At 64.0% G+C, this 57,671-nt stretch carries 46 protein-coding genes and 1 tRNA gene (2 of these 47 cut by a window edge); 23 read left to right on the top strand and 24 right to left on the bottom strand.

The window, feature by feature from the left end:
* From FHW92_RS15910 to FHW92_RS15870, 9 genes are all read right to left on the bottom strand, one after another.
* A protein-coding gene (locus FHW92_RS15910; RefSeq protein ID WP_168604263.1) for an MFS transporter crosses the window boundary here: on the bottom strand, positions 1 to 395 show its 5' portion. 874 nt of this gene lie to the left of the window's left edge; the window shows 395 of its 1,269 coding nt (coding positions 1-395); the start codon lies at positions 393 to 395; its stop codon lies beyond the left edge, outside the window.
* The gene (locus FHW92_RS15905; RefSeq protein WP_246870198.1) at positions 392 to 844 is read right to left on the bottom strand and encodes a MarR family winged helix-turn-helix transcriptional regulator; all 453 of its coding nucleotides are present in this window, start codon (positions 842 to 844) and stop codon (positions 392 to 394) included. The genes FHW92_RS15910 and FHW92_RS15905 overlap by 4 nt, the downstream gene beginning before the upstream one ends.
* A 72-nt stretch (positions 845 to 916) precedes the next feature.
* Positions 917 to 1,336: a cytochrome c gene (locus FHW92_RS15900; protein WP_168604262.1), complete on the bottom strand. Its 420-nt coding sequence runs from the start codon at positions 1,334 to 1,336 to the stop codon at positions 917 to 919.
* Positions 1,336 to 2,607, bottom strand: a complete 1,272-nt coding sequence (locus FHW92_RS15895) for an FAD-dependent oxidoreductase (RefSeq protein ID WP_210428541.1) — start codon at positions 2,605 to 2,607, stop codon at positions 1,336 to 1,338. The genes FHW92_RS15900 and FHW92_RS15895 overlap by 1 nt, the downstream gene beginning before the upstream one ends.
* Positions 2,608 to 2,681: 74 nt before the next feature.
* Positions 2,682 to 3,431 (bottom strand): ATP-binding cassette domain-containing protein, encoded by a 750-nt coding sequence (locus FHW92_RS15890; RefSeq protein WP_168604260.1) that lies wholly within the window; start codon positions 3,429 to 3,431, stop codon positions 2,682 to 2,684.
* Between the two features lie 11 nt (positions 3,432 to 3,442).
* Positions 3,443 to 4,231: an ABC transporter permease gene (locus FHW92_RS15885; RefSeq protein ID WP_168604259.1), complete on the bottom strand. Its 789-nt coding sequence runs from the start codon at positions 4,229 to 4,231 to the stop codon at positions 3,443 to 3,445.
* Positions 4,232 to 4,234: 3 nt separating this feature from the next.
* The gene (mlaD, locus tag FHW92_RS15880) at positions 4,235 to 4,765 is read right to left on the bottom strand and encodes an outer membrane lipid asymmetry maintenance protein MlaD (protein ID WP_168604258.1); all 531 of its coding nucleotides are present in this window, start codon (positions 4,763 to 4,765) and stop codon (positions 4,235 to 4,237) included.
* 37 nt (positions 4,766 to 4,802) lie between these two features.
* The gene (locus FHW92_RS15875) at positions 4,803 to 5,459 is read right to left on the bottom strand and encodes an ABC transporter substrate-binding protein (protein WP_168604257.1); all 657 of its coding nucleotides are present in this window, start codon (positions 5,457 to 5,459) and stop codon (positions 4,803 to 4,805) included.
* A gap of 196 nt (positions 5,460 to 5,655) precedes the next feature.
* Positions 5,656 to 6,612, bottom strand: a complete 957-nt coding sequence (locus tag FHW92_RS15870; RefSeq protein ID WP_168604256.1) for a VacJ family lipoprotein — start codon at positions 6,610 to 6,612, stop codon at positions 5,656 to 5,658.
* A gap of 262 nt (positions 6,613 to 6,874) precedes the next feature.
* Here FHW92_RS15870 and FHW92_RS15865 point away from each other — a divergent pair, with 262 nt between their 5' ends.
* On the top strand, positions 6,875 to 8,980 hold the full coding sequence (locus FHW92_RS15865) for a penicillin acylase family protein (protein ID WP_246870219.1): 2,106 nt from the start codon (positions 6,875 to 6,877) through the stop codon (positions 8,978 to 8,980).
* Here FHW92_RS15865 and FHW92_RS15860 read toward each other — a convergent pair.
* The gene (locus FHW92_RS15860) at positions 8,977 to 9,717 is read right to left on the bottom strand and encodes an SDR family NAD(P)-dependent oxidoreductase (protein WP_168604254.1); all 741 of its coding nucleotides are present in this window, start codon (positions 9,715 to 9,717) and stop codon (positions 8,977 to 8,979) included. The two genes, FHW92_RS15865 and FHW92_RS15860, sit on opposite strands and share 4 nt — an antisense overlap.
* A gap of 144 nt (positions 9,718 to 9,861) precedes the next feature.
* Here FHW92_RS15860 and FHW92_RS15855 point away from each other — a divergent pair, with 144 nt between their 5' ends.
* Entirely contained in the window at positions 9,862 to 11,088 is a 1,227-nt protein-coding gene (locus FHW92_RS15855; RefSeq protein WP_168604253.1) for a cation:proton antiporter, read from the top strand.
* A 107-nt stretch (positions 11,089 to 11,195) separates the two neighbouring features.
* Positions 11,196 to 11,271: transfer RNA gene (locus FHW92_RS15850), tRNA-Thr, on the top strand.
* Between the two features lie 152 nt (positions 11,272 to 11,423).
* On the opposite strand, the gene FHW92_RS15845 is transcribed toward FHW92_RS15850, so the two are convergent.
* From FHW92_RS15845 to FHW92_RS15830, 4 genes are all read right to left on the bottom strand, one after another.
* Positions 11,424 to 13,352, bottom strand: a complete 1,929-nt coding sequence (locus tag FHW92_RS15845; protein ID WP_172249297.1) for a methyl-accepting chemotaxis protein — start codon at positions 13,350 to 13,352, stop codon at positions 11,424 to 11,426.
* Positions 13,353 to 13,642: 290 nt separating this feature from the next.
* Positions 13,643 to 14,662, bottom strand: coding sequence for a hypothetical protein (locus FHW92_RS15840; RefSeq protein WP_168604252.1), 1,020 nt, complete (start codon positions 14,660 to 14,662; stop codon positions 13,643 to 13,645).
* Between the two features lie 173 nt (positions 14,663 to 14,835).
* Positions 14,836 to 15,618: an OmpA family protein gene (locus FHW92_RS15835; protein ID WP_168604251.1), complete on the bottom strand. Its 783-nt coding sequence runs from the start codon at positions 15,616 to 15,618 to the stop codon at positions 14,836 to 14,838.
* Positions 15,619 to 15,727: 109 nt separating this feature from the next.
* Positions 15,728 to 16,948 carry a S8 family serine peptidase gene (locus FHW92_RS15830; protein WP_168604250.1) on the bottom strand — a complete coding sequence of 407 codons (1,221 nt, stop codon included), beginning with the start codon at positions 16,946 to 16,948 and terminating at the stop codon, positions 15,728 to 15,730.
* 134 nt (positions 16,949 to 17,082) lie between these two features.
* Here FHW92_RS15830 and FHW92_RS15825 point away from each other — a divergent pair, with 134 nt between their 5' ends.
* From FHW92_RS15825 to FHW92_RS15810, 4 genes are all read left to right on the top strand, one after another.
* Positions 17,083 to 17,532, top strand: coding sequence for an RNA polymerase sigma factor (locus FHW92_RS15825; RefSeq protein WP_246870197.1), 450 nt, complete (start codon positions 17,083 to 17,085; stop codon positions 17,530 to 17,532).
* The gene (locus tag FHW92_RS15820) at positions 17,529 to 18,290 is read left to right on the top strand and encodes an anti-sigma factor (protein ID WP_168604248.1); all 762 of its coding nucleotides are present in this window, start codon (positions 17,529 to 17,531) and stop codon (positions 18,288 to 18,290) included. Before FHW92_RS15825 ends, FHW92_RS15820 begins: the two co-directional genes overlap by 4 nt.
* A gap of 155 nt (positions 18,291 to 18,445) precedes the next feature.
* The gene (locus FHW92_RS15815) at positions 18,446 to 19,438 is read left to right on the top strand and encodes a LacI family DNA-binding transcriptional regulator (protein WP_168604247.1); all 993 of its coding nucleotides are present in this window, start codon (positions 18,446 to 18,448) and stop codon (positions 19,436 to 19,438) included.
* Between the two features lie 294 nt (positions 19,439 to 19,732).
* Positions 19,733 to 20,269, top strand: coding sequence for a DUF2478 domain-containing protein (locus tag FHW92_RS15810; protein WP_168604246.1), 537 nt, complete (start codon positions 19,733 to 19,735; stop codon positions 20,267 to 20,269).
* On the opposite strand, the gene FHW92_RS15805 is transcribed toward FHW92_RS15810, so the two are convergent.
* Both FHW92_RS15805 and FHW92_RS15800 read right to left on the bottom strand, forming a co-directional pair.
* Positions 20,238 to 21,227, bottom strand: a complete 990-nt coding sequence (locus FHW92_RS15805; protein WP_168604245.1) for an LLM class flavin-dependent oxidoreductase — start codon at positions 21,225 to 21,227, stop codon at positions 20,238 to 20,240. The genes FHW92_RS15810 and FHW92_RS15805 overlap by 32 nt on opposite strands.
* A gap of 62 nt (positions 21,228 to 21,289) precedes the next feature.
* Positions 21,290 to 22,111, bottom strand: coding sequence for a rhodanese-related sulfurtransferase (locus FHW92_RS15800; protein ID WP_168604244.1), 822 nt, complete (start codon positions 22,109 to 22,111; stop codon positions 21,290 to 21,292).
* 80 nt (positions 22,112 to 22,191) lie between these two features.
* Between FHW92_RS15800 and FHW92_RS15795 the strand changes: the two genes are divergently transcribed.
* On the top strand, positions 22,192 to 24,060 hold the full coding sequence (locus FHW92_RS15795) for an ABC-F family ATP-binding cassette domain-containing protein (protein WP_168604243.1): 1,869 nt from the start codon (positions 22,192 to 22,194) through the stop codon (positions 24,058 to 24,060).
* 681 nt (positions 24,061 to 24,741) lie between these two features.
* Here the strand turns inward: FHW92_RS15795 and FHW92_RS15790 are convergent.
* Together FHW92_RS15790 and FHW92_RS15785 are read right to left on the bottom strand one after the other, a co-directional pair.
* Complete coding sequence (locus FHW92_RS15790) at positions 24,742 to 25,191, bottom strand: cytochrome c (RefSeq protein WP_168604242.1); 450 nt, start codon at positions 25,189 to 25,191, stop codon at positions 24,742 to 24,744.
* Between the two features lie 5 nt (positions 25,192 to 25,196).
* A complete protein-coding gene (locus tag FHW92_RS15785) occupies positions 25,197 to 26,765 on the bottom strand; it encodes a flavin monoamine oxidase family protein (RefSeq protein ID WP_168604241.1) in 1,569 nt (522 codons plus the stop codon).
* A gap of 539 nt (positions 26,766 to 27,304) precedes the next feature.
* On the opposite strand from FHW92_RS15785, the gene FHW92_RS15780 reads away from it, so the two are divergent.
* Both FHW92_RS15780 and FHW92_RS15775 read left to right on the top strand, forming a co-directional pair.
* On the top strand, positions 27,305 to 29,845 hold the full coding sequence (locus FHW92_RS15780) for a TonB-dependent receptor (RefSeq protein ID WP_168604240.1): 2,541 nt from the start codon (positions 27,305 to 27,307) through the stop codon (positions 29,843 to 29,845).
* Between the two features lie 103 nt (positions 29,846 to 29,948).
* Complete coding sequence (locus tag FHW92_RS15775; protein WP_168604239.1) at positions 29,949 to 31,898, top strand: tetratricopeptide repeat-containing sulfotransferase family protein; 1,950 nt, start codon at positions 29,949 to 29,951, stop codon at positions 31,896 to 31,898.
* Positions 31,899 to 32,171: 273 nt separating this feature from the next.
* Here the strand turns inward: FHW92_RS15775 and FHW92_RS15770 are convergent, their stop codons facing one another.
* The 3 genes from FHW92_RS15770 to FHW92_RS15760 form a co-directional block, all read right to left on the bottom strand.
* Positions 32,172 to 33,236: a ribonucleotide-diphosphate reductase subunit beta gene (locus tag FHW92_RS15770; RefSeq protein ID WP_168604238.1), complete on the bottom strand. Its 1,065-nt coding sequence runs from the start codon at positions 33,234 to 33,236 to the stop codon at positions 32,172 to 32,174.
* 465 nt (positions 33,237 to 33,701) lie between these two features.
* A complete protein-coding gene (locus FHW92_RS15765; protein WP_168604237.1) occupies positions 33,702 to 34,091 on the bottom strand; it encodes a PepSY-associated TM helix domain-containing protein in 390 nt (129 codons plus the stop codon).
* A 386-nt stretch (positions 34,092 to 34,477) separates the two neighbouring features.
* Positions 34,478 to 36,424 (bottom strand): ribonucleoside-diphosphate reductase subunit alpha, encoded by a 1,947-nt coding sequence (locus FHW92_RS15760; protein ID WP_246870217.1) that lies wholly within the window; start codon positions 36,422 to 36,424, stop codon positions 34,478 to 34,480.
* Positions 36,425 to 36,948: 524 nt separating this feature from the next.
* On the opposite strand from FHW92_RS15760, the gene FHW92_RS15755 reads away from it, so the two are divergent.
* The 7 genes from FHW92_RS15755 (at position 36,949) to FHW92_RS15725 (ending at position 47,019) form a co-directional block, all read left to right on the top strand.
* A complete protein-coding gene (locus FHW92_RS15755) occupies positions 36,949 to 37,197 on the top strand; it encodes a GlsB/YeaQ/YmgE family stress response membrane protein (RefSeq protein WP_168604235.1) in 249 nt (82 codons plus the stop codon).
* A gap of 126 nt (positions 37,198 to 37,323) precedes the next feature.
* The gene (locus FHW92_RS15750; protein ID WP_246870195.1) at positions 37,324 to 39,597 is read left to right on the top strand and encodes a TonB-dependent receptor; all 2,274 of its coding nucleotides are present in this window, start codon (positions 37,324 to 37,326) and stop codon (positions 39,595 to 39,597) included.
* A gap of 44 nt (positions 39,598 to 39,641) precedes the next feature.
* Complete coding sequence (locus tag FHW92_RS15745) at positions 39,642 to 40,970, top strand: ectonucleotide pyrophosphatase/phosphodiesterase (RefSeq protein WP_246870216.1); 1,329 nt, start codon at positions 39,642 to 39,644, stop codon at positions 40,968 to 40,970.
* A gap of 236 nt (positions 40,971 to 41,206) precedes the next feature.
* Positions 41,207 to 42,385, top strand: a complete 1,179-nt coding sequence (locus FHW92_RS15740; RefSeq protein ID WP_246870194.1) for a TolC family protein — start codon at positions 41,207 to 41,209, stop codon at positions 42,383 to 42,385.
* A 4-nt stretch (positions 42,386 to 42,389) separates the two neighbouring features.
* Entirely contained in the window at positions 42,390 to 43,538 is a 1,149-nt protein-coding gene (locus tag FHW92_RS15735; protein WP_168604232.1) for an efflux RND transporter periplasmic adaptor subunit, read from the top strand.
* Positions 43,535 to 46,666, top strand: coding sequence for an efflux RND transporter permease subunit (locus tag FHW92_RS15730; protein WP_168604231.1), 3,132 nt, complete (start codon positions 43,535 to 43,537; stop codon positions 46,664 to 46,666). Before FHW92_RS15735 ends, FHW92_RS15730 begins: the two co-directional genes overlap by 4 nt.
* A gap of 14 nt (positions 46,667 to 46,680) precedes the next feature.
* Entirely contained in the window at positions 46,681 to 47,019 is a 339-nt protein-coding gene (locus FHW92_RS15725; RefSeq protein ID WP_168604230.1) for a P-II family nitrogen regulator, read from the top strand.
* A gap of 24 nt (positions 47,020 to 47,043) precedes the next feature.
* Here FHW92_RS15725 and FHW92_RS15720 read toward each other — a convergent pair whose 3' ends face one another.
* Complete coding sequence (locus FHW92_RS15720) at positions 47,044 to 48,033, bottom strand: VacJ family lipoprotein (RefSeq protein WP_172249301.1); 990 nt, start codon at positions 48,031 to 48,033, stop codon at positions 47,044 to 47,046.
* A 130-nt stretch (positions 48,034 to 48,163) separates the two neighbouring features.
* On the bottom strand, positions 48,164 to 49,048 hold the full coding sequence (locus FHW92_RS15715) for a LysR family transcriptional regulator (protein WP_168604228.1): 885 nt from the start codon (positions 49,046 to 49,048) through the stop codon (positions 48,164 to 48,166).
* Between the two features lie 147 nt (positions 49,049 to 49,195).
* Here FHW92_RS15715 and FHW92_RS15710 point away from each other — a divergent pair, with 147 nt between their 5' ends.
* Genes FHW92_RS15710 through FHW92_RS15695 form a run of 4 tightly spaced genes read left to right on the top strand, consistent with a single transcriptional unit; the run spans position 49,196 to position 53,688 of the window.
* Positions 49,196 to 51,091 (top strand): FUSC family protein, encoded by a 1,896-nt coding sequence (locus FHW92_RS15710; RefSeq protein WP_168604227.1) that lies wholly within the window; start codon positions 49,196 to 49,198, stop codon positions 51,089 to 51,091.
* The gene (locus tag FHW92_RS15705) at positions 51,088 to 51,318 is read left to right on the top strand and encodes a DUF1656 domain-containing protein (RefSeq protein WP_168604226.1); all 231 of its coding nucleotides are present in this window, start codon (positions 51,088 to 51,090) and stop codon (positions 51,316 to 51,318) included. The genes FHW92_RS15710 and FHW92_RS15705 overlap by 4 nt, the downstream gene beginning before the upstream one ends.
* Before the next feature lie 10 nt (positions 51,319 to 51,328).
* Positions 51,329 to 52,300, top strand: coding sequence for an HlyD family secretion protein (locus FHW92_RS15700; protein ID WP_168604225.1), 972 nt, complete (start codon positions 51,329 to 51,331; stop codon positions 52,298 to 52,300).
* 8 nt (positions 52,301 to 52,308) lie between these two features.
* The gene (locus FHW92_RS15695; protein WP_168604224.1) at positions 52,309 to 53,688 is read left to right on the top strand and encodes an efflux transporter outer membrane subunit; all 1,380 of its coding nucleotides are present in this window, start codon (positions 52,309 to 52,311) and stop codon (positions 53,686 to 53,688) included.
* A gap of 243 nt (positions 53,689 to 53,931) precedes the next feature.
* Here the strand turns inward: FHW92_RS15695 and FHW92_RS15690 are convergent, their stop codons facing one another.
* Positions 53,932 to 54,408, bottom strand: coding sequence for a DNA-deoxyinosine glycosylase (locus FHW92_RS15690; protein ID WP_168604223.1), 477 nt, complete (start codon positions 54,406 to 54,408; stop codon positions 53,932 to 53,934).
* A gap of 187 nt (positions 54,409 to 54,595) precedes the next feature.
* Here FHW92_RS15690 and FHW92_RS15685 point away from each other — a divergent pair, with 187 nt between their 5' ends.
* The gene (locus tag FHW92_RS15685) at positions 54,596 to 55,816 is read left to right on the top strand and encodes an efflux RND transporter periplasmic adaptor subunit (RefSeq protein ID WP_168604222.1); all 1,221 of its coding nucleotides are present in this window, start codon (positions 54,596 to 54,598) and stop codon (positions 55,814 to 55,816) included.
* Positions 55,813 to 57,671: the 5' portion of an efflux RND transporter permease subunit gene (locus FHW92_RS15680; protein WP_282599772.1), read on the top strand. The gene runs 1,282 nt beyond the window's last position; the window shows 1,859 of its 3,141 coding nt (coding positions 1-1,859); its start codon is at positions 55,813 to 55,815; the stop codon falls past the right edge of the window. The genes FHW92_RS15685 and FHW92_RS15680 overlap by 4 nt, the downstream gene beginning before the upstream one ends.

Below are 57,671 nucleotides of genomic sequence, written 5' to 3'. Positions count from 1 at the left end.
TTGCGGGCAAACCAGCGGTTGACCATGGTCGCGCCCAGCACGCTGGCCACCATGCCCGTGCCAAGGCCGGAAACCACGCCCCATGTCGCGGTGAACTGCCAGGCTTGCGTCATATACTGGCTGGCCAGCGCCGAGGCGCCCATCAGCGCAAGACCCGTCATCATCACCCGCCGCACGCCCACGCTCATCATCAGCGCGGCGGCAAAGGGGCCGATCAGCCCATAAAGAAAGATACCCAGCGCGGCGGTGGCCGAAATGCTGGCCCGGTCCCAGCCGAAATGAAGTTGCAGGGGGACGATCATCACGCTGGGCGCGGAACGTACGCCTGCCGAAACCAGCAGGGTCAGAAAGGTGATCGCCGCCACCAGAAAGGCGGGGTGGAACCGACGGCTCATGCCCGCGCCTCCCGGCCTGCGGTCTGGCCAAGCGCAATGATTGCTCCGCTCATCTCCATCAGCCGCGCCCAGCCGTCCTCGCCCAAACGGCCATGGATCCGGGCCTGCAAATCCTCCCAGTCCGGCTCGGCGGCGCGCAGCATGGCCCGGCCCGCATCGGTGATCTGCGCCAGCCGCGCCTTGCCCGGACCATCGGTGATGCTCACCCATCCCGCCTCCTCTATCGCGCGGATGGTGCGATAGAGCGAGGTGCGGTCCATCACCAAAAGCGCGGCCAGTTGATTGAGGACGATGGCCCCCGCCCGCTCGATATTGCGCATCAGCGCGAATTGCGTGGTGGTGATGCCATGGGGCGCCAGCGCCGCGTCATAGAGCCGGTCGAGCGTACGGGTCGCCTTGCGCAGGCTGGTGCAGGCGCAGGGGGCGTTGGCGGGGGAATCATGATGCATCTACATCATATCGCCCGCCCATGTGTTCTTGTCAATCGCGCCTTATTTAACCGTTCCCTGTTTAACAGTCCCCTATTTAACTGTCGTTGCCGCCAGAGGATCAATGCGGATCGCGGCAAGCGCGGCATGGTCCTCGGGCAAGGGCTTTGCCCCCGCCGGATGGCCATTGATCTTCAAAAGATAAGCCACCAGCCGCCCATTATCCTTGGGCTCCAGCGTACCGGGCGCGAATTGCGGCATAGCGCGCCCCAGATAATCGGACAGAGCCGCCACGGATTCCCGCCCCCAATTGGCCATGAACTTGCCCTTCAGCGCGGGCACTTCCCAGGTCCCCTCGGCCTGTTTGCCGTGACACATGGCGCAGCGCTCGGCAAAGACCGCGGCGCCCTCGGCGGCCTGCGCCTCGGTGTAAACGCCATTGGCCGTGCCCGCATTCACCGGCACCGCCGCCAGAGTCAAAGCCCCGGCCAGCACCCATTTCAGCCCGCCCATCACGCAATCCCCTTCATGCCCGCCATGATCGGCTCGACAATCTTCATCACCTCAAGGATCGGCGCCGGATCGGGCAATTCCATACTGTCGCCCACGCCGAACATTTCGCCCAGATCAATAGGGTTGTTCATCACCACGATGCCGTCATTCTTGGCCATCAGCGAGGCGTTTTTATAGCGCAGCGAATAGGATGCATCATGCTGGGGCACCAGCCATCCGGTCTGGCCGCGCACGGGGAACACGGTCTTGTCGCGCCACAGATCGCGCGCGGCATAGCCGGTGGCGTTGATGACCACCTTTTCCTTGAGCTGACCATATTGCGAGGGATCGTTGAAATCGCGCATCACCATCAACCCGCCGCGCTGATAAAACTCGGTCAGCAGATGATGGGCATAGGAGGGGAAGTTGAAATGCATTTCCGATGACCGGCGCGTATAGGCCACCGGAAACGGATTTTCCCCCGCCTCCAGCATCACCGGATCGGGCACCAGATCCTTGATCCGGTCCATATAATGCGCCCATTCCGATTCCTGCAAAGGCAGCCCGCCCGGTTCCCACGCGCCCTTGATCGCGGGGTCGGCATCGTGGTGCTTTTTGACCGGCGGCGCGTCGGACAGGGCGAAGGCATCCTGAAACACCACCGGATCGCCCGGCAGGCCCAGCATCGAGCGGAAGCCCTTCCATGACAGGCGCGTCATCTGCTCCCACAGATCGCCAAAGCCCGCCCCGGCAGGCGCCGACAGGGCCACGCGCGAATCCGGCGTGAACGAGCCATGCGCACGGAAGGATCGCGTCCGCTGGATCACATCGCGTGTATAGATCGTGACCTTCAGCCCCGCCCTTTGCGCCACCACGGCGGTCGTCAGGCCAATGATGCCGCAGCCCACCACCGCGATTTCCGAGGGCAGGACGGACAGAGCCTTGCCCACCGCCACCTCGGCGCTGCCCCAGGACAGCGACCAGCCCGAGCCGCCATGGCCGTAATTGTGCACGACCAGCGTATCGCCGATCATCTGCGTGCCAAGGTTTGGCCCCGCCGCGCGGACCGGGCGGATACAACATTTCATGTCGATCAGTTGATCGGGCGTCACGCGCATCGGCGTGAGGTAAGGCCGCCGGGGCGCAGGACCGGCCGACGCCACCTTGCCCGCGCCGGTGCAGGCCGACAAAGCCCCCAACGCACCCAGCGCCGCGCCCCCGCGCAGCATTTGCCGCCGCGCGTAATGAGCATTTCGGCCCGCTTGCGGATACCAGTTCTGGCTGCTCATCATGATCTCCCCTTGGCCGCGCGAAGCTGCAAGGAGGGCACTCTAATGGGAATGGCGCGAATTGCGTATAGTTTGTTTTATTCCATACTCTTGCCGGTGACAAAGGCGCGCACCAGCGGATGATCGGCATCATCGAGTTCATCGGCGCGCCCGCGCCACACGATCCGCCCATTGTCCAGCATCGCCAGTTCATCTGCAATCGTGCGGGCCGAGGCCATGTCATGCGTGATCGAAACAGCGGTGCAGCCCAGCGAGGTCACACGGTCACGGATCAGTTCATTGATCGCGCCCGCCGTGATCGGATCAAGGCCGGTGGTGGGTTCATCAAAGAACAGCAGGCTGGGCGTGCCGACGATGGCGCGGGCCAGACCCGCGCGCTTCTGCATCCCGCCCGAGAGTTCGGACGGATAGCGGTCGGCCACATCGGGCGCGAGCTTGACCAAGGCCAAAGCCTCAACCGCGCGCTCGCGCGCCTCGCGCCGCCCGATGCCATCGGCGTTGATCAGGCGGAAGGCGACATTTTCCCAGACCGGCAGACTGTCGAACAGCGCCCCGCCCTGAAACAGCATGCCGATGCCGCGAAAACTGGCGCGGCGCTCGGCCTCGCTTTGCCGCGTCACATCCACGCCGTCGAGCAGCACCTGCCCCGCATCGGGCTTCATCAGCCCCAGCGCCAGCTTGATCGTCACCGACTTGCCCTGGCCCGAACGGCCCAGCAAGGCCAGCGAGCGCCCCGGCGCCACCGCCAGATCCAGCCCGTCCAGCACCACCTGCGCGCCGAAACGCTTGGTGATGCCCGTCCATGCGATTTTAGCGTTGGTTGTCATGGGGGTCTGGGTCATTTCAGGGCAAACACCGAGGTCAACAGATAGTCCGAAGCCAGGATCAGCACCGCGGCCGACACCATGGCCGAGGTGGTGGCCCGGCCCACGCCGCGCGCGCCGCCCTTGGCATTGTCGCCATGGAAACAACCCATCAGGCCGATGATGAAACCGAACACCGCCGATTTGATCAGCCCCGATTCCACGTCCCACGCGGTCAAAAAGTCCATCGTGTTGGTGATATAGATGCTGGGCGAGAGGTCGATCAGGTAATTCGACACCTGCATACCGCCCGCCACACCGATGATGTCGGTGATCAGCGTAAGCAGCGGCAGGCTGAGCGTGGCCGCGATCAGGCGCGGCGCGATCAGATAGCGGCGCGGATCGGTGGAGAGCGTGACCATCGCATCGACCTGCTCGGTCGCGCGCATCGCCCCGATTTCCGAGGCCATGGCCGACGCCACCCGCCCGGCCAGCATCAGCGCGGCCAGCACCGGCCCCAGTTCGCGCGTGATGCCCAGCGCGACGATCTGGGGCAGCACGGTTTCGGCGTTGAACCGATCCCCGCCCGAATAGATGTTGAGCGCCAGCGCCGCGCCCGTGAACCACGCCGTCAGCCCCACCACCGGCAGCGAGAGGAAACCCACACTGGCGAATTGGGCGAGGATCTGGCGCGGATACCATGGCGGCGAAAGGGCAGCGCTGATGCCGCGCGCGGCAAACAGCCCCACCCGGCCGATCGCGGCAATCCCCTCCAATGCGGCGCGCCCAAGGGCCGCCACCGGGTTTGTGGAGAACAGCCCCATACCTTACATCTCGGGCAGGTCGGAGGAGGCCTTGGGGGCAGCAGGGGCAGGCGCCTTGGCGGCACCATCGGCCGAGGAAGCAGCCGACGAGCCGCTCTGCGGGCGAATGAATTGCCCGATCAGGCCGAACAGATCGACCGCGCCCTGCGTGTTGTTGATCTCGCCGCCCGGCTTCAGGTCATCCTCGGCCCCGCCCGGCGTCAGCGCGATATGCGCCCCGCCCAGCAGGCCGTCGCTGGTGATCTTGGCCGTCGAATCCGAAGGCAGCTTCACATCCTTGGTCAGCGAAAGGTGCATCACCGCCAGATAGGTCTTGGGGTCGATCGTCACATCGCTGACCGCCCCCACCTTGACCCCCGAAACCGTCACCTTGGCGCCGGGCTGAATGCCGCCCGCCTCGCCAAAGCGCGCGCTTACCTCATAGGTGCCGCTGCTGTGCTTCAATCCGGAAACGCCCAGCGCGTAGGTCAGCATCAAGGCGGCAAAGGCCAGCACGGCAAAGCCCATGATCGTTTCGGCCCAACTTGCCCTCATGCGTCTTTCCTACCCTTTTTCTTGTACTTACTTGTACTTACTTGCCGCTGCGCAGGATCTTGCCCGTGCCGCCATCCTTGATCAACTGGGCGATCAGCACGTCGATCTTGCCGCCATTGTTGTCGATGGTCGAGACGAAATCCTGCTGCTGGGTAATGGCCAGCCAGACGCCCGATACCTGAACGTCTACAACTTTCCACCCTGAACCATCGTTCAGCACGCGCCAGACCAGATTGGTGGGCGCGCTCGACCGGCCCCCGGCAAGCTGCGTCGTGACCAGCACATCGCCCGGCTTGCGCACCAGCGAGCCGAGAACCACGACCTTTTCGCCGTGATAATCGTCGATCCGGCTCATATAGACGCCCTCGGCATAGGTGCGGAAGGCGGCGGCAAAGCGGTTGTATTGGTCGGGCGTCGCGCTGCGGGCATATTTGCCCAACACAAAGCGCGTCACCTTGGGCACATCGACCAGACGGTTGATAAGGACGCGAAACGCCTCCTTCTTGGCCGCATCATTCTTGCTCCGGTCGTTCAGCACGGCCAGCACTTCGCGTGCGCCCTGCTGGACAAAGGCTTCGGCATTGGCATCGCGGGGGGATTGGGCAAGCGCCACAGGCGCGGCGACCGGCAGCGCGGCGGCTACCACACCTGCCACGCCCAGCGCGAAAGACAGCTTCAGATCAGCGCGAAACATCGACAGCTCCATGACCAGCATCGTGGGGGATTACATTGGCCTGCCGGTCGCGGAACCTCTTGGCCGCGACACAGGTTTTGGTCAATGCCCAAGCCCCGCACCAACGCGTGAAGAAAATCCGCCGGACCGGAAAATCCGGCGTTTGTTAACAGACGAGCCGAATCAAAAATCCGACGCTTTTATAAGGTTGGCCGAATCAAAAATCCGGCAATGCCGCAGCCTTACCCGTGGCGTCCTGAACAACGGCTGCACGCTGCTGGCTATAGGCCGCGCGGGTGAAGGCATAGGGATCGGACGCCCCGTAAATGGCCGCCATCGTGCCGTCATTCTTTTCGCGCCAGTTGATCCCGGCCATCGCATAACGCGCCGCGCCGCCCGGTGAGGTAAAGACACCGCCGATGACAAAGCCCACCGGATCCGTAAACGTATCGACCAGCCGCCCAAACCCGTCGCGCAGATTCGACGGCCCAAGGAAGGGCAGCATCACATAGGGCCCCGGCTTGGCGCCATAGCGGCCCAGCGTCTGGCCGAAATCGGCCGGGCGGCGGCGCAATCCGCCCGCCGAGGCAACGTCGATCAGGCCGCCGATGCCGATCGTCGAATTGATCGCGAAACGCACCGTGGTTTTCAGCGCCCGCCCGATCTTGAGCTGGACCACCTGATTGATCGCGGTGCTCGGCTCGTCCAGATTGAGGATGGCATTGTTGATCCCGGCCCGGAAAAACTGTGGCGTCACCGCGCGATAGCCATGGGCGACGGGGGCCAGCATCTTGCTTTCAAAAAACAGGTCAAAGGCGAAAATGTCGCGATTGGGCTTTTGCCAGGGATCGCGCAGCACCAAGGACTCGCTGGCCGGGGCCGCTTCCATGGGCGCGGCGGCATCGGCCGCGGCCGGCGGATTGACCGCAACGGGGGCATTATCGGCGGGCGGCGTGCTCTGGGCGTCGGCCGGGGCTGCGGTCTGGGGCGCGCTGGGGGCGGCTTGGGGCTCGCCCGCGCCGCCATCCAGCGGCAGGGCGGTGATATGGGGCGCATCATTAACCCGCGCCAGCAGCGAACTGCCAAGCTCGGCCGGGGTTGCGACCGGAACAGAGGAAACACTGACCAAGGAAACATTGGCCAGCAGCAGGGCCGATAGGGGCATTACGATCATATCCAAGCTTCCATCATTATGCCCGCCCCGCAGGATCGCCACCCCATGGCGGTCCCGGGTTTGAGCATCACCCGAATCCCCTTCCCTGCGCCAGAGCATTTTTCTGAAGGCAAAGCAATTCCCACCAGAGATCGTCCGCCGCGATAGCTTGCGTCAAACTGCCCCCTTTGCGCGCTTGCGGCCCATGCTAGACATGCCCCGGCGCAGGCGCAGATGGGGAGCAGGGATGCGATTGACAATAGGCATGATGGCTTTGGCGCTGATGACCCCGGCCATGACCGCCCCCGCCTTGGCCGCCCCGCGCAAGGTTGTCATCACCCGCGACACATGGGGCATCGCCCATGTTTCGGGGCAAACCGATGCCGATGCGGTCTATGGCATGGTCTATGCTCAGGCCCAGGATGACTTCAACCGGATCGAGGTCAATTACCTGACCAACCTTGGCCGCATGGCCGAGGCGGAAGGGGAAAAGGCGATCTGGCAGGATCTGCGCCAGCGCCTGTTTATCGACCCGGCGCGGCTCAAGGCCGATTATGCGCGCAGCCCGGCTTGGCTCAAGGCGATCATGGAGGCCTGGGCGGACGGGCTGAACACCTATCTGGCCGATCACCCGGAGGTCAAACCGCGCGTCCTGACGCATTTCGAGCCATGGATGGCCCTCTCCTTCACCGAGGGCAGCATTGGCGGCGATATAGAGGGCATTGCCCTTTCCCAGCTCGAAGGCTTTTACACCCACCACAAGTTGGCCATGACGGGCGAGGAGCGCGGCATCATCTTTCGCGAGCCGCAGGGTTCCAACGGCTTCGCCATCGCGCCGAGCCACAGCCAAAGCGGCCATGCGCTGCTCTACATCAACCCGCACACCACCTTCTATTTCCGCTCCGAACTGCAGATGACCAGCGCGCAGGGTCTCAACGCCTATGGTGCGGTGACATGGGGGCAGCCCTTTATCTATCAGGGCTTTAATCAGCATGCCGGATGGATGCATACCTCCAGCGGCATCGACAATGTGGACGAATATGCCGAAACCATTGTCGAGACGCCGCAGGGTAAAGCATACCGATATGGCGCGCAGACCCGCCCGCTGATCGTCCGCCCTATTACCCTGTCCTATCGCATGGCCGATGGCACGATGGCGCGGCGCACCTTCGAAACCTATGCCACCCATCACGGCCCGATCATCCGCGAGGAGGGCGGCAAATGGATCTCCATCGCATTGATGAACAAGCCCGCGCCCGCGCTGGAGCAGAGCTTTCTGCGCACAAAGGCGCATGATCTGGCCGGTTTCCTGAAAATCGCCGGGCTCAAGGCCAACAGTTCGAACAACACGCTCTTTGCCGATGACAAGGGCCATATCGCCTATCTCCACCCGCAATTCGTGCCGATCCGCGACCAGCGTTTTGATTGGCGCGCGCCGGTCGATGGGGCCGATCCGCGCACCGACTGGATGGGGCTGCACCCGCTGTCCGATCTGCCGCAGGTGATCGATCCGAAGAACGGTTGGGCCTATAACACCAACAATGCGCCATGGAGCGCGGCGGGCGCGGATTCGCCGAAAAAGGGCGCCTATCCCGCCTATATGGACGAGGTGGGCGCCAATCCGCGCGGCCCCCATGCCGAGCGGGTGCTGGCGGCCACGCCGCGCTTTACCCTCGACAGCCTGATTGCGGCGGGCCACGATCCGTGGCTGCCCGCGTTTGACCGGCTGCTGCCGCGCCTGTTCGCGGCGGATGCGGCCGCCCCCTCGCCCGCACGGGCCGAGGCCATCGCGCTGCTCAAAAGCTGGGACCATCGCACCTCCACCGCCTCGACCGCCGAAACGCTGGCCATCGTCTGGGGCGAGAACCTCTGGGCCAAGGGGGCCGAAAGCGCGAAGAAGCGGCGCATGAGCCTGTGGGACTGGATGGACGAACAGGCCACCAATGAGCAGCGCCTTGCCGCGCTGGACGAGGCCATGGCGCATTTGACCAAGGACTTTGGCGACTGGCGCGTGCCATGGGGCGAACTCAACCGCTATCAGCGCCTGACCGGGGCGATCAGCCAGCCTTATGACGATGCGCGGCCCAGCCTGCCGGTGGCCTTTACCTCATCGCAATGGGGCGCGCTGGCCGTGTCGAGCGGGCCGCGCGTGGCGGGCATGAAGCGCTATTACGGCAACCGTGGCAACAGCTTTATCGCCGCCGTCGAATTCGGCCCGCGCGTCACCGCCCGCGCGATCAGCACGGGCGGCGCCAGCGGAGACCCGAAATCCCCCCATTTCACCGATCAGGCGCAGCGCTATCTCTCCGGCGATCTGCGCCCTGTCTGGTTCTATCCCGAGGACATCAAGGCCCATGCCGAAAGCGTGAAAGTGCTGATTCGGCGCTAAACAGCAAGCGTGCCCAATATCCCGCCGTCCGCCGCCCAACTCTGCGCGGTGACATGCGATGCATCATCGGAGAGCAAAAAGGCGGCGACAGCGGCGGCCTCATCGGCGGTGCCGATCCGGCCCTGCGGCACGCGGGCGGCCATGGCGGGGCGCTGGGCCTCGGGCACATCGGCCAGCATCGGCGTTTCGATGAAACCGGGCAGCAGGCAATTGCAGCGCACGCCAAAGGGCGCGGCCTCCATCGCCACGGCGCGGGCAATGCCTTGGGCTGCATGTTTGCTGGCCACATAGGCGACATTGCCCGCCATGCCTCGCACCGAGGCCAGCGACCCGGTAATCAGGATCGCGCCCCGTCGCCGCTCCATCATGCCGGGCAGGACATGAGCAATGGCCCAGAACAGCGAAGTGGTGTTCACCCGCATCACCTCGTCAAACATCGCATCGCCATAGGCCGAAACCGGCGCAAAAGCCCCGCCGGTCCCGGCATTGAGGAACAGAGCGTCAATCGGCCCGCCCTGCGCCTCCAGCGCGTCGAGCGCGCCGATCAGTTGCGCCTTGTCGCCTACGTCCGCCGCAGCCCAGCCCGCGTTCAACTGCGCGCCCAGATCGCGGAGCATCCCCTCGCGCCGTGCGATCAGGCCCAGCTTGCCGCCTCCGGCCGCGATCCTTTCGGCGGTGGCGCGGCCGATGCCGGTGCTGGCCCCGGTGATGACGATATGGCGGCCTGCGAAATTCATCCTCTTCTCTCCCTATTTGGTTAGGGGCGCCACTTTGTATCCATTCCTGACAGAAATCCAGCCCCGGAATAAGCGTTGGTGACTTGCTGTTTTCAATGGGCTAGACTGCATGCAAACAATTGCAAGAGCACTTCAGAGAGGCCCATGACCAACGCTGAACTTTCCCCGCTGTTCTTTCTGGCCATGGCCTGCATTCTGGCCGCCTCGCGCGTGGTGGGCTGGGCCGCCCGGCGCTTTCTGGGCCAGCCGCAGGTGGTGGGCGAAATGATCGCGGGCGTGCTGCTGGGGCCTTCGCTGCTGGGCTGGGTGGCGCCGGGGGTGGAGGCGATGCTGTTTCCGCCGGAACTGAAAAAGATCCTGTATGTCGGCGCGCAACTGGGCGTGGGCCTTTACATGTTTCTGGTCGGCCTGACCTTCAGCCGCGAGGAATTTCGCCTGAACGCCGGGCGTGCAGCGGCGGTTTCGGTTGCGGGCATGGCCGCGCCCTTTGCGGCGGCGGCGGCCATGGCGCCATGGCTGATCGCGCAAAACGGCCTGTTCATGCCCCAGGTGGGCGTGGCACAGGCCAGCCTGTTTCTGGGCGCGGCGATTGCCATCACGGCCTTTCCCATGCTGGCGCGAATCATCCATGAACAGGGGCTGGCGGGCACGCGCATGGGCACGCTCAGCCTGGCCGCAGGCGCGATCGGCGATGCGGGCGCATGGGTGGTGATGGCGCTGGTGCTGGCCAGCCTTGGTGCAGGGCCGGCCGTGGCAGTCAAGGCGGCGGGGGGTGGACTGGCCTTTGCGCTGGTGATGGCGCTGGTCGCGCCGCGCCTGCTGGCGCCGCTGGGCCGCCGGGCCGAGGCACAGGGCATGGACGATGGCCTGCTGACGCTGGTTTTGGGGCTCTTTCTGCTTTGCGCATGGGCGATGGATGCCTGCGGGATGCATGCGGTGTTCGGCGGCTTTCTGCTGGGCACGGCCATGCCGCGCGGCGCTCTGGCCGAGGGGCTGCGCGCGCGCCTTGAACCCTTTGCCACCACCTTCCTCCTGCCGATGTTCTTCACCTTCTCCGGGCTCAACACCCAGCTTCAGGTGCTGGGCAAACTTGATCTGGTGCTGGTCACGCTGGCGATCATGGCCGCCGCCGTCTTGGCCAAGGGCGGCGCGTGCTATCTGGCCGCGCGCCTTTCAGGCGAGGACAATCGCAGCGCGCTGGGCATAGGCGCGCTGATGAATGCGCGCGGATTGATGGAGCTGATCATCATCAACATCGGGCTTCAGGCCGGGATTATCGGGCCGGGCCTGTTTGCGATTCTGGTGCTGATGGCGATTGTCACCACGCTGATGGCCTCGCCCCTGCTGACGCTTTCGCGCCGGTTTGGCTGAGGCCGCAAGCGGCGTTTAGGGTCGGTTGAAAGGATTGCGAGTTTTGTCGCTTTTTTGCCTTGCCATCCCGCCGCTCTATGGCTAAACGCCCGCCTCACCGCTGGAGTGCCGCTTTAGCTCAGCCGGTAGAGCACATCATTCGTAATGATGGGGTCAGGTGTTCGAGTCACCTAAGCGGCACCACTTTTCCAAGCGTTTAGCCCCAAATTCGCCGACACGTTCTACGCGCTTTGCCATGCGCGCGTCGCGGTCCTGTCCCGCATACAGCAAACCCCCGCTCCGCATGGGGAAGCGAGGGCCTGCCTGTGAGAGAAGGTTGTGCTGAAACCGTGGGTTCAGGCCGCGCGGCCGAAGTCGGCGTCATCCTCATCCTCGCCGCCGCTCATCATATCCAGCGCAAAGCCTTTGACTCGCTCTTGCTGGTGCATGACGGAATTGGGCTTGGATTTTCTGGACTTGGCGCGGGGCAGCGGAGCGGCGGCGCGGGCCTGGCGCGCGGGGGCGCTGCGCTGAGCGGGCTGGGGGGTGCTCATGCTGTCCTCGGCGCTGACACGGAAGAAGGAGACGATGTGCTGCAATTCGTCGGCCTGCGAGGCCAGCTCCTCCGAGGTCGAGGAAATTTCGACCGAGGCGCTGGCGTTCTTTTGAGTCACGCGGTCAAGCTGCTGGATCGCTTCATTGATTTGCGACGCGCCAATGTCCTGCTCGCGGCAGGCGGCGCTGATTTCCGACACCAGTTCGGCGGTGCGGCGGATGTCGGGCACCAGTTTGGTCAGCATCTCGCCCGCTTCGGCCGCGGCCTTCACCGTATCGGAAGACACGGCCACGATCTCGGCGGCCGCCACCTGGCTGCGCTCGGCCAGTTTGCGGACCTCGGAGGCAACCACGGCAAAGCCCTTGCCATGTTCGCCCGCGCGGGCCGCCTCTACGGCCGCGTTCAGCGCCAGCAGGTCGGTCTGACGCGCGATTTCCTGCACGATGCCGATCTTGGCCGCGATGGTGCGCATCGCGCCCACCGCCTTGTCCACCGCCGCGCCCGACAATTCGGCATCGCGTGAGGACTGGCGGGCGATCTTTTCGGTCTGGGCGGCATTGTCGGCGTTCTGGCGGATATTGCCCGCCATCTGCTCCATCGAGGCAGAGGCTTCCTCGGTCGAGGCGGCCTGTTCGCTGGCGCCCTCGGACAATTGTTCGGAACTGGCGGCCATCTGGTTGCTGCCGGCGGCCACATGCCCGGCCGCGCCGCCCACGTTAAGGGCAAAGGCGCGCAGATTGTCGATCAAACGGTTGACCGAATTCTTCATCTTCTGATGGTCGCCCTGACATTCGATCTCGACCCGTTCGAGCAGATCGCCCTTGCTGGCCAGATCCAGCACCCGGTTGCCCTCGCCAATGGGCAGCAGGATCGCATCGAGCATACCGTTGATCCCGGCGATCAGCGCGGCAAAATCACCGACAAACCGGCGGTCATCGCCCCGCTCGCTCAATTGCCCCGCCGTGGAGGCATCGATCAGGCGATGAATTTCCGTGGTGATCGCGCGCAGATTGGTGCGCAATGTCTCGATCGTCTCGTTGATAAAGGCCTTCTTGCCGGGGAATTGTTCAAGCGGCGCGTCAAAATCGCCCTCGCTGAACGCCTTCACACAGACCATGGCCTTTTTCTTCACCGCGATATGTCCGGCCACCATATCATTGATGCCCTGCGCCACGGTGGCAAAATCGCCCTTGAACTTTTCCGCGCGCACCTGAACGTCGATATCGCCCTTATCATGCTCGGCCGCCATGTAGTTCATCTCGGTGATCAGCCCGCGCAGATTGGCGCGCAATGTCTCGATCGTCTCGTTGATGAAGGCTTTCTTGCCGGGGAATTGTTCAAGCGGCGCGTCGAAATCGCCCTCGCTGAACGCCTTCACACAGACCATGGCCTTTTTCTTCACCGCGATATGTCCGGCCACCATAGTATTGATGCCGCGCGCCATGTCGGCCAGTTCGCCCCGGAATTTGTCCACGGGCAGGATCGCGTCAATCTCGCCCCGGTCATGCTCGCCCGCCATGGTTGCCACGCCGTGGCCCAGCGCCTGCATCGGTTGCGCCGCGCTGTCGAGCAGCCGGTTGATCGCGCCAAGGATCACCTGCGTATGGCCCTTGCCGACCATGGGATCGGTCCGCGCGCCCAGATCGCCGGCGGCCATGGCTGCTTCGACACGCTCAATCTCGGCCACGATGGATTCGGGCGAAACGCTGGAGAAAATACTAAGCGCCATGAACCAATTCCTCTTTACCGGCTCTTTATCTGAATGATTTTTATATTTTTTCCAAACGCGCCGACCTTTCGCAATTATAAGGAAGGAAAGTCGGACATGCTTCGGATTCCAAGAATTACCCAACAAGTACATGGATCTTCTCGAATAACGGTAAATTGAAACCGGGCCTTATCTAAGCAAATACCCGATAGGCGCTTTAGATCGGGATTCGCCTTAGGGTTTTCCTGCCGCTCGCACAGGAAAAGGGGCGGCCCCAAAGGACCGCCCCTTCCCCCTCATCAACATCCGGTTCAACGGGTCGCGCCGCTGGCCTGTCCCTGCGCGGCATTCTCGATCTGCTGGCCGTTCATGGTCGAAATCAGGCTCTTGCCATTGCCGCTGGCGGCAAAATTGCCGGCGGGCAGCGTGATATCGCTGTTGCGGGCGCGCATCACCACGCTCTGCACCCGGCCGTTGCTGTCGGCCACCACCTGACGCACCTTGCCCAGACGCGAGCCATCGGGGGCGGTGATCGCCATGCCGGGCTTGACGGCTGCGCTGCCCGCAACCTGCGAGGCCGCGCTGCCCGCCAGCGCCAGATTGCTGCTGCCCAGCGAACCGGCGGCGGAAAGCGAGTTCTGCGCGCTGCCCTGCGCGGCGGCGCTCAGGCCATTGGCGCGCCCGGCAACGTTAGAGGCGACATCATTGGCGCGCCCGGCGACATTGGAAGCGGTATTGGAAGCAGCCTCCTTGCCGCGCGAGGCTGCATTGGTCGCCGCCATATTGGCGCGCGATACGGCGCCCGAGGCCGCCGAACGCGCATCGCCCACCGCCCCATTGGCCCGCGAGGCCGCCGCGCGAGCGCCATTGGCCACCTGATCCGTGCCGATCAACTGCGCATTCGCGCTGCCGCTGCCCGTGGCCGAACCGCTGGCCGAAAGCGCGCCATCGACAGTACGCGTCCCGGTAACCGGGGCGGTCGTCGTGGTGGTCTGGGTCAGATTGGCCGCGCCATTGCCGGTCACGCTGCGATTGGCGTCCACCTTGCCATTGTGGGTGTTGACATGCTGGCTGCCGGTGGTGTTGCCGCTGGCCGTGGCGGTGCTGCGGGTGGTGGAGCGCGTGGCGGTTTCCACCTGCGAAGTGGCCGAACCGATGGTGCCCATCGATCCGAAACCGCCCATCGAACCTGCGCCACCGATCGCGCCGCCCAGACCGCCGCCAATGGCGCCCCCAAGGCCGCCGCCGCCGCCCAGCAACTGGGCATGGGCAGGCACCGCGGCGAGGCTGAGAACCAGAGCGGCGAAAGTAAGGCTGGAAATGCGGGTCATGTCGTGTCTCCTTCATGATAATGTTGGGAACCACGTCCTGGGGTTCTGATGAGGAAACGAGTGCCGAAGCGGATTTCTTCCAAAGAAAATTCGGAAATTTTTAAAAAGAAATCCCCGCAGAAAGGGATGAACCTCTCTGCGGGGACCTGCCGCCTGCCGTTGGTAGCCGATAATCAGGCGGCATAGGGGGTAAGGATGATTTCCACGCGGCGGTTGGCGGCGCGCCCGCTGATGGTGGCGTTCGAGGCGATCGGCTCGGTCTTGCCGAAACCCTGCACATGCATCCGCGCGCCATTGACGCTGCGGTCGGCCAGATAATCGGCCACCGCATCGGCGCGCCGTTCCGACAGGCGCTGGTTATAGGCATAGGAGCCGATGGCATCGGTATGGCCGTTCACATCGACATAGGTGGCCGGATATTTGCCCAGCGTGCGCGACACCGCATCGAGCACGCCGTAAAAGCGCGGCTGGATGTCGTGCTTGTCAAAGGCGAAGGTCACATCAGAGGGCATTTCCAGCACGATCTGATTGTTGCGCTTGATCACCTCGACCCCGGTGCCGCGCAGGTCATTTTGCAGCACGACATACTGGCGGTCGATATAGGCGGGCGCCTCGGCATAGGTGATGGGCACGATGCCCGCATTGACGATGGCCACGCGGCGCACCGCGACATCGGGAATGGCCGGAACAATGGCGGGAACGGCAACCACCGAGCTGACACGGCTGACCACCGGCACCGCGACCGCAGGGCGGGCCACAATCGGCGCGCGCACCGCAGGAGCCTCGACATCCTGAGCCAGCGATCCGGCAACGCCCAGCGAGCCCGTGGCCCCGCCCAGCGCCCCGCCGACACCCAGCCCGCCGCCGATCGCGCCGCCCAGCAACTGGGCGTGAACCGGGGCGGCCAGAGCCAGCGTCATCGCAATGGATGCGGCGATGTTGAAAGTCTTCCTCATGATCTGTCTCCTTCATCTGTGCCAGCCCTTGGAAAGAGAGCGTTGCGACTGGCTATGATGAGGAAACGATGGGGCTTGCGGTTTTCTTCCCTGCGCGACGCGGATTTTTTCAAATGCCCTTGCGACAGGCATTGCACAGAATGCCCCGCCCGGTGCGCGCGCCCGCGCCCACCGCCTCGCGGTCCAGCGCGGCCAGAGCGCCCGACGGATAGGCCGCCAGACGCGCGGCCACCAGCGGCGCGGCAAAGGAAGTGCCCCGCAAAGTCACCCGCCCGGCAAGGCCGACGGCAGTCATATCCGCGCCCGGCGCGGCATAATCGAGATGGCTGGCCCGCCCGGCCTCGAACAATACGCGCCCCTTGCCGTCCACCCCGGTCACGGCCACGACATCGCGATAAGAGGCCGGATAGGACAAAGGCGAGGCCGCACCATCATTGCCGACGGCGGCCACGACAAACATGCCCCTCGCCTGCGCCGCCGCCACGGCGCGCTCCAGCAGGGGATTGGCCGGGCCCACAAGGCTGATCGAGACGACCGGAACGCGCTGCGCCGCCATCCAGCCCAGCGCCTTGGCGATGGCCAGCGCATTGCCGCCCGCAGGATCGGCGCCATAGACATCGGCGGCAAAGACATGCGCCACCCCCGCCCCGCCCAGCAGCGAGACGATGGATTGAGCATGTTGATTGGGGCGCGGGGCGCCGGTGGCAAAACCGGCCTGCGCCGAAAGGCGGGCATCAGGCCGCACGCCCCCGTCGATCAGGCCCACCGTGCCACCCCGTGGCGAGGGCATGGCGGAGGAGCCAGTCGTAGGCCCTGTCTGGCCGCCGGGGAAATGGATCTGATCGGCCGTCACCGTCTTGGCGGGCAGCAGCTTTTGCAAAGCGCGCGTGGCATCGGGCAAGGACAGACCGGCGGGGGTTTCCAGCCGGGCAAAGCCCACGCCCAGCCCTTCCAGATCGCCCCGCTCCATCACGCGATAACCCGATTTTTCCGCAAGCATCAGCGCGGCCGGATCGGGATCGAGCAGCAGCAGTTCATGCGCGCGAGCGGGCGAACCATTGGCGTCCATCGCCACCGTATTGCGATTGCGGCGCACGAAATCATCCAGCCGCTGCAACCGCAGATCGGCCAGCGCGCGCAGATCCCCCAACGGGCGCGCCACCACCGAGGCGGCCTCGTCCCCCGCAGCATCCAGCGCTCCGCGCAGCCGGTCCACCGCCCCGCCCAAGGTCTGCCCAACAGCAGGCAGACCAAGTTGGGCAAGCGCAGGCCCCGCCGCCCCCGCCAGCAGCGCGGCGACAATCCCCAGCCTGATCAACCGCTGTCGCACTCTCTTGCCCTTTGTTCAAAAAAATCGCACCAACGCGGAAGAAACGAGCGTGGTCGTCCGTTTCATCCATGACAAGGTGCAAATCATTGCCAACGGCTCAATTCAGCGAAGGACTGGTCAGGCTTTTGCCGCAGATGCGGCGGTTTGCCCGCGGTCTGACGCGGGACGGGGCCGATGGCGACGATCTGTGCCAGATGACAATCGAACGCGCGCTCAAATCCTCGCATCTGTGGACTGAGGGGACGCGCCTTGATTCATGGGTGTATCGGATCATGCGCAACATATGGATCGACGAGGCCCGCGCCCGGAACCGCGCCAGCCAGACCTTCGCCCCCGAAGAGGATGGCGAACATGTGGGCATGGCGGGCGATGTGGGGATCGAGGCCCATGTCGAACTGGGCAATGTGGACCGCGCGATGGCGCAATTGCCCGATGAGCAGCGCGAGGCGGTGATGCTCGTGCTGGTCGAGGGCTTTGCCTATAAGGAGGCGGCCGAGATCATTGGATGTCCGATGGGAACGCTGACCTCGCGTCTGGCGCGGGGGCGCGAGGCGCTGATGCGCGCGTTGGGAGAAGAATTATGAGCATCAGCCGCGAAGAAATCATGGCCTATGTCGATGGCGAAATGGACGAGGCCGCCCGCGCCAAGGTGACGCTGGCCGCGCTGAGCGACCTTGACCTTGCCGAGGCGATTGCGCGCGAGTGTGGGCTGCGCGAGCGGCTGCAGGGCCATTTTGCGGGCGTGGCGCAGGAGCCTGTGCCCCCGGCGTGGGAGGCGATGATCCGCAAGGCACAGTCGGCCGAAGCCCCCGCCGAAGCCCCGCCCGCCCCCGTCATCGACCTGGCGCAGGTGCGCCGCAGAAAGGCCGAGGAGGCCAAGGCGGCACAGCCCCGCGTTCCCCTGTCGCAGCGCAAATGGTTTGGCGGAGCGATTGCCGCCGCGCTGGTCATGGGCCTGTTCCTGGGCGGCCAGATGATGCGCAGCGAAGGGCCGATCACGGCCAAGGGCGGCGCGCTGCTGGCCTCGGGCGATCTGGCCCATGCGCTGGACCGGCAACTGGCCGCCAATGAAGGATCGACGCGGATGATCGCCACGTTCCGGCGGGGCGACGGGGCGGTGTGCCGCGCCTTTTCCGGCGCTTCGGCCTCGGGCATCGCCTGCCATGGCGGCGATGGCTGGCGGCTGGAGCATGTGATGCCGGGATCGGACGCCTCGGGCGCGCAATATCGTCAGGCCGGGTCGGCCGATGCCGCCGTCATGGCCATCGCACAGGATATGGCCGTGGGCGAACCGATGGATGCGGCGCAGGAAAAAGCGGCCAGAGACAAGGGTTGGCGCTAAAATTTCCATCGTTAGTATTTGTCTATTTGAACCCTGTGAAAAAACAGGTTGAAATCGTGTGTCTTTGCGCTCTAGTCTCCCTATGACAACGGTAACATAAGGAGCGCCGAAAGCGGGGGCAATTATCGCTTTTGCGGCGCAGGCAGAGGATAGTCGTGACCACCATCAAGGATGTGGCCGAGCGCGCGGGCGTTTCGATCAAGACCGTTTCGCGCGTGCTGAACGAAGAGCCGCATGTGCGTGCGCAGGTGAAGGAACGCGTGCATGCCGCCGCGCGCGAGCTGGATTACAAGCCCAATCGCGCGGCCAGCCGCCTTGCGGGCGGACGCTCCTTCCTGATCGCGCATCTCTATGACAATCCCAACCCCAGCTATATTTCCGCGCTGCATATCGGTGCGGCGCGGCGGTGCCGGGAATTGGGCTATCATCTGGTGGTCGAGCCGGTGAACAGTCAGGACGAGGATCTGCTGGGTCTGGTCCGGCGCCTGTTCGCCACGATTGCCCCCGATGGTATTTTGCTCAGCCCACCTTTGTCGGAAAACACCGATTTTGTCGAAAGCGTGCGCAAGCTGGGCGGGCGGATCGCGCTGATTTCGGCGACGCACGGCGATGAGTTGCGGCATATCTCCACCGATGAACGCGGGGCCAGCAAGGCGATCATGGCGCATCTGCTGGGTCTGGGCCACCGCCGCATCGGTTTCGTGCGCGGCCACCCCCAGCATTTCGGCGCCACCTTGCGCTATGACGGCTATTGCCAGTCGCTGGTCGAGGCCGGGCTGGAGCTTGAACCGGCGCTGGTGGCGCAGGGCTATTTCGACCTGCAATCGGGGCTGGAGGCGACCCGCAGCCTGCTTGCCCTTCCCGAGCGGCCCACGGCGATCTTTGCCTCGAATGACGAAATGGCGGTGGGCGCGCTGATGGCCGCGCGCGAATTCGGGCTGTCCGTGCCCGAGGATCTCTCCATCATCGGCTTTGACGATACGCCGATGAGTCGCCTGATCTCGCCCGCACTGACCACCGTGCGCCAGCCGCTGGAGGCAATGGGCGCGGCGGGGGTGGAATCCATCGTCTCGCCCGACAAGGCTCCGCGCGACTATCTGGATTTCGAGATCATCCTGCGCGATTCCTGCGCGTCGCCGAGGGGGTAAAAGGAAGTTTGCCTCCGGCGGGCAAAGGGCGGGGGCCCTTTTGCAATCCCGTTACTGGGGTGGGTATTTTTATGGTGATGGATAGCCGCTGCGCGGCGGGGGTGGCCTGACAGGCACCCTTGCGTTTGTCCGCGCGCGGCGTCATCGTCGGGCGGGTTTCGCCATGAAAGGATGCGGGAATGAAGGCAGGATTGGCAGTGCTGATGGCCGGATTGCTGATCGCCGCGCCCGCATTGGCGCGGCCCATCGCAGGCGGCTGGACGGCACGATGAAGCTGAGCGGAAAAAAGCGCCTTTGAACTCTCTGGCCCCCATCCTTGGCGCGATCATGGCCGAGCGATCCGCCAGCGCGCAAGCCCTGCTGGCGCAGATCGTCGCGCGCTGGAGCGAATCGCTGCGCATAGCGGGCGTAATCGAGGAGCCACCGGCCAGCGGCGAGGATTGCTCGCCCGGCACACTGGTCAGCATCCACGATGGCGCGCGTTTCCCGCTGGGTCAGGATCTGGGCTGCGAGGCGCAGGGCTGCACGCTCGATTCAGGCGCGCTGGTTTCGGCGGCGGCATGGGTGGAGGCGCGCCTGTCCCAACCCTGCGACCTGCTTATCCTGAGCAAGTTCGGCAAGATGGAGGCCGAGGCGGGCAGCGGTCTGCTCTCCTGCCTGTTGGCGGCGCTGGATCAGGGGGTGCCGGTGCTGCTGACGATCTCGCCCCGTTTTGTCGGGGCATGGGCCGAATTTGCCGGACCCTATGCCCAGACCCTGCCGCCCGACCTTGCCGCGGTCGAAGGCTGGCTGGAACAGATCACAGCGCCCGCATCGCTGCCGCCGCAATAGAAAAGCTGCGCCGCCGCGCTTCCTGATCGAACATCTGGCCCGCAACGATGATCTCGTCCGCCCCGGTCCGCGCGATCAGGCGACGCAGCATCGCCTCGACATCGCCCTGCGTACCAATGGCGGTGCAGGCCATCACCTGATCCAGCATGGCGCGATGAGGCGCGGGCAGGTTCTCGTAATAATTTTCCACCGGCGGCTTTACCCGTCCCCCGCCCTGCCCGGTGCGCAGCGCGACAAAGCCCTGCTGCATCGTCGAGGCCAGAAACCGGGCCTCTTCCGCCGTGTCGGCCGCAAACACATTGCAGGCCACCATCACATGCGGCCGGTCCAGCACCGCCGAGGGGCGGAACAAGCGGCGATAGACATCCACCGCTTCATCCAGCATGGCGGGCGCGAAATGCGAGGCAAAGCCATAGGGCAGGCCCATCGCGGCGGCCAGTTGCGCGCCATAGGTGCTGGACCCCAGCACCCACATCTCCGGCCTCGCCCCCGCGCCCGGCACGGCGGGAAAGCCCGCCCGCGCGTCACCTGCGAAATAGGCCTGCAATTCCATCACCTGCTGCGGGAAGGCATCGGGATCGCCATGGCGCAGCGCCATCGCCACCCGCCCGTCCGACCCTGGCGCGCGGCCAAGCGCCAGATCGATCCGTCCCGGATAGAGCGCGTCAAGCGTGCCGAATTGCTCGGCAATCTGCAAAGGCGCATGGTTGGGCAGCATGATCCCGCCCGACCCGATGCGGATGCGCGACGTATGCCCGCCCACATGCGCCAGCACCACCGAAGTGGCCGCCCCGCCGATGCCGGGCATACCGTGATGCTCGGCCACCCAGTATCGCGCAAATCCCTCGCCCTCGGCATGGGCGGCAAGGGCGGCGGCATGGGCATAGGCCTCATGCAGCGTGCCGCCTTCGAGCACGGGGACAAGATCGAGGACGGACAGGGGGATGGACTGGCTCATGCGCCCCTATCTGGGCATGGGGCTGGCGCGCTGCAAGGAGCGCGTTGATATGGAGCGCGATTTTAGGCGCAGGCCGGACAGGTTTCCCCGGCGATATAGAGCGGCGAGGCCTGCTCTGCCTCGCCCACCGGCGCGCCGCAGGCCGCGCAGGACACATGGCTGCCCAGCGCAAGGCCATGGCCCAGCGTCACGCGCTCATCAAAGACGAAGCATTCGCCCTCCCACAGGCTTTGCTGCGCAGGCACCTTTTCGAGGTAATTGAGGATGCCGCCCTTGAGGTGATAGACCTGCTCAACGCCCTCGGATTTCAGGAAAGCGGTGGATTTTTCGCAACGGATGCCCCCGGTGCAGAACATCGCGACCTTGGGCTGCTTGCCCTCTCCCAGCAGTTGGTCCCTTTGGCTACGGAACCAATCGGGAAATTCGCGGAAAGAGCGCGTGTTGGGGTCGATGGCGCGCTGAAAGGTCCCGGCCACCACCTCGTAATGGTTGCGCGTGTCGATCACGATGGTTTCCGGGTCGGCAATCAGCGCGTTCCAGTCCTGCGGCTCGACATAGGTGCCGACAATCGAGAGCGGATCGACGCCGGGCACGCCCATGGTGACGATCTCGCGCTTCATGCGCACCTTCATCCGGCCAAAGGGCATGGCGGCGGCGTGCGAATATTTGACCTCCAGCCCGGCGCAGCCCGGCAGCGCGCGGATATGCTCGATCACGGCGGCGATCCCCTGCGCGCTGCCCGCGATGGTGCCATTGATCCCCTCGCCCGCCAGCAGCAGCGTGCCCTTGATCGCCTGCTCCTCGCAAAGCGCCAGCAAAGGCTCGCGCAGGGACGCAGGTTCGGCAAAGGGGGTGAAGTGATAAAGCGCGGCAACGGTGATCATGGCGCGGCCCCATAGCGCCAAATGGCGCAAGACGCAAAGCTGGGCTGGCCCTCGCGCGCCTTGCCTGCTAGGCGGCGCGGATGCTGAACATTTCCGATGTCACCGTGCGCCTCGGCGGCCGCACCATTATTGATCGCGCCAGCGCTGCCCTGCCCACGGGCGCGCGGGTGGGTCTTGTCGGGCGCAATGGCGCGGGCAAATCAACGCTGGTCAAAGCCATCATCGGCGAGCTGGAACCCGACGACGGCAGCATCGACATGCCGCGCCGCTCGCGTCTGGGCTATATCGCGCAGGAAGCGCCGACCGGCACCGCCACGCCGTTTGAAACCGTGCTGGCCGCCGATACCGAGCGCGCCGCGCTGCTGGAGGAAGCCGAAACATCGGCCGATCCGCACCGTTTGGGCGATGTGCATGACCGACTGATCGCGATTGACGCATATACCGGGCCTGCCCGCGCGGCGCGCATCCTGCTGGGCCTTGGCTTTACCGAGGAGATGCAGGCGCAGCCGCTCGATTCCTATTCGGGCGGCTGGAAAATGCGCGTGGCGCTGGCCGCGCTGCTGTTTTCGCAGCCCGATGTGCTGCTGCTCGACGAACCCTCGAACCACCTCGATCTGGAAGCCACGCTCTGGCTGGAAAACTTCCTGCGCGCCTATCCCGGCACGCTGCTGATCATCAGCCATGAGCGCGATCTGCTCAACAATGTGGTCGATACAATCCTGCATCTTCAGGGCGGCAAGCTGACGCTTTACGCGGGCGGATATGATTCGTTCGAACGCCAGCGCGCCGAACGCGCAGCGCAAGCCGCCGCCGCCAAGGCCGCGCAGGATGCCCAGCGCGCCAAGCTGGAAGATTACGTCCGCCGCAATTCGGCCCGCGCCAGCACCGCCAAGCAGGCCCAGTCGCGCGCCAAGATGCTGGCCAAGATGCAGCCGGTTCTGGGGATGATCGAGGATCCCTCGCTCTCGTTCAACTTCCCCGATCCGGCCGAATTGCGCCCGCCGCTGATCACGCTGGACCACGCGGCGGTGGGCTATGGCGACACGCCGATCCTGCGGCGGCTCAACCTGCGTATCGACCCGGATGACCGCATCGCCCTGCTGGGCCGCAACGGCAACGGCAAGACCACGCTGGCGCGCCTGCTGGCCGGACAGCTCCCCGCGATGGAGGGCGAGATGGTCACGGCGGGCAAGCTCAACATCGGCTATTTCACCCAGTATCAGGTAGAAGAACTGGCAGGCGGCGACACGCCGCTGGTGCATATGGCCCGCGCGATGCAGGGCAAGCCCGAAAGCGCGGTGCGCGCCCAGCTTGGCCGTTTCGGCTTTTCCGGCCCCAAGGCAACCACCTCCGTCAGCCAGCTTTCAGGCGGCGAGCGCGCGCGTCTGGCCCTCGCGCTGGTGACGCGCGATGCGCCGCATCTGCTCATCCTCGACGAACCGACCAACCACCTTGACGTCGATGCGCGCGAAGCCCTGGTGCAGGCGTTGAATGATTACCAGGGCGCGGTGATCCTCATCAGCCACGACCGCCACATGGTCGAAATGACCGCCGACCGCCTCGTGCTGGTCGATGGCGGGGCCGCCGAGCCCTATGATGGCAGCATCGAGGATTACATCGACTTCATCCTCGGCCGGAACCAGCCCAAGGCGGCGCCCGCGGAGGGCAGCGGAAAACCCGCGCCCTCCGCCGCTGTCAAAGCCAACAACCTTGCCTGGGCCGAGGTGAAGGAATTGCAGAAAAAGGTCGCCAAGGCCGAAAAGGACATGGCCAAATTGCAGGCCCGGATCGCTGAAGTGGATGTGGCCCTGTCCGACCCCGCCAAGGCGCCGCCTGCGCTCAAGGGCATGAACATCGGCAAGCTGGGCCAAATGCGCGAAACGCTGGAGGCCGAAACCGCCGCAGCCGAGGCCCATTGGATGACGTTGGTGGAAAAGCTGGAGGGATAAGAGATTTTTTGGGGGCTTTGAAAGATGCCTCCGGCGGGCAAAGGGCGAAAGCCCTTTGCAATCCCAAATTTTAAATCTCTAATTTTCGATAAATCAACTCCCAAACAAAAAATAATACTCTCGACTTTATAGATAAGATAGAAGAGAGTGTGAAAAGAGTGAGAGATGACTGATAGCCCTTGTGGAGGGGGCATCATGGATTGGACGCCTCCATCTCTCACTCTTTTCTCCGATAGCATTGGATTTCCACCGAACTGAGGTCTTTTGCCTTAGTTTCCTTTGCATACGCAAGGGCGTTCACTGCAAAAATTTTGAAATAATTGGCTTGACAGTGCAACCCAAACAAATCCGCCAATCTCATATAAGTAATTGATTTTTATGATGGAAATCCAAGTGCGCGACCCAAAGTATTGGAAAAAAATTAGATTCTTGAAGCTGTCAAAAAGCTACCACTTTCTAAGCCTTGCTCATTAGTTGATTGAGGTCACAAAATACCTACGGCTTTCAATGTCTGTTCGACCCGAATCACCCTCATTATCGGGATTGCAAAGGGCCCCCGCCCTTTGCCCGCCGGAGGCAAACCCTTAAACCCCAAAAACAAAACAGGGCGAGGAAAGCCGAAACCTCCCCCGCCCCACCTCGCACTTCTTATCGGGCGGAGCGCAAACCCCGCCCATCGCCTCACCGCGTCGCCTTGGCGTCCGCGGCGGTTACCTTGTCCTTGTACTTGTTGCCGAAATTGGTGCGCACATAGTTCACCACATCGGCCACCTGCTGGTCGCTCATCATCTTGCCGACGGGGGGCATGCCGTTCTTGCCGTGCAGGACGATGTAGAGCGGGTAGCCTGCCGAGGCGAGGTTTTTGTTGGCGGCCAGAGCGGGGTACATGCCCGCCGCCTTGGCGCCCTTGGCATCGGGCATGTGGCAACCGGCGCAGACGCGCTTGTACATGGCTTCGCCGGTGGGTTCGGAGAATTTGAACAGGCTGACGAAAGCGCCATCGGCATCGCCTGCCGATTTTTCGCCGGGCTTGGCGATCAGCGTGGTGGGCTGCGCGTCGCCGCGCTGGGCATGGGCGGGCGCGGACAGGGCAAGCCCGAGGGCGACGAGAGGAAAGAGGATCTTCTTCATGGATTTCACCCTGCCACAACACGTTGATGCAGACGCCCGATGGCGTCGAGCGAGGAGGTCAGCGCGCCTTCCTGCCATGCCGGAATGAACGAGGCATGTTCGCCCGCCAGCAGGATGCGGCCATCGATCTGGCACAGGTTGTCGTAATGCTCCTTGCGCGCCTCGGGGCTCCAGTTGCCAAAGCAGCCTTGCGTCCATGGCACGCGGTGCCAGCCCACCGCCACGCCGTTGAGGAACTCGTCCTTGTACTGCGGGTGGATTTTCGCGCCCCATTCCACCGCGCGGGCCACACGCTCGGCGGGCGGCAGCGAGGTGAATTCATAGGCATAGGCACCGAAGGTGTAGCCGCCCAGCAGGGTGGCCGGACCCGTCGAGCCATAGCGCGAGGAGGGGTACGAAATCTGGGTGATCGGCAGATCGGTATAGGAAATGCCGCCGAAGATATGGTCGTCCTGCTCCCAGAAGCGGCGCTTGAATTCGAGGCCCACCTTGAAGCCCGCCTCATAGGGCACGGCGCGGATGGCATTGGCCATCTTGTCGCCCACATTCATGTCGATCTGCGAAAGGACCGAAAGCGGGATCGTGCAGAGGCAATAATCGGCGCTGGCGGTGCCGCGCTGGCCGGTCTTGGTGTCCTCAAACGTGGCGGTCACGCCCTTGGCGTCCTGCTTGATCGACACGACCTTGCTGTTGAAGCGCACGAACTGGCCGACATGCTTTTCAAAGCCCTTGGCCACATTGTCCATGCCGCCCACCGGCTGGAAGATCGAGCTCTGGCGCTCGATGCCAAAGCCCGCCGACAGGCCGGTCCACAGGTGCGATTGCAGGACGGTGGAAAACTTCATCGGTTCGGACGGGATGGGATAGGCCGAAAGGCCGCCGCCCGGATTCTTGGCCCAGCCGCGGCGATCCGAGCTTTCCGGCCCCTTCACATAGCGCAGGTCCTTGTCCAGCGAGCCCCAATCGCGCAGGGCTTCGAGCAGGATCTCGGCGTCTTCCTTGGTCACTTCGTCCGACAGCGCCTGCTTGTTCACCGCCTTGGCCAGCAACTCGCTGGTATGGCCCATGAAATCGGCCTGAATCTCGCGGTAACGGATCGGCTTGCCGCCAAAGGCCTGCGTGTTGTGCAGCAAGGCATTGGTGTTGACCTGCATGAACGGTTCAAGCGCGACGCCCAGTTCGTTGCAGTAAGAAATCATGCCCTTGTGGTCATAGGGCAGGCGCCACGGGCCGGGGTTGATATAATTGCCCGGCGCGAAACCGACATTCTGCGTCGCCCCGCCCAGTTCGGTGAAGCTGTCGCCGCCGCGCAGCGTCCACGAACGGCCGCCCACGCGATTGTTATATTCCAGCACCTGCACCTTGTAGCCCGCGCGGCTCAGCTCCAGAGCCGCCACCAGCCCCGCCACGCCCGCGCCCAGAATAAGCACCGAGGCGCCCTTGACGTCGCCTTCCAGCTTGGGCTTGCCCTTGAACGTGGTGGCATGGGCCTGATTGAGGCTGGACATGGCCATATACATGGCCGAAGCGCCCGCCGTCTTGCCAATCATGGCCAGCAGATCGCGCTTGGTCATCTTTGGAAGGAGCCCATTCGCGGCTGAATTGTCGGTCATTCTCAGGTTCCTGTTCGCATGTGCAACGAGGGGGGCAACATAAGGGGGCAACAAAGGCGGCTCTGCGACCTCTTCTGTCATACCATAGGGATTGTCAGGCTCTCAGGACAATTGAGGATTCCTAACAAAGCTTGGGGGCTGGATTGGGAAATCGGCGCAAATTTCGCATTTGTTGATACGCCAATGTGCTTATTCCGCATGACCTTGCCCAAAAGGACCAGTGCCTCCTTTTCCGCCTGATCGGGGCGAACGGCGCATTTTATGACCGTTTATCCCGCCATTCCCGGCATAAAATGCCGCATCGCGGCATACGCATGACACAAAGTAATAAAAGCGACATAAAAGCCCGGTCTATACGCCGAAGCCAGTATATGCCCCCCACCCTCCCGGGCGTAGCCAATCCTCATCGGGACCCCGCCCCCGGTTTCACAGCCCCCGTGAATCCGGTCGCGACCATGCCCCGACCCAGGGATCAAGGTTTAACCATGAGGGAAATTTGCATGAAGAAACTGCTGTTCACCACCACGGCGCTTGCCCTCTTCGCGCCGATGGCCGTGCAGGCTGCCGAGGCCGATCAGGCCGAACCTTCGAGCGAAATCATCGTTACCGGCACGCGCCAGACCGGCATGAAGGCCGCCGACAGCGCCGCCCCGATCCAGCTCATCGGCACGCAGGCGTTTCAAAGCGTGGGCCAGCAGGATCTGACGCAGGTTCTGGCCCAGACGCTGCCCTCGCTGAACTTCCAGGGCTTTGGTGGCGATACGGCCAACCTGACCCTCTCGGCCGCGCTGCGCGGCATCAATCCCAACGACACGCTGGTGCTGATCAACGGCAAGCGCCGCCACACCACCGCCAACCTCGCCGTGCTGGGCGGCAGCCCCTATTCGGGCAGCGCCACCACCGACCTCTCCTTCGTACCCACCAACGCCATCGGCCGCATCGAAGTGCTGCAGGATGGCGCCGCGGCGCAATATGGTTCGGACGCGATCGCGGGCGTGGTCAACATCATGCTGAAAAGCGCCGACCATGGCGGCAGCTTCACCGCCACGGGCGGCAGCAACTATGAAAACGGCGGCAAGACGGCAGCCACCGCACTCAACCTCGGCTTCAAGCTGGGCGAAAAGGGCTTCATCAACGTCACCGGCGAATACAAGTTCCACGACTATACCTCGCACGGCAATTACGACCGCCGCTTCTTCTATGCGGACGGCTCGCTCAAGCCCGGCCAGAGCGCGGTGGTCACCAACGGCCTCAAGAGCTTCCCCGGCTATCCCAACGTCAACAACATCAATGGCGATGCGCGCTATTCGATTTACAACCTGTCGTTCAACGCCGGCTATGACGTCGGTTCGGACGCGCAGGTCTATGCTTTCGGCACCTATGGCAATCGCAACGCCAAGGCCTATGAAAATTATCGTTCGCCCAGCCGCGTTTCGGGCACGACCAGCACCGGCACGACGGTCTATCCGCTGGCCTCGGGCTTCCAGCCGCAGGAAAACATCCGCGAGGAAGACTTCTCGCTGACCGCCGGGATCAAGGGCAAGGCCGCAGAGTGGAACTATGACCTCTCGCTGACCTACGGCAAGGATGCGGTCTCGCTCTACACCATCAATTCGGCCAACCCTTCGCTCTTTGCCATGGAGCAATCGGCCAGCGCGACCGCGTTGACCGGCCTCCAGCGCAATTTCTATGATGGCCAGCTTTCGAACAGCGAATGGGTTGGCAATATCGACATCAGCCGCGATTTCGATCTGGGCCTTTCCAAGCCGCTGACTTTGGCCTTCGGCGGCGAATATCGCCAGGGCAACTATTCGATCACCTCGGGTGAATACGGCTCGTATGCCTTTGGCGGCGGTCAGTCCTATCCTGGCTTTGCCCCGACCGACGCCGGTTCCTATGGCCGCACCTCCTATGCCGGCTATGCCGATGTTGCGCTGGATCCGATCGAACATCTGCATGTCGATGTGGCGGGCCGCTATGAACATTATTCCGACTTCGGCTCGACCGTGGCAGGCAAGTTCAACGCCCGCTATGACTTCAGCGACATGCTGGGCATTCGCGGCACCGTGTCGAACGGCTTCCGCGCCCCCACTCTGGCCGAACAGTATTATTCGTCTGTCAACGTCGGCCCCGGCTCGACCTTCGGCCAGTTGCCCCCCAACTCGGCGGCGGCCCAGATCCTTGGCTTCCCCAAGCTGAAGGCGGAAAAGTCGACCAACTTCTCGCTCGGCTTCGTCGCCCACCCGCTGCCCAAGCTGCAGATCACGGTTGACGCCTATCAGATCAAGATCAAGGACCGCATCGTTCCCTCGGGCGACATCTTCGGTACGGTGGGCACCACCGTCGTGTCGCAGGCCGTGGTCAACGCGCTGATCTCGCGAGGCGTATCGCTGGCCGATGCCTCGTCCTATGCCGGTATCGACATCTTCAGCAACGGCGTCAGCACCCGCACCCGCGGCGTTGAAGCCACCGCCAGCTACAGCAGCGATTTCGGCGAAATGGGCAAGGTCGACTGGTCGCTGGGCGCCAACTATAACAAGACCGACATCACCAAGGTCAACGGCCTGCCCGCCGCCGTCTATAATGCGGCTCAGGGCCAGACCGACCTGCTGACCCAGACCGCCAAGGATGCGCTGACCACGGCCACGCCGCGCGTCAAGCTGATCGCCAACGCGCTGTGGAACATCGGCCAGTTCTCGGTCAACCTTCGCGAAACGATGTATGGCACCACCAGCCAGCACATCAGCACCGACGGCACCGGCAATTGCGCCACCAGCGATACGGCCACCTGCCGCCTGATGAAGATCGGCACGACCTTCATCACCGACCTCAACGTGGGCTATAAGTTCACCCCCAAGATCCGCTTCGACCTTGGCGCGAACAACCTGTTCGACAAGCAGGCGCCCACCATGCCCACCATCAACAAGGGCACGACCGGCGAACGTCCGTTGGCCAACAATGTGTACAATGCCCCGCTTTCCTTTACGCCCTGGGGTATCAACGGGGGCTATTACTACGCCCGCGTGACCGTCAACTTCTAATCCAGCCTGACACCTGCGGCCCGGCCTGCAGTCCTTTAAAGGGCGCGCAGGCCGGGCTTTTTCTTTGCCCATTGCGGCCCTTTGGCCCTATGCGGATAATGTGATGAGCGATCCTTTTGCCCAAGCAGCAGCGGCGCTGGCCGATGCCCCCGCCCGCGCGGAAAAGCTGGCGCGCGCGCTGGCGGCCCGCGCGCCGCAAGACCCCCGCCCCCGCCTGATCCTGGCCTCGGCCCTGCGGCGACAGGGACGCTGCGTCGAGGCTCTGGGCCTGCTGGCGCCCTTGGCCCAAGCGTTCCCCCGTGCGGCGCGCACGCGCTATGAACTGGGCCTGTGCCTGCGCGCGACCGGGCGCGGGGCCGACGGACTGGCGCAGCTCGAAGCGGCGGTCCAGCTTGACCCGGCGCTGGGCGAGGCATGGGAAGCGCTGGCCGATACGGCTTTTTCCATGGGCGATGCCGCGCGCGAAACGCGGGCCAAAGCGGCGCTGGCGCGGCTCTCGGCCGATCATCCCGATGTGGGCCGGGCGGCCGAAATGGTGGCGCTTGGCCGCCATGGCGAGGCAGAACCGATCCTGCGCGCCTTTCTGCTGGCCCAGCCCAACCATGCCGAGGCCTCGCGCCTGCTGGCCGCCTGTTATGTGGCGGTGCGGGCCTTTGACAATGCCGAGACTTTGCTGCGTCATGCCTTGACGCTCGATCCCGGCTTTACGATCGCCCGCTTTGATCTGGCCCGCACTCTGTTTATGCGGCAGGAGGCCGAGGCGGCGATGCGCGAGCTTGCGCCCTTGCTGGCCGCCGAACCGGCCAATCCGGCCTATCGCAATCTTCAGGCCGGTTGTCTCGCACTGCTGGGCGATGAGGCGGGGGCCGAGGCTTTGCATGCCGGTTTGGCGCGGGAATTTCCCGGTAATCCGCGCGTGGCCATCAACCACGGCCATGCGCTGCGCACCAAGGGCGAGCGTGATGCCGCCATTGCCGCCTATCGCCGCGCGGCCTCGCTCGCGCCTCATGTGGGCGAGGCATGGTGGTCGCTGGCCAATCTGAAGGTCGCGGCCTTGAGCGAGGACGATCTGGCCGCCATGCGCGCTCTGCTGGCGCGGCGCGACCTGGCCGAGGTCGACCGGCTGCATCTGGAATTTGCCGTGGGCCGCGCCGCCGAGGATGCGGGGCGCGCGGGCGATGCCTTTGCCCATTATGCGCGGGGCAACGCGTTGGTGCGCCGCCACTTCGGCATGGTGGCCGAGGATTATCCGGCCCAGGCGGCGCGGGTTTCGGCGCAGTTTACGCCCGAGTTTTTTGCCGCCCGCGAAGGATGGGGCGCCGACAGCGATGCCCCGATCTTCGTCGTCGGCCTGCCGCGCTCCGGCTCCACACTGGTCGAACAGATTCTGGCCAGCCACCCCGACATCGAGGGCACGATGGAATTGCCCTATATTGGCGCGCTGGCGGCGCGGATTGCGGCGCAGGGGGAGGATGCCGTGGCGCAGGCCGATGCCGCGCAGGTGCGCGCATGGGGCGAGGAATATCTGGCGCGCGCGGCGGTGCATCGGCGGCTGGGCCGGGCGCGGTTTATCGACAAGATGCCCAACAATTTCCGCCATATCGGGCTGATCCGGCTGATCCTGCCCCATGCGCGGATTGTCGATGTGCGGCGCGCGCCGATGGCGGCCTGCTTCTCCGGGTTCAAACAGCTCTTTGCCGAAGGGCAGGAGTTTTCCTATGATCTGAAAGAGTTGGGGCGCTATTACCAGCACTATCTCGCGCTGATCCGCCACTTCGCGCGGGCCGTGCCGGGGGCAGTCCATACGCTGGTCTATGAGGATCTGGTCGAGGATACCGAAGGCCAGGTGCGGCGATTGCTGGATGCTGTGGGGGTGGATTTCGACCCGGCCTGCCTGCGGTTCTTCGAAAATGACCGCGCGGTGCGCACCGTTTCCAGCGAGCAGGTGCGGCGGCCGATCTATCGCTCCGGGCTGGACCACTGGCGGGCGTTTGAGGGGGATTTGGGGGCTTTGAAGGAAGCCTTGGGGGATGCGTTGGAAGGGTGGCGGTAAGGTTTTGCCTCCGGCGGGCAAAGGGCGGGGGCCCTTTGCAATCCCGTTACTGGTGGCGTTCGGTTGGCAGCGGCGCGTTTTGCGAAATGTATGAAAGCCTGCGGCGCTTTTGATGGCGCCACAGGCTTTCAAATTTCTACCTTGCGTCCGACACTTAAGATCGAACCTGCGCGCAACGCAGACAATTATGGGAGCGCGAGGGGCGAGCCCCTCGCATCTTAAAAATCGCGAAGCGAATGGCGGCCAAGCCGCAACACCGGACCGCCCAAACGCTTACTCCGCCGCGATCCCCGCCGCCTTGAACATATCCTCGGTCCCCTCGCCTTCGTCAAAGACGAGCGCGGCGGGATCGTTGGCCTTGGCCTTGCGGCGCGAATCAAAGCTGGACCACACGGTGTTCCAATCGCCGCGGGTGGCGCCCTTGGAATATTCGGTGGCGCGGGTTTCGAAGAAGTTGGCGTGCTCGACGCCGTTGAGCAGCGGCTGGAGCCAGGGCAGCGGGTGATCCTCGATCATGTAGATCGGCTGGAAGCCAAGCTGGCCCAGACGCCAGTCGGCGATGTAGCGGATATAGCGCTTGATGTCCTTGGCGCTCATGCCCGGCACGGGGCCTTGTTCGAAGGCAAGGTCGATGAAGGCGTCTTCGAGGCGCACCGTCTTCTGGCAGCAGTCGATGATGTCTTCCTTGACCGCCTTGGTCAGGCAGCCGCGTTCCTTCACGAAGGTGTGGAACAGCTTGATGATGCCTTCGCAATGCAGCGATTCATCGCGGATCGACCAGGTGACGATCTGCCCCATACCCTTCATCTTGTTGAAGCGGGGGAAGTTCATCAGCATGGCGAAGGAGGCGAAAAGCTGCAGCCCTTCGGTAAAGCCGCCGAACATGGCCAGCGTGCGGGCAATATCCTCGTCCGAATCGACGCCGAAGGTCGCCATATAGTCGTGCTTGGCCTTCATTTCCTCATATTCGAGGAACATGCCATATTCGGTTTCGGGCATGCCGATCGTGTCGAGCAGATGCGAATAGGCCGCGATATGGATCGTTTCCATGTTCGAAAACGCCGCCAGCATCATCTTGATTTCGGTCGGCTTGAACACGCGGCCGTATTTTTCGTGATAGCAGTCCTGCACTTCCACGTCGGCCTGCGTGAAGAAGCGGAAGATCTGGGTGAGCAGGTTGCGCTCATGCTCGGAAATCTTCTGCGCCCAGTCGCGGCAATCCTCGCCCAGCGGCACTTCCTCAGGCAGCCAGTGGACCTGCTGCTGGCGTTTCCAGAAGTCGTAAGCCCACGGATATTCGAAGGGTTTGTAGGTCTTACTGGCTTCGAGAAGGGACATGCGACTGCTCCAGAATCGGCGGTTTTCAAGGGCCCGAGACGGGCGGGAGCGCCAATAGATACGCGGCCCGGCCCATCAACAGATAGATGGTATTGCGTGCAGGCAACCACAAGGTCTTGTGGGTATGCGTTACATCGACTGCGCGCGCTTGATAACAGTTTCGGCGCCGGGATGCATCGGCCCGCAGAGCTTTCCCACAGATTCGGCGGAGGAATTTTTTGTCGGGGAAGAAGGGAAAGAAAATGCGAGGGACTCGTCCCTCGCGCTCCCGTTATTGTCTGCGTTGCGCCACGGGTTCGGCCAATGGGTGTCGGACGCGGCCTCGAAACAGGAAAGCCTGCGGCGCTGTTGAATGGCGCCGCAGGCTTTCAAATTCAACCGACTGGCGCCCCGCTGCAAACAAAGCGCCACACCCGTAAAGGGATTGCAAAGGGCCCCCGCCCTTTGCCCGCCGGAGGCAAAAACTTACTTCCAGAACCAACGCGGCGACAACCCGCGGCCCTTACGAAAACCCCACATCTGAACATAGAGCCAGATGCCCGAGATCGAGAAGAAGAGCAGCGCAAAGCCGGTAAGCGTCGAGATCAGCACGCCGACCGGGCCGAACTCTTCGCCCGAATGCAGGTGGTGGAGCAGGCCGACAAGACTCTGGCCGCCCTTTTGCTTGGGCCGGCACATCACATCAGCAGGGCAGACGAAATCGGGCTGGAGCTTGGAAACCGGGGCCGGGGCGCCCTGCGCCTGCTGCGGCTTGGCCTGAGTCAGCGGCACGATCTGGCTGAGCACGCCGGTAACGGCCATCCACAACATGAAAACGCCGAAAAACAGGCTGAGCCAGCGGTGCCACTTACGCATGAAATTCCCTTCCTAGAATCGGGCCTTGAACAAGCGCGGTCCCGTTGCGCGCCCAGGTTACGCGCTGATGAAAAGCAGGCAATGCGACATATTGGCAAGCCACGAAGGGTGAGAAAATGTCGCAAGCCGTGTCAGGGGGAGGATAGGGATAGATGCGAGGGACTCGTCCCTCGCGCTCCTGTTACTGTCTGCGTTACGCCATGGGTTCGGCCGATGGGTGTCGTACGCAATGCTGGAACGATGAAGCCTGCGGCACCGATACATAGCGCCGCAGGCTTTCATTCATTTCGCAAAACGCCCCGATGCCAACGAAGCTCCACCCCATTAACGGGATTGCAAAGGGCCCCCGCCCTTTGCCCGCCGGAGGCATCAAACCCTGCGAAATATCACTGACAGGCCAGACATTCCTCATAGTCCGTCTGCTCGCCCGCGCTCAGTTCGATCTTGGGCGCCTCGGAGGTGTTGTCCGCCTCGACCCCGCCAGCAAAGCCCGCGCGCTGCACCGACTTCGAGCGCAGGTAGTAGAGCGACTTGATGCCCTTTTCCCACGCCTGATAGTGCAGCATCATCAGGTCCCACTTGTCCACGTCGGCCGGGATATAGAGGTTCAGCGACTGGGCCTGATCGATATAGGGCGTGCGGTCGGCGGCGAATTCGAGCAGCCAGCGCTGGTCGATTTCGAAGCTGGTCTTGTAGGTCGCCTTTTCCTCGGGGCTGAGAAAGTCGAGATGCTGGACCGAGCCGCCATGTTCGAGGATCGAGTTCCACACATTGGTGGAATCCTTCGATTTGCTGGCCAGCAGCTTTTGCAGATAGGGGTTCTTGACGACGAACGAGCCCGACAGCGTCTTGTGGGTGTAGATGTTGGCCGGGATCGGCTCGATGCAGGCGCTGGTGCCGCCGCAGATGATGCTGATCGAAGCGGTCGGCGCGATGGCCATCTTGCAGGAAAAACGCTGCATCACGCCCATGTCGGCAGCGTCCGGACATGCGCCGCGTTCCTGGGCCAACAGGATGCTCGCCTCGTCCGCCTTGGCCGAGATGTGCTTGAACATCTTGAGGTTCCACGCCTTCGCCATCGCGCTTTCAAAGGCGATGCCCTTCTTTTGCAGGAAGGAGTGGTAGCCCATCACGCCCATGCCGACCGAGCGTTCGCGACTGGCCGAATATTTGGCGCGGGCCATTTCGGACGGTGCGCGGTCGATATAATCCTGCAGCACATTGTCGAGGAAACGCAGCACGTCCTCGATAAAGCGCTTGTCGCCGTTCCACTCGTCCCACGTCTCAAGGTTGAGCGAGGAGAGGCAGCACACGGCGGTGCGGTCATTGCCCAGATGGTCCTTGCCCGTGGGCAGGGTGATTTCGCTGCACAGGTTCGAGGTATAGACCTTGAGACCCAGATCGCGGTGATGCTTGGGCATCATGCGGTTCACCGTGTCGGAGAACACAAGGTAAGGCTCGCCGGTGGCCAGACGCACTTCGACCAGCTTCTGAAACAGGCTGCGCGCGTCGACCTTGCCGCGCACGCTGCCGTCCTTGGGTGATTTCAGCTCAAACTCGCGCCCGTCGCGCACCGCCTGCATGAAATCATCGGTCAACAGCACGCCGTGGTGCAGGTTGAGCGCCTTGCGGTTGAAGTCGCCGCTGGTCTTGCGGATTTCGAGGAATTCCTCGATTTCCGGGTGCGACACGTCAAGGTAAGCCGCCGCCGAACCACGGCGCAACGACCCCTGCGAAATCGCCAGCGTCAGGCTGTCCATCACGCGCACGAAGGGGATGATGCCGCTGGTCTTGCCGTTGAGGCCGACCTGCTCGCCAATGCCGCGCACCTTGCCCCAATAGGTACCGATGCCGCCGCCGCGCGAGGCGAGCCAGACGTTTTCGGTCCAGGTCGAGACGATGCCGTCCAGGCTGTCCTCGACCGTGTTCAGATAGCACGAGATCGGCAGGCCGCGCCCCGTGCCGCCGTTCGACAAAACCGGCGTTGCGGGCATGAACCACAGCTTGGAAATATAGTCATAGATCCGCTGGGCATGTTCGGCATCGTCGGCATAGGCGTCAGCCACGCGGGCAAACAGGTCCTGATACTTCTCGCCGGGCAGCAGATAGCGGTCATCAAGCGTCTCGCGCCCGAAATCGGTCAGCAACGCATCACGCGAAGGATCGGTCACGATGTTGAACCGGCGCGCATCGACGCGCTTGGTGTCCTCGGGCTGCTTGGGCGAGGAAGCGGCGGCGGCCGCCACGCTGAGCAGGTCGCCCATACGTTCGGCGGTCAGCAAATCAGGGGCCAGCAAATCGGCGGCCATATCGGTCTTGTCATTCATCGGCATAGCCGGGCCTGCGCCCGCCTCCTTCTTATCGGACAGAACGGCGGCGCCCTCGGCACCCGTCTGCGGCTCCGTCAGCGGCAAAGTCGAAAGATCGCTGTTGCGTTCGGCTCGCTCATCCCCGCTGCTGAAATCCACGTTCTGCCCCTCCATGGTGTTGAAACTGGTTGTTCCGGCGCCTTGCGGGGCTGCTCTTTTCCAAAGAATCGCGCCGCACCGAGGTTTTGCGGCCTCTGGCGGTCAATAACTAGGGATAGAGGTCGGCGCCCTTCACCGGCCACAACTTGTTGTGCCTCAAAGGCGGAAACATGCGCAAGAGGAAAGCGCTCCATCGCACATTTTGCCCGGGCCCGCCCGCCGGGGCGGCGACGCGCCGGAAATTGGGCATTAGGCTGTCACGCAAGAGTCAAAATGGGCGGAATCGAAAAAAGTTCTCCACATCTGGATGCGCCCTGCGGATGGGCTTTGCGCTTCGCGGCGGGCTGTACTAATCTGCTAGAACACCTCAACCCTTCCGGAGAAAACCGATGTTCCGCCTGATCGCCGCGCTGTTCTCCGGGCTTGTTGTCGGGCTGGTGGCCCGCTTTGTCTATCTGGGCACGGTGCCGATGGGGTGGTGGATGACGATTCTGCTGGGCATCGGGGGATCGTTGCTGGCCGATCTGGTGGTCAATCGCGGCGATGTGGGGCGCCCGGCCCGCCCGGCCGGATTCATCGCCTCGGTGGTGGGGGCGATGGCGCTGATTTTCATCGGGCGGCATATGGGCTGGCATTGATGTAAATAAGCAACGTCTTGTAATCTTCATAAAATCGTCATCAAAGCGCCTCTGTTCCGCCACCTGTCCGTAACAGGGCGGCCCTAGGCCGCGCCCCATCACTGCATCCTGCACATGGGGGTCGTCATGTCCAAACTTTGCTATCTTCTGCTTGCCGCCAGCGCACTCTGCCCGCTCGTTTCCGTCCATGCCGCCGAAACGCCGGCCGCGGCCGAAGCGCCAGCCGCCGATGCCGGCGAATCGGACGCCATCGTCGTGGTGGGGCAAGGCGTCGTGCGTCAGGCCCAGACCCTGACCACCAAGGATCTGGCCGTGCTGGTCCCCGGCACCAGCCCGTTCAAGGCCATCGAAAACCTGCCCAGCGTCAATTTCCAGAGCGCCGATCCCTTCGGTTCGTATGAATGGGCCATGCGCGTCTCGATTCGCGGCTTCAACCAGAACCAGCTCGGCTTCACCCTCGACGGCGTGCCGCTGGGCGATGCCACCTATGGCAACCTGAACGGCCTGCATATCAGCCGCGCGATCATCACCGACAATATCGGCGCCACCCGCGTGACGCAGGGCGCGGGCGCTCTGGGCACGCAGGCGACCAACAATCTGGGCGGCACGGTCGAGTTTTCCAGCATGGACCCGCTCGACCATTTCGCGCTGGATGCCGCCGCCACCTATGGCAGCTTCAACAGCTGGCGCACCTATGGCCGGGTCAACGCGGCCAGCGCCAATGGCGACCTGCGCGGCTATATCGCGGTCGATCACCACGAAACCTCGAAATGGAAGGGCTATGGCCAGCAGCGCCAGACGCTGGTGAACGCCAAGATCGTGGGGGATGTGGGCAAAACCCAGCTGTCGGCCTATGCATCCTATTCCGACCGCGCCGAGGTTGATTACCAGGACCTCAGCCTCGGAATGCTGAACCGCCTCGGCTATAACTGGGACAATATTTCAAACAATTACGCGCTGGCGGTCAAGGTGGCCGATGTGGCGGCCAACAACGGCTATTCGGGCGCCACGCCCACCAATCCCTCGGCGGGCACCGCATGGCCCGCGCCCTTTGCCAATGCCGATGATGCCTATTATTCGGGCGGCGGTCTGCGCAAGGACTTCCTCGGCTGGGTGGGCGCCAAGACCCAGTTCAGCGAGAAGTTCTCCGGCGAGATCAAGGCCTATTACCACGACAACAAGGGCCGCGGCCTCTGGTGGACGCCCTATGTCAACAGCCCGAACGGCATCCCGCTCTCGCTGCGCACCACCGAATATGCGATCAAGCGCGGCGGCATTTTCGGCCATATCGACGGCGAGATCGGCGCGCATAAGCTGACCGTCGGCGGCTGGTGGGAACACAATGCCTTCAATCAGGCGCGCCGCTATTACGCCGTGCTCAGCCGCACCGATCCGGGTCAGGGCCTGCTCGACTGGCCCAGCAACCCCTTCGCCACGCAATGGGAGCTGAACTTCGCCACCGAAACGCTGCAATATCATGTGGCCGATACGGTGAAATATGGCGACCTGACCATCAATCTGGGCTGGAAGGGCTTTGCCGTCATCAACAAGGCCAGTCCCGTGATCGCGGGCGGGCGCGCCTCGGGCCGGATCACGGCCAAGGACTGGTTCCAGCCCACCATAGGCGCGGCCTATAAGATCGGCGGCAATGGCGAAATCTATGCCGGTTTCGCCCAGTCCACCCGCGCCTATCAGTCGGCCACCACCAGCGGCCCCTTCTCGGCCACGCAGGCCGGGTTCGACGCGGTGAAGAACACGCTTAAGCCTGAAAGCTCGGACACGTATGAGGCCGGTTATCGCTATTCGGATGCGCGCATCAACGCCACGCTGGGCGCATACCTGACCAATTTCCACAACCGCCTGCTGGTGATCCCCACCGCCGCGGGAATCGTGGGTGCGGCCAATCTGCTGTCCAACGTGGGCGGCGTGCGCTCGGCGGGGATCGAGGCGCTGGTCAACGCCCGTCTGGGCCATGGCTTCTCCACCACCCTGTCCTATGCCTATAATGACAGCACCTATCGCGACAACATCGGCACCTACCAACTGGTCGGCAAAACCACTGTCGATGCGCCAAAGCACCTAGCCCGCGCCGAACTGGCCTATGATAACAAGGTGATCTTTGGACGGGTTGCGGTCAATTATATGTCGAAGCGCTATTTCACCTATACCAATGATCAATCGGTGGGCGGCCGCACGCTGGTCGATGCCAGCCTCGGCTATCGCGTCAAGACGCCCTTCTCGGACCGCCCGATCGAGCTTCAGGTCAATGCGACCAATCTGTTCGACGTGAAATATGTCTCGACCATCGGCACCAACGGCTTCGGCTTCAGCGGCGACAACCAGACGTTGATGGTGGGCGCGCCGCGCGCGGTGTTCGGCACGATCAAGGCGGGCTTCTGATGGGCGTGAAATCGGCGTTTCTGGGTCTGTTGCTGGCGGCGGGGATGATCCCTGCCGCCACGGCCAAACCGGCGGCCAAACCGGCGCATCACCCGGTGCTGATGATCTCGATCGACGGGCTGCGTCCGGGCGATGTGATCGAGGCGGACAAGCGGGGGCTGAAAATCCCCGCCCTGCGCGCACTGCTGGCCGAGGGCACCCATGCGGCGGGCGTGGTCGGCGTGTTGCCCACGCTGACCTTCCCCAGCCACACGACGCTGATCACCGGGGTCGATCCGGCGCATCACGGCGTGCTCAACAATGTGACCTTCGACCCGACCGCGATCAACCAGGACGGCTGGTACTGGTATGCCAGCGACATCAAGGTGCCCACCTTGTGGGATGCGGCGCGGGCCAAGGGGCTGACCACCGGCAATGTCCACTGGCCGGTCAGCGTGGGGGCCAAGATCGGCTGGAACCTGCCCCAGATCTGGCGCACCGGCCATCCCGATGACGCCAAGCTGGTGGCTGCGCTTTCCACGCCGGGCCTGTTGCCCGAACTGGAGGCCAAGGAAGGCCCCTATGCGCCCGGCAAGGATGAGGACCTGCCCGCCGACCAGACGCGGGGGCGTTTTGCCGCCCGCCTGATTGCGGCGCATCATCCCGATTTTCTGACCGTTTACCTGACCGCGCTGGACCATACCCAGCATGAGACGGGGCCCGACAGCGCGCAAAGCCATGCCGTGCTGGAAAGCATCGACGCCATCGTCGGCAATCTGGTTGCGGCCGAGCGCAAGGCCCATCCCGATGCGGTGATCGCGCTGGTGTCGGATCATGGCTTTGCGGCGGTGGACAATGCCTTCAACCTCAGCCGCGCGCTGATCGATGCGGGGCTGATTCGCCTGTCGACGCCCGATCAACTGGGGCGGCAAAAGATCGAGAGCTGGGACGCGGTGGCGTGGGCCTCGGGCGGATCGGTGGCGGTGGTGCTGGCGCGGCCGGATGACGCGGCGCTCAAGGCCAAGGTGCGCGAGCTGCTGGTGGGGCTGAAGGCCGATCCGGCCAACCGCATCATCGACATGCTGGAGGGCGACGCCATCGCCAAGGCGGGCGGCAACCCGCAAGCCGGCTTCTATCTCAATCTTGCCCCGCCAATGCTGGCCACCGGCTATGTCGCGCCCGGCCTGCCGCTGCGTTTTGTGCCGCCGACCAAGGGGATGCACGGCTTCTTCCCCGCCGATCCGCGTATGCGCTCGACCTTTATGATTGCCGGGCCGGGCGTGCCCAAGGGCCGCGATCTGGGCGAGATCGACATGCGCGCCATCGCACCCACGCTGGCGCGGATCATGGGGGCCCGGCTGGATCAGGCCGAAGCCCCGGCGATCACCTTCTGAGACGCCTGACGCGCAGGGTTTGACCCCTGCGCGTCAGGCCTGTTTGTTTATTGTATTTTTATTTGCCGCTCCGCCGGCTTTCCCATACCCCACAATCCGACAGCGATAGAACATAACCATAGTCAGTCGTCCGTCGGGAGGGTTCTGGAAATACGGGATTAAGCCCTCGCGGAGTTCGATTACTGATGCGATTACACCATATTCTGGTGCTTTTTCTGGCGAATGGCGGAAATGCCATGGCACAGGAAAACTATTCTCTCGATCATCTTGAGCAATTGGCGCAGGACACCAATCCTGCTCTTCAGGCTGCCCAGCGCGATGTCGCCATCGCCCGCAGCGAGGTGAGCACCGCGCGCGCCCTGCCCAACCCCACGGTCGAATTCATGACCGGCCCGATGCGGTATAAGCCGGTGGCCAGCGGGCTTTCCGGCACGGCCACCAGCTACAGCCTGTCGCAGCCGCTCGACCTGCCCTTTTCGCGCACGCCGCGCATTGAGGCTGCCCGCGCCGGTTTGGCCGCCAGCGAGGCGGGCTTTGCCGGACAGGTGACCAACTGGCTGGCCAATCTGCGCATGGCCTATTACGACCTGCTGCGCCGCAGCGCCGAACAGGTCGTGGCCGAGGAAGATGTCGGCATCGTGCGCTCGATGCAGCAAAAAGTGTCCTTCAGCGTCAAGCAGGGCGAAACGGCCAAATTCGAAGCGATCCGCGCCGAGGCAGAATTGCTCAACGTGCAAAAGACCGCCGCCGCCGCCGCGCTGCGGGTGCAGCAGGCGCGCAGCCAGTTGCGGATGCTGGTGGGGCCCGCCCTGCCGGAGAATTTCACCGTGACGGGGCGTTTGCAGGCTTTGCCCAAATTGCCGCCCTTTGACGAGCTGGTCGAACAGGTCGCGCGCACCAACCCCGATCTGGTTCAGGCCCGTGCCCAGCAGGATCAGGCGCGCTATCGCCTGCGCACCGAGGAAGCGCTGCGCCTGCCGCAGATCGCGCTGCGCGCCGAACGCAGCGGCGACGCTGAACAGGACCAGACCCGCTTTGGCGTCAGCCTGACCGTGCCCATCTGGGACCGGCGCAAGGGGCCGGTGGCGGCCGCCGAGGCGCAATTGTCGAAATCCACGCTGGGGCTTGAGGCGCGCGAATATGCGGTGCGCCAGGAACTGGTGATCGCCTACAAGCAATATGAAATCGCCCAGAACACCGTGGCCGCACTCGAAGGCGGCGTGGTGTCGCAGGCGCAATCGGCGCTCAAGGTGGCCGAGTCGGCCTATCGCTTTGGCGAGCGCGGGTTGATCGACGTTCTGGACGCCCAGCGCGTGTTCCGCGCGGCGCGCGCCGATCTTATCAACAGCCGTTTCGATCTGGCCGTGGCGCTGGTCGAGATCCAGCGCCTCAGCTCCAACCTTGCGCAGAGATAAAACCATGAAAAAATATCCTTTTGTGGCGCTGGTTCTGTCCCTTGCGCTGCCTTTGTCCCTGGCGGCCTGCGGCGAAGACAAGAAAGCCGACAAGCCCAGGATCGACCCCGAAAGTGTGGTGGCGGGCGCTAATATGCAGGGCCGCGTCAAGGTCGCCCCGGTGGGCGTCGAGGCGGTGTCCGATACGCTGCGCGTAGCGGGCCAGATCACGTTTGACGAAAACCGCGTGGCGCGCATCGGCGCGACCGTGACGGGCCGCGTCACCGACATAGCCGCCAATATCGGTCAGAACGTGGCGCGCGGCACGGTGCTGGGCCGGATCAACAGCTCGGACCTGTCGACACAGCAGCTCGCCTATCTGCGCGCGCGCTCGCAATATGAGCTGAACCGCCGCGCCGCCGAACGCGCGCAGCAGCTCTATGCCGCCGACGTGATCGCCGCGGCCGAATTGCAGCGCCGCCAGAGCGAGGCCAGCATTTCACACGCCGAAATGCGCGCCGCCGCCGACCAATTGCGCCTGCTGGGCGTCTCGGCCTCGGCGCTGGGGCAATTGGGCGGGCAAGGGGTGATTTCCTCCTCCACCCCGATCCTGTCGACAATGAACGGCGTGGTGGTCGAACGCAACCTGGCGCTGGGCCAAGTGGTGCAGCCGGCCGATGCGCTGTTTGTGGTGGCCGATCTGTCGAAACTGTGGGCCACCGCCCTGGTGCCCGAACAGCAGGTGCGCTTCGTTCAGCAGGGCCAGACCGTCGCGCTGGAAATCCCGGCGCTGGGCGGGGCCAAGCGCGAGGGGAAACTGGTCTATGTGGGCCAGGTGGTCGATCCCAAGACGCGCACCGTGGTGGTGCGCACCGAGCTGGACAATCGCGGCGGGGAATTGAAGCCCCAGATGCTGGCCACGATGCTGGTGACGGCCGCGCCCGAAAAGCAGCCCGTGGTGCCCAATGCGGCCATCGTGCGCGAAAACAACAAGGACTATGTCTTTGTCGAAACCGCCCCGTCCAAATTCCGCATCCGCGCGGTCACACTGGGCGAGGAGGTTGCTGGCAAGAGAGTGGTGATCTCGGGCGTCAAGCCGGGTGAACGCATTGCCATCGAGGGCGCTTTCCACCTGAACAACGAACGCAACCGGCAGGCATTGGAAGGCCAATGATCCAGTCCCTGATACGCGCGGCGCTGCAACAGCGCCTGATCGTGATCGTGGTGGCGGCGGTGCTTTTGGGCTTTGGTCTGAATGCCACCAGCAAGCTCTCGGTCGATGCCTTTCCCGATGTGACCAATGTTCAGGTCCAGATTGCCACCGAGGCTTGGGGCCGCAGCCCCGAAGAGGTCGAGCGCATGGCCACCGTCCCCATCGAGGTGGCGATGACGGGCCTGCCCGGCCTTGAGGAGATGCGCTCGCTCAACAAGCCCAACCTCTCGCTGATCACGCTGGTGTTCACCGACAAGACCAATGTCTATTTCGCGCGCCAGTTGGTGATGGAGCGCCTGATCGAGGTCGGATCGAAAATGCAGCCGGGAATCGCCCCGGTGCTGGGCCCGGTCTCGACGGGTCTGGGCGAGGTCTATCAATATACGCTGGACAAGCCGGGCGACGGCAATTCGGTGCTGAGCCAGGAGGAATTGACCAGGCGCCGGACCACGCAGGACTGGGTGGTGCGCCCGCTGCTGCGTTCGATTCCGGGCGTTGCGGAAATCAACTCGCAGGGCGGCTTTGCCAAGCAATATCAGGTTCTGGTCAACCCCGACCAACTGCGCCACTATTCGGTCAGCGTGGCCGAGGTCTATCAGGCCGTGGCGCGCAACAATGCCAATGCGGGCGGCGGCGTGCTGCCCCAATATGCCGAGCAATATCTGATCCGGGGCGTGGGTCTGGTCAAATCGGTCGATGATCTTGGCTCCATCGTCATCCGCGAAAGCGCGGCAACGCCGGTCTATCTGCGCGATGTCGCCGAGGTGAAGATCGGGCCGGGCGTGCGCGATGGCGCGCTGATCAAGAATGGCGTGACGGAAAGCGTGGGCGGGATCGCGCTGATGATGGCGGGCGGCAATGCCAAGGCCATCGTGACCAATATCAAGGAGCGCGTCGAACAGATCAACAGCAAGGGCATGTTGCCCGACGGCCTCAAGATCGTGCCCTATTACGACCGTTCCGAACTGGTCGATGCCGCGATCCACACCGTGGTCAAGGTGCTGATGGAAGGCATCGTGCTGGTGGTGATCGTGCTCTTCGTCTTCCTTGGCGATGTGCGATCCTCGGTGATTGTGGTGTCCACGCTGGTGCTGACGCCGCTGCTCACCTTCATCTGCATGAATTATCTGGGTATCTCGGCCAATCTCATGTCGCTGGGCGGGCTTGCCATCGCCATCGGCCTGATGGTCGACGGGTCCGTGGTGGTGGTGGAAAACGCTTTCCTGCTGCTGGGCCAGACGCGCGACAGCGGTGAGAGCAAGGTGCGCATCATCCTGCGCGCCGTGGTCGAGGTGGCGACGCCCGTGATCTTTGGCGTGGGCATCATCATCCTCGTCTTCCTGCCGCTGATGACGCTGCAGGGAATGGAGGGCAAGATGTTCTCGCCGCTGGCCTATACGATCGCGATTGCGCTGGCGATTTCGCTGGTGCTCTCGCTGACGGTGACGCCGGTGCTGTCCTCCTATCTGTTGAAAGCGCCGAAAGTGCATGAAGGGCATCATGGCGGCGAGGAAGACCACGACACGCGCGTCATCAAGGTGATGAAAAGCCGCTATCTCAAGATGCTGCATTGGGCGCTGGGCAATGAAAAGCGCACGATCACGCTGGCGGTGGGCGGGTTTCTGGCCACGCTGGCGATCCTGCCCTTTCTGGGTACGGCCTTCATTCCCGAAATGAAGGAAGGCTCGGTGGTGCCCGGTATCAACCGCGTGCCCAACATCGCGCTCGATGAATCGATCAAGATCGAGATGGAGGGCATGCGCCTGATCATGCAGGTGCCCGGCGTCAAATCGGCGGTGTCGGGCGTGGGCCGCGGCGAAAGCCCCGCCGACCCGCAAGGCCCCAATGAATCCACTCCCATCGTCAGTCTGAAGCCGCGCGACGAATGGCCCAAGGGCTGGAATCAGGACGACATTGCCGATGCCATGCGCGAAAAGCTCAAAGCTCTGCCCGGCGTCCAGATCGTCATGGCCCAGCCCATTTCCGACCGCGTGGACGAAATGGTGACGGGCGTGCGATCCGACATCGCGGTCAAGGTGTTTGGCGATGACATGGACGAATTGAAGCGCGTGGCCGAGGAAATAGCCCGCGTGGGTCAATCGCTGCAAGGCGCGGAGGATCTGCGCATCGAAAAGGTCAGCGGCCAGCAATATCTCTCGATCGAGATCGACCGGGCGGCGCTGGCGCGCTTTGGCCTCAATGTGGCCGATGTGAACGATCTGCTCGAAACGGCGGTGGGCGGCAAACAGGCGACCGAGATCTTTGAAGGCGAACGCCGCTTCCCCGGCGTGGTCCGCCTTCCGCAAGCCTATCGCGACAACATCGAGGCGATCTCGAACCTGCTGATCACCTCGCCGGGCGGCGCTCAGGCGCGTCTGGCCGACGTCGCCAAGGTGGTCGTCTCGGACGGCCCGGCCCAGATCAGCCGCGAAATGGGCAAGCGCCGCATCGTCATCGGCATGAACGTCAAGGGCCGCGACCTTGGCGGCTTCGTGGCCGAACTTCAGCAGAAGGTCGATAAGCAGATCAAGCTGCCCGACGGCTATTACCTTGAATGGGGCGGCCAGTTCCAGAATATGGAGCGCGCGCTGGGCCATCTGATGATCATCGTGCCGATCACGGTGGCGGCGATTTTCTTCCTGCTGTTTGTCCTGTTCAACTCGCTGCGTCTGGCCTCGCTGATCATCTTGGTGCTGCCTTTCGCTTCCATCGGCGGGATCGTGGGGCTTGCGGTCACGGGGGAATATCTCTCGGTGCCGGCCTCGGTGGGCTTTATCGCGCTCTGGGGCATTGCGGTGCTCAATGGCGTGGTGCTGGTCTCCTATATCCGCAACCTGCGCGATGAGGGGAAATCGGTGCGCGAGGCGGTGGTTCAGGGCGCAACCCTGCGTTTCCGCCCGGTGATGATGACGGCGACCGTGGCGCTTTTGGGCCTGATCCCCTTCCTCTTCGCCACCGGGCCGGGGTCGGAGGTGCAAAAGCCGCTGGCCATCGTGGTGATCGGGGGGCTGATTACCTCCACCGTGCTGACGCTGGTGGTGCTGCCCACGATCTATCGCTTCTTTGACGACGAACGCGTCGAGGCCTGAGGGGAGAAAACACCATGGCCATGATTGAAATCCGCGCCGTTGTTCGGCCCAGCCGTCTTGAAATGCTGCGCGTGGCGCTGCGGCAATTGCCGGAATTTCCCGGCATGACCGTGGCCCGCGTCGAAGGGTGCAGCGGCACGGGAAAGCTGGGCAACTATCCCTGGACGATCAAACAGGAACTGGTCGATTTCACGCCCAAATCCATGATCCACATCGTCGTGGACGAAGCCAATGCCAAGCCGATCTATGACACGATCCACCAGATCACCCGCACCGCCCGTCAGGGCGACGGGCTGATCTGGACCATGCGGGTCGAACAATGCCTGTTTATCGCCGCGGAGCCGGAGGATTAAACCTTACCGAAGAGGGCTGAGGTCTCAGCCCTCTTCTTCTTTTTCCGCTTTTTTGCCCGCTTCGTCCTCGCCATGGGGATGGCGCAGTTCCTCGATATGATCGGCGCGGCGGCGCAGATAATTGTCGCGGGTCGTCGTATAGGGGTCGGCCGATTCCTTTTCCTGCCGCAGCCGCTCCTTGTTGACCACCCGGCGATCCACAATCCCCAGCACGATCATCGGCACGACGGCCGCCGTCGGCAGGACATTGCGGCCGATTGCCAGAGGCAAGGCCGCACGATCCACAATTCGCCCGGTCAGATCACGCAGGGTCGTCGATCCGAACAGGGGCATGTAGATATAGGGCCCATTGGGCACGCCGTAAAAACCCAGCGTATCGGCAAAACCGTTTTCGCGGAAAGGCAGCCTGAACGGCTTGCGCTTGGCCATATCAAAGATGCCGGCCAGACCGATCGTCGAATTGAGGACGAAACGGGCGACCGTTTCAGCGGTCTTGCCGACCTTGTGCTGCATCAGGAAATTGGCCGCGATCACCGGTTCGCGCAGGTTATAAAGTGCATTGTGAATGCCATCGCGCACCGGCGAAGGCACCACCGCCTCATACCCTTTGGAAAAAGGTTCGAGCACCGCATTGTCAACGGCCTGTGTCACGGCAAAGGACGCCTGATTGATGGCCCGGCCAGGATCGGGCGCCAGCGGGCGCGAGGAAACCACGATGCCGGGTTCTTCCTCGGCGCCACGATGGCCGGGGTGACGCGGCGGCTCGGCAGGCTGGGCTTCGGCGGAAGCTGGGGTCGAGGGCGCAGGCTGGGCCGATGTCAATGCCGGGGCGGCGTCCTGAACCGGCGGAACATTGGGCGCTGCTGCCACATCCTGCGTCACGCTCTGCGGCGCAGCAACGCCCGGCGCAGCGTCGGGAGAAACCGATTGCGCCCAACATGGCGCCGCCGCCAGCATCCATGCCAGCGCAACACCGCCTTTCAACAAACCGCTCTTGCCCCCACGACAAGACATGGCCGATCCCAACATCACAAAATTCCCCAACTCAGGCCCCCGCCATCGCACGATCCTTGTAGAGAACTCGTGCAGACTGCCTAGTGGTAACTACGACAAATTGCGACAAATCGGTGGGAAAATGTCCCTTTCAGGGAAAGCTGCCCGCCATCAACGCATTGCGGGCAAAGGCAACCCGCGGATGACGCAGGGCTGCGGGCGACCAGACCAGCGAATAGGTGTGGACCGGCCGCTCGACCGGGGCGACGATCTCGGTCAATTGCCCCTGCGCGATCAGATCGCCGCACAGATAGCCGGGCAGCGCGGTCCAGCCGAATTCCTGCATCATCAGGCTGCGCAGACAGCGCAGGTCCTGCCCCACCACCGCCGGGCTGACGGGCGGGCCCGGCAGACGGTTTTCCACCAGCCAGTCCTCGACCAGCGGGCGTTCGAGATGATAGGCCAGCACCGGTTCGGCCATCAACGCCCGGCGCAGATCGGGCGCGGCCATGATGCGCGCGGCCACGCGCGGCGCCGCCACGGCATAGACCCGCTCTTCATGAATGCGCGCGCTGCGCAACCGGCGGTCGGCCAGCACATAGGCCGAGAGGCCAAGATCGTAATTGCCCTCGATCAGCCCCTGGCGGATCGCCTCGCGGTCGCCGGTGTGCAGGCTGATGCGCAGGCCCGAATGGAGCAGCGGCAAGAGGCGCGGCGCCACCACCTCGGCCAGAAAATCGCCATGGCCGATCAGCCGCACCGATCCCGTCATATCCGAGGAACGCGCCCGCGCCGCCGCCAGCGCCGCCTCGGCAATATCGAGCCGGTCGCCAAGGCTGGCGGCCAGTTCCTCGCCCGCCAGTGTGGGGATGACGCCCTTGGGCTGGCGGGTGAACAAATCGCGCTCGATGGCGGCCTCCAGCGCGGCAATATGCTGGGAAACCGCCGGTTGCGTCAGGCCAAGGCTACGCGCGGCCCCGCTGATCGAACGCTGGCGATAGACTTCGACAAAGGTGCGCAGATGCTGAAGCGACATAAGCGATGCCATAAATATTTTTATTGCTAAATGCCAGACTGCTGTGTGGTATGACGGCATAAGGAGGCCTAAGGCACAGATGTCCCCCCGTTTCGAGTCGCCCTTCGTGATCGATCTGTTGCCCCATCCCGCCTGCGGTCGTTGCGCATGACCTTGCCCAGTTGGTCCGCGTGGGCCTATTCCGCCAAGACCGCCTTTGCCGCGCTGCTGGCCCTATGGATCAGCCTGTTCGTTGGGCTGCCCATGCCCTTTTGGGCGATGAGCACGGCCTATATTGTGTCAAGCCCGCTCTCGGGCGCCACCCGATCCAAAGCGATCTATCGCGTGATCGGCACGGGCGGCGGCGCCACGGTGGCGGTGGCGCTGGTGCCGATGCTGGTGGAATGGCCCGAATTGCTCAGCCTTGCGCTGGCGCTCTGGGTCGGGATCACGCTGGCCATCTCGCTGCTCGACCGTTCGCCGCGCGCTTATATGCTGATGCTGGCGGGCTATACCGCCGCGATCATCGCCTTTCCCGCCGTGGACCGGCCCGAGGCGGTGTTTGACATTGCCGCCGCGCGCGTGACCGAGATCGTGCTGGGCATCACCTGCGCCACTCTGGCTCACAGCCTGCTGTGGCCCAAATCGGTGGCCACAGCGCTGGAGCCGCGCCTCAAGCGCTGGCTGACCGATGCGCGCGGATGGTATGACGATATTCTGGGCGGCGCGCACCCGACCACCTCGCTGCGCGACCGCCAGCAACTGGCCGTCGATGCGGTGGAATGCACGCTGCTGGCAACGCACATCCCCTTTGACACATCGCACTGGCGCGAGGCCACGGCCAGCGTTCAGGCGCTGCTGCGCCGCGTGCTGCTGCTCTTGCCGGTGCTCTCGGGCATGGCGGACCGGCGGCGCGCGATCGGCGATGCCGATGATGAATGGAACAACCTGCTGCGCGAAAGCTATGAGTTGCGGCGGCGACAGGCGGGCGTGCTGCTGGATGAATGCGATGCGCTTCTCCATCATCTGGGCCATCCGCAAAGTCCCTCGCCGCTCTCGGATCAGGAGCAGAAGGGCACGATCGAATTGCATGCCGATCCGATGTCGGCGCTGATCGCGGGGGTAGCGGCCACGCTGACCATTCTGGTGGTCTGTGCGATCTGGATCCTGTCGGGCTGGCATGACGGCGCCTCGGCCGCCGCGCTGGCGGGCGTGTTCTGCTGTCTGTTTGCGGCGATGGACAATCCGGTGCCCGCCATTCTCAATTTCGGGGTGGCCACGCTCTCGGCCATGCCGCTGGCGGGGCTGTATCTGTTCTATATCCTGCCCCAGATCGACGGGTTCCTGCCGCTGGTGCTGGTGCTTTCGCCCTCCCTGCTGCTGTTTGGCAGTTTGCTGCCCAATCCGCGCTATGGCCTGTTCTCCCTTGCGCTGATGATGGGCTTTTGCAGCACGCTCGCCCTGCAGGAAACCTATACCGCCGATTTTGCGCATTTCCTCAACACCAATCTGGCCCAGTTCGTGGCCATGGTGGTGGCCGCCGGGATGACGGCGGGGCTGACCACGATCAGCAAGGATGTGGCGATTGCCCGGCTGAACGCGCGGATGCGGCGCGATCTGGTGTCGCTGGCGCGGGCCTCCTCGCCGCCCGATGCGCTGGCCGCGCTGGGGCGCAGCACCGATCAGCTCGCCCTTATCACCCAGCGTCTGGGCGCGGACACCGATATGGCGACGGCGGGGCTGAGCGACATCCGCATCGCGATGAACATCGTCCAGATCCAGCATCTGCGCAGCCATGCCACGCCCGCCCTTTCCGCCGCGCTTGAACATATGCTGCGTCTGGGCACGGCGCATTGGTCGAACAAGCGCGACACGCCGCCCCCGCCCGAATTGCTGGAGGCGATCGACATCGCGCTGCGCCTGACGCAAAGCCAGCCCTTGCCGCAACTGGCCACATCGGCCACCCTGATCACCGAGCCGGAACAGGGCCGCGCCGCGCTGGTGGCGCTGCGCCGCAACCTGTTTCCCCATGCACCCGCCTTTCGCGCCGGAGGTTACGCATGAGCGCCGAATATATCCTTGGCGGCATCTATATTGACGCGGCCCCCGTGCATGGCTGCATCGCGCTGCTGATTGCGCTGCTGCTGCACAGGCTGTTGATCGCCGTCCGTTTTTATCGTTTCGTATGGCATCCGGTGCTGTTCGATACGGCCATGTTTGTTCTCGTCTGGGCGATGGTGACGCTGTGGCTGCCGCCGCTCGTCCCCTCGCTTCTGCATTCCCCGCTATAAGGCCCCTGCCATGACTCTCTCGCTTTCTCCTGCTGGCTCCAAAGTCGTCCGCTATGCTGTGACCGGCGTGCTGGTGGCGGCCGCGCTTGTGGCGGGGCGCGCGCTGATTACCTATTATCAGGCCGACCCATGGACGCGCGACGGGCGCGTGCGGGCCGATGTGGTACAGGTGGCGCCCGATGTGGCCGGATTGGTGACGCAGGTTTTCGTCACCCACGATCAGGCCGTGCGCAAAGGCGATGTGCTGTTTCAGATCGACCCGGCGCGCTTTGATCTGGCCATCCGCCAGGCCGACAGCCAGTTGCAGAGCGCTCAGGCCGACGTGACGCGCGCACGCGCCGCGATCCAGAGCGCCAATGTGGTGCTGACACAGGCAAAACGCGACGCCACCCGCAACCAGAAGCTGGGCGATCTGGTCGCCGCCGAGGCCACCGAGCAGAGCCAATCCAAGGCCGCCGAGGCGCAGGCCAAATCCGCCGAGGCCAATGCCATGCTGGCCGAGGCCGAAGCGCGGGTGACGGCGGCGCGCGACGCGCGTGATCTGGCGCTGCTCAACCGGACGCGCACGCGGGTGGTCGCCCCCACCGACGGGCGCATGTCCGACCTCAACCTGCGCGTGGGCAATTATGTCAGCGCGGGCGCGCCGGTGATGGCGCTGATCGACACGGCATCTTTGCGCGTCGAGGGCTATTTTGAGGAAACCAAGCTGCCCCATGTCCATGTGGGTCAGGCCGCAACGATCCGCATGATGGGCGAGAGCAAGGTGCTGACCGGCCATGTCGTCTCACTGGCCGCCGCGATCGAGGATCATGACAGGCTCGCGAGCGCGAAGATGCTGCCCGCGATCAACCCTTCGTTCAGCTGGGTGCGTCTGGCCCAACGTGTGCCGGTGCGCATCAAGCTGGACAATCCGCCCGCCGATATCGCGCTGATCGCTGGACGGACGGCCTCGGTCACGCTGGCGCGGGATGGCGCGAAGTGAAGCCCCCCATGAATAAGGGCCTACTGACGGCCTGCGCTGCGCTGGCGCTGTCCGGATGCGTGATGGGGCCGAATTATCAGGCGCCCAAGCCCGTTTCGGCCAAGTTGTCGCAGGCCGATGGCATGACGCAGCAGGCGCCCCTGCCCCCGCGCTGGTGGCATCTTTATGATGATCCGGTGCTGGATCGGCTTGAGGAACAGGCGCTGAGCGCCAACACCGAATTGCGCGTGGCGGCGGCCTCTCTGGGCCGGGCGCGGGCGATGACCGAGGCGGCAGAAGGCGCCAATGAGCCGGAATTTTCCGTCGAGGCCGCCGCCCAGCGCGCAAGGCTTTCGGGCGAATCCTATCTGCTGACCGAACAACTGCCGGTGATGAATCTCGGCTCGGCCGGCGGCGGGGTCAGCTATCAGTTCGACCTGTTCGGCCGGTTGCGCCGGGGGGCCGAGGCCGCGCGCGCCGATGAAGGGGCCGTGGGCGCGTTGGCCGATGCGGTCAAGGTGACGCTGGCCGCCGAGGTGGCCAAATCCTATGTCGAAGTCTGCGGCGCGCAGGAAATGGAAGCTATCGTCGAGCATTCGGTGGAAGTGCAGGAGCGGCTGGTCGAATTTGCCGAGCGCCTGCAGGCCGAGGGCCGGGGCAGCGCGATCGAGGTGTCCGCCGCCAAGGCGCGTCTGGCCGATGCGCGCGCCGCCTTGCCGCTCGACAAGATCAAGTCGCGCGCGGCGCTCTATCGGCTTGCGTTCCTGATGGGCCGCACGCCCGATGACTATCCGCGCGAGGCCGAGGCCTGCCACCACCTGCCCAAATTGTCGCAGCCGCTGCCCACCGGCGATGGTGCCGCGCTGATCGCGCGCCGCCCCGACATCCGCGCGGCCGAGCGCCAATTGGCCGCCGCCACCGCCCGCATCGGCGTGGCCACGGCCGAACTTTACCCGCAAATCGGCATCGGGCTGACCGGCGGCACCACCGGCCTGCTGGCCGACCTGGGCCAAGCGGCAACCAATCGCTGGAGCATCGCCGGGCTGATCCACTGGAATTTCCCCAGCGCAGGCCCGCGCGCCAAGGTCCGCGCCGCCAAGGCCGACACCGCCCGCGCTCTGGCCGTGTTCGACGGCAAGGTGCTCAACGCCCTGCGCGAGGTACAGACCGCGATCAGCACCTATGGCGAAAACCACAACCGCCTCCTCTCCCTGACCGAGGCGCGCGAGGCCGCCGATGAAACCGCCGACCAGCTCCGCCGGTTGCGCGAAGGCGGCAAGGCAGCGGCGCAGGTGGACATCGGTGGGCGTAACACGGCTCTTTTGGCAGCCCAGCGCGAGCAGGCAGCCAAGGAAGCGCTGGTGCTGGATCAGATCAATCTGTTCCTCGCGCTGGGCGGCGGGTGGTAAGTTTTAGATTGGCCTCCGGCGGGCAAAGGGCGCGGGCCCTTTGCAATCCCGTTACTGTCGGCGTTGCGCCTCGGTTTGGGCCAAGGTTGATAGGCGCAATGTTGAAATATTAAAGCCTGCGGCGCTCGTTTGCCGCGCCGCAGGCTTTAAAAACATCGAAAAACGCAGCGCTTCCATCCGGGCCCAACCCCAATATCGGGATTGCAAAGGGCCCCCGCCCTTTGCCCGCCGGAGGCATCTTTCTTATAACCACTCCCGCAAGGCCGTCCATGGCGGCTGTTTCGCCGCAATTCCCACCGCATGGGCTGGACTGCTGGAGGGCAGCGCGATCAAGGGCACGGGCGCATCATCGCCCAATTGCGCCCGGGCGATGGCATAGGCCTTGGCTCCGTTGAACGCCATCGCGCGCAAGGCTGGCAAACCGGCCGCCGCGCTGCGCAGGTCGCGGGCCTCCACCTCGCGCAGGTCGGCGTCCAGACTGCCGCGCCGCCGGGCGCTTTCCACCACATCCCACAGGCCGATCCCCGCGCCCAGCAGCGCAGCAAGCCGCGCCTGATACTCCATGGCCGTCAGGTCCGCCCCCACCACCGGCGAGAGCAACCTCCAGAACTGATTACGCGGATGGGCATAATAGCGCCCCGCCGCCAGCGATTGCCGCCCCGGCAGGCTGCCCAGCAGCAAAAGCCGGGTTTGCGCATCGGCCACCATGCCAAATGCCATGTCCCGCAGACCATCTGTTACGTTCTGTTGCAATTGACGATACTTTCTTGATTGTCAGCTTGCGGCAATCTGCCCATTGTAACGAATGGGCAAGCTGTGGATCGCTTGGCCAGTCCTGACGTCCTTTGAAACACCGGGCGCACCGTCAATGGGCCGCGTATGGCCTGCGCCGATGGAGAATGCCAACATGTCCGACACCGCGCCCTATTATGATGACCACCGGCCCCGCCGCAAACCCTGGCTGGCCTATGCGCTGGTGGTGATCGGGCTGGTGGCGGTGGCGCTGATCGGCAAATGGTTTGCGGGGGCCGGGGCGCAGAAGAACGCGCGTTCGGGGCGTCCGGCGGCGGCGGTTTCGGCGGTGCCGGTGGGCCTTGGCGATATGCCGGTCGAGGTCAACGCTATCGGCACGGTCACGCCCATCGATTCGGCCGCCGTGCGCAGCCAGCTTTCGGGCACGGTTTTCGCCATCCTGTTCAAGGAGGGCCAGCAGGTGCGCGAGGGTCAGGTGATCGCCCAGATCGACCCGCGCCCCTATCGCCTTTCCCTGTCGCAGGCCGAGGGGACGTTGGCCAAGGACATGGCCCAGTTGAACTCGGCCAAGCTGGACCTCAAGCGCTATGAAACGCTGGCCTCGCAGGATTCGGTCGCGCGCCAGACGCTCGATACCCAGCGCGCCACGGTGGGCCAGTTGGAAGGCACCGTGGCCGCCGACCGCGCCGCTGTGGGCACGGCGCGGCTCAATCTGCAATATACCGCGGTCAAGGCGCCTTTCTCGGGCCGCATCGGCCTGCGTCAGGTTTCGGTCGGCGCCTATGTCACGCCGTCGGACACGGCAGGCATTGCCACGATCACGCGCACCGATCCCATTGATGTGGCCTTTACCGTGCCGCAGGGGCAATTGAACGCGATTGCCGCCAAGGGGACCGGTCTGCCCGTGATCGCCTATGATCAGGACGGCAAGAGCGAGCTGGCCAAGGGCACATTCTCGACCTTTGACAATCAGATCGACACCACCACCGGCACGATCAAGGCCAAGGCGCGCTTTGCCAATCCGGCGGCGGTGAAAGCTTTGTTCCCCAATCAGTTCGTCAATGTGAAGATGCTGGTCGATACGCTGCATCAGGTGCCGGTGGTGCCGGTTTCGGCGCTGCGGCACGGCGCACCGGGCGATTTCGTGTTCGTCGTGCAGCCGGACAACAAGGTGAAGCTGACGGTGGTCAAGGTCGGCCCCAGCGATGGGCGGAACACCGCGATCCTGGGCGGACTGAACAAGGGGCAATTGGTCGTGGCCGAGGGCGCGGATGGGCTCGATGACGGCTCGAGCGTGCGCCTGGCGGGCGGCAAGGGCGGCCCGGGAGGACCCGGCGGCGCAGAACACAAGGGCAAGCGCAAGGCGGCCCAATGAGCGCGCCCGTTGAACCCGGCCGGGACGAGCTTCCCGCCGAGAAGATGATGGGCGGCCCGTCGCGGCCCTTCATCCTGCGCCCTGTGGCCACCACGCTGATGATGATCGCGCTGTTGCTGGCCGGTTTTATCGCGTGGAAGCAATTGCCGCTCTCGGCGCTGCCGCAGGTGGATTATCCCACGATCCAGGTGCGCACGCTCTATCCCGGCGCCAGCCCCGATGTGATGGCGCTGACCGTCACCAGCCCGCTGGAGCGCCAGTTTGGCCAGATGCCGGGCCTGACCCGCATGACCTCGAACTCCTCGGGCGGGGCCTCGGTCATCACGCTGCAGTTCGATCTGGGCATGGCGCTGGATGTGGCCGAGCAACAGGTGCAGGCGGCCATCAATGCCGCCAACAGCCTGCTGCCGTCCGATCTGCCCGCGCCGCCGGTCTATGCCAAGGTGAACCCCGCCGACGCGCCGGTCATCACGCTGGGCGTGTCCTCGAAAACCCGCCCGCTGGGCGAGGTGCAGGGGATTGTCGAGCGGCAGTTTTCAAACAAGATCGCGCAGGTTTCAGGCGTTGGTCTGGTAAGCCTGTCGGGCGGACAGCGCCCCGCCGTGCGGATCATCGCCAATGTCGGCGCGCTGGCCACGCGGGGGCTGAGCCTTGAAAGCATCCGCAGCGCCATTTCCAACGCCAATGTCAACATGGCCAAGGGCAGCTTTGACGGGATCACCAAAAGCTGGACCATCGACGCCAATGACCAGTTGGGCAGCGCGAAGGACTACGCCAATCTGGTCGTCTCCTATGCCAATGGCGCACCGATCCGCCTGTCCGATGTGGCCAGCGTCGAGGCGGGGGTGGAAAACACCCGCACCGCCAGTTGGATGAACAGGCAGAGCGCCGTCATCATCGACGTTCAGCGCCAGCCCGGCGCCAATGTCATCGCGACGGTCGATGCGATCAAGGCGGCCCTGCCCGATCTGACCGCGCAATTGCCCGCCGATGTGAAGGTCAAAGTGCTGACCGACCGCACCGAGGGCATCCGCGCCAGCGTCGAGGATGTGCAGTTTGAACTGGTGCTGGCGGTGCTGCTAGTGGTGCTGGTGATCTTCCTCTTTCTGGGCAGCATGCGCGCAACCATGGTGGCGGCGATTTCGGTGCCGCTTTCGCTGGTCGGGGCCTTTGCCGCGATGTGGGCGCTGGGCTTTTCGATCAATAACCTGACGCTGATGGCGCTCACCATCGCCAGCGGTTTTGTGGTCGATGACGCCATCGTAGTGATCGAGAATATCGCCCGTTATGTCGAGGAAGGGATGAAGCCCTTTGACGCGGCGCTGAAGGGCGCCAGCGAGATCGGCTTTACCATCATTAGCCTGACCGTCAGCCTGATTGCCGTGCTTATCCCGCTCTTGTTCATGGGCGATGTGGTGGGGCGGCTGTTCCGCGAATTCGCCATCAGCCTTGCCGTGACCATCGCGCTGTCGGCGCTGGTGGCGCTGACCGCTGTGCCGATGCTGGCCGCGCGCTGGCTGAAACCCGAACATGAGGAGCGCCGCTTTGCCGTTGTAGACAAGGCGATGCACCAGTTCGACCGCCTCGCCGCTGCCTATGCCCGCGCTTTGGGCTGGGTCATGGCGCGCAGCGGCCTGACGATGCTGGTCTTTGCCGCTTCGCTGGTGGTGACGGCGGCGCTGTTCTGGGCGATCCCGAAAAACCTGTTTCCCACGCAGGACACCGGGCAGATCCGCGCGACCTTGGTGGCCGCACAGGACATCAGCTTTACCCGCATGGCCCATCTGCAACAGCAGGTGGCGGCCAAAATGCTGGAAGATCCGGGCGTGGAATCGCTCTCCTCCAGCGTGGGCGT

It is taken from the genome of Novosphingobium sp. SG707, assembly GCF_012275515.1.
Lineage (GTDB): Bacteria > Pseudomonadota > Alphaproteobacteria > Sphingomonadales > Sphingomonadaceae > Novosphingobium.
The sequence above is the reverse complement of the archived record's forward strand: the minus strand, read 5'-3'. Positions and strand labels throughout refer to the sequence as shown.

What these genes read in the sequence shown, in the direction of transcription:
- FHW92_RS15905 (WP_246870198.1), bottom strand. Translation starts at nt 844, where the DNA reads ATGCATCATGATTCCCCCGCCAACGCCCCCTGCGCCTGCACCAGCCTG.
- FHW92_RS15900 (WP_168604262.1), bottom strand. Translation starts at nt 1,336, where the DNA reads ATGGGCGGGCTGAAATGGGTGCTGGCCGGGGCTTTGACTCTGGCGGCG.
- FHW92_RS15895 (WP_210428541.1), bottom strand. Translation starts at nt 2,607, where the DNA reads ATGATGAGCAGCCAGAACTGGTATCCGCAAGCGGGCCGAAATGCTCAT.
- FHW92_RS15890 (WP_168604260.1), bottom strand. Translation starts at nt 3,431, where the DNA reads ATGACAACCAACGCTAAAATCGCATGGACGGGCATCACCAAGCGTTTC.
- FHW92_RS15885 (WP_168604259.1), bottom strand. Translation starts at nt 4,231, where the DNA reads ATGGGGCTGTTCTCCACAAACCCGGTGGCGGCCCTTGGGCGCGCCGCA.
- mlaD (WP_168604258.1), bottom strand. Translation starts at nt 4,765, where the DNA reads ATGAGGGCAAGTTGGGCCGAAACGATCATGGGCTTTGCCGTGCTGGCC.
- FHW92_RS15875 (WP_168604257.1), bottom strand. Translation starts at nt 5,459, where the DNA reads ATGTTTCGCGCTGATCTGAAGCTGTCTTTCGCGCTGGGCGTGGCAGGT.
- FHW92_RS15870 (WP_168604256.1), bottom strand. Translation starts at nt 6,612, where the DNA reads ATGATCGTAATGCCCCTATCGGCCCTGCTGCTGGCCAATGTTTCCTTG.
- FHW92_RS15865 (WP_246870219.1), top strand. Translation starts at nt 6,875, where the DNA reads ATGACCCCGGCCATGACCGCCCCCGCCTTGGCCGCCCCGCGCAAGGTT.
- FHW92_RS15860 (WP_168604254.1), bottom strand. Translation starts at nt 9,717, where the DNA reads ATGAATTTCGCAGGCCGCCATATCGTCATCACCGGGGCCAGCACCGGC.
- FHW92_RS15855 (WP_168604253.1), top strand. Translation starts at nt 9,862, where the DNA reads ATGACCAACGCTGAACTTTCCCCGCTGTTCTTTCTGGCCATGGCCTGC.
- FHW92_RS15845 (WP_172249297.1), bottom strand. Translation starts at nt 13,352, where the DNA reads ATGGCGCTTAGTATTTTCTCCAGCGTTTCGCCCGAATCCATCGTGGCC.
- FHW92_RS15840 (WP_168604252.1), bottom strand. Translation starts at nt 14,662, where the DNA reads ATGACCCGCATTTCCAGCCTTACTTTCGCCGCTCTGGTTCTCAGCCTC.
- FHW92_RS15835 (WP_168604251.1), bottom strand. Translation starts at nt 15,618, where the DNA reads ATGAGGAAGACTTTCAACATCGCCGCATCCATTGCGATGACGCTGGCT.
- FHW92_RS15825 (WP_246870197.1), top strand. Translation starts at nt 17,083, where the DNA reads ATGCGGCGGTTTGCCCGCGGTCTGACGCGGGACGGGGCCGATGGCGAC.
- FHW92_RS15820 (WP_168604248.1), top strand. Translation starts at nt 17,529, where the DNA reads ATGAGCATCAGCCGCGAAGAAATCATGGCCTATGTCGATGGCGAAATG.
- FHW92_RS15805 (WP_168604245.1), bottom strand. Translation starts at nt 21,227, where the DNA reads ATGAGCCAGTCCATCCCCCTGTCCGTCCTCGATCTTGTCCCCGTGCTC.
- FHW92_RS15800 (WP_168604244.1), bottom strand. Translation starts at nt 22,111, where the DNA reads ATGATCACCGTTGCCGCGCTTTATCACTTCACCCCCTTTGCCGAACCT.
- FHW92_RS15795 (WP_168604243.1), top strand. Translation starts at nt 22,192, where the DNA reads ATGCTGAACATTTCCGATGTCACCGTGCGCCTCGGCGGCCGCACCATT.
- FHW92_RS15790 (WP_168604242.1), bottom strand. Translation starts at nt 25,191, where the DNA reads ATGAAGAAGATCCTCTTTCCTCTCGTCGCCCTCGGGCTTGCCCTGTCC.
- FHW92_RS15785 (WP_168604241.1), bottom strand. Translation starts at nt 26,765, where the DNA reads ATGACCAAGCGCGATCTGCTGGCCATGATTGGCAAGACGGCGGGCGCT.
- FHW92_RS15780 (WP_168604240.1), top strand. Translation starts at nt 27,305, where the DNA reads ATGAAGAAACTGCTGTTCACCACCACGGCGCTTGCCCTCTTCGCGCCG.
- FHW92_RS15775 (WP_168604239.1), top strand. Translation starts at nt 29,949, where the DNA reads ATGAGCGATCCTTTTGCCCAAGCAGCAGCGGCGCTGGCCGATGCCCCC.
- FHW92_RS15770 (WP_168604238.1), bottom strand. Translation starts at nt 33,236, where the DNA reads ATGTCCCTTCTCGAAGCCAGTAAGACCTACAAACCCTTCGAATATCCG.
- FHW92_RS15765 (WP_168604237.1), bottom strand. Translation starts at nt 34,091, where the DNA reads ATGCGTAAGTGGCACCGCTGGCTCAGCCTGTTTTTCGGCGTTTTCATG.
- FHW92_RS15760 (WP_246870217.1), bottom strand. Translation starts at nt 36,424, where the DNA reads ATGCCGATGAATGACAAGACCGATATGGCCGCCGATTTGCTGGCCCCT.
- FHW92_RS15755 (WP_168604235.1), top strand. Translation starts at nt 36,949, where the DNA reads ATGTTCCGCCTGATCGCCGCGCTGTTCTCCGGGCTTGTTGTCGGGCTG.
- FHW92_RS15750 (WP_246870195.1), top strand. Translation starts at nt 37,324, where the DNA reads ATGTCCAAACTTTGCTATCTTCTGCTTGCCGCCAGCGCACTCTGCCCG.
- FHW92_RS15745 (WP_246870216.1), top strand. Translation starts at nt 39,642, where the DNA reads ATGATCCCTGCCGCCACGGCCAAACCGGCGGCCAAACCGGCGCATCAC.
- FHW92_RS15740 (WP_246870194.1), top strand. Translation starts at nt 41,207, where the DNA reads ATGGCACAGGAAAACTATTCTCTCGATCATCTTGAGCAATTGGCGCAG.
- FHW92_RS15735 (WP_168604232.1), top strand. Translation starts at nt 42,390, where the DNA reads ATGAAAAAATATCCTTTTGTGGCGCTGGTTCTGTCCCTTGCGCTGCCT.
- FHW92_RS15730 (WP_168604231.1), top strand. Translation starts at nt 43,535, where the DNA reads ATGATCCAGTCCCTGATACGCGCGGCGCTGCAACAGCGCCTGATCGTG.
- FHW92_RS15725 (WP_168604230.1), top strand. Translation starts at nt 46,681, where the DNA reads ATGGCCATGATTGAAATCCGCGCCGTTGTTCGGCCCAGCCGTCTTGAA.
- FHW92_RS15720 (WP_172249301.1), bottom strand. Translation starts at nt 48,033, where the DNA reads ATGTCTTGTCGTGGGGGCAAGAGCGGTTTGTTGAAAGGCGGTGTTGCG.
- FHW92_RS15715 (WP_168604228.1), bottom strand. Translation starts at nt 49,048, where the DNA reads ATGTCGCTTCAGCATCTGCGCACCTTTGTCGAAGTCTATCGCCAGCGT.
- FHW92_RS15710 (WP_168604227.1), top strand. Translation starts at nt 49,196, where the DNA reads ATGACCTTGCCCAGTTGGTCCGCGTGGGCCTATTCCGCCAAGACCGCC.
- FHW92_RS15705 (WP_168604226.1), top strand. Translation starts at nt 51,088, where the DNA reads ATGAGCGCCGAATATATCCTTGGCGGCATCTATATTGACGCGGCCCCC.
- FHW92_RS15700 (WP_168604225.1), top strand. Translation starts at nt 51,329, where the DNA reads ATGACTCTCTCGCTTTCTCCTGCTGGCTCCAAAGTCGTCCGCTATGCT.
- FHW92_RS15695 (WP_168604224.1), top strand. Translation starts at nt 52,309, where the DNA reads ATGAATAAGGGCCTACTGACGGCCTGCGCTGCGCTGGCGCTGTCCGGA.
- FHW92_RS15690 (WP_168604223.1), bottom strand. Translation starts at nt 54,408, where the DNA reads ATGGCATTTGGCATGGTGGCCGATGCGCAAACCCGGCTTTTGCTGCTG.
- FHW92_RS15685 (WP_168604222.1), top strand. Translation starts at nt 54,596, where the DNA reads ATGTCCGACACCGCGCCCTATTATGATGACCACCGGCCCCGCCGCAAA.